The 56690-nt window shown below is 72.6% G+C and carries 48 protein-coding genes; 22 read left to right on the top strand and 26 right to left on the bottom strand.

Annotated features, from left to right (window positions below):
* Positions 1-371 precede the first annotated feature (371 nt).
* The 3 genes from ACZ6K0_RS22470 (at position 372) to ACZ6K0_RS22460 (ending at position 2397) form a co-directional block, all read left to right on the top strand.
* Complete coding sequence (locus ACZ6K0_RS22470) at positions 372-1319, top strand: hypothetical protein (RefSeq protein WP_469229881.1); 948 nt, start codon at positions 372-374, stop codon at positions 1317-1319.
* Between the two features lie 104 nt (positions 1320-1423).
* Positions 1424-1870 carry a hypothetical protein gene (locus ACZ6K0_RS22465; protein ID WP_469229880.1) on the top strand — a complete coding sequence of 149 codons (447 nt, stop codon included), beginning with the start codon at positions 1424-1426 and terminating at the stop codon, positions 1868-1870.
* A 173-nt stretch (positions 1871-2043) separates the two neighbouring features.
* The gene (locus ACZ6K0_RS22460; RefSeq protein ID WP_469229878.1) at positions 2044-2397 is read left to right on the top strand and encodes a hypothetical protein; all 354 of its coding nucleotides are present in this window, start codon (positions 2044-2046) and stop codon (positions 2395-2397) included.
* A gap of 3 nt (positions 2398-2400) precedes the next feature.
* Here the strand turns inward: ACZ6K0_RS22460 and ACZ6K0_RS22455 are convergent, their stop codons facing one another.
* Entirely contained in the window at positions 2401-5598 is a 3198-nt protein-coding gene (locus ACZ6K0_RS22455) for a tetratricopeptide repeat protein (RefSeq protein ID WP_469229876.1), read from the bottom strand.
* 114 nt (positions 5599-5712) lie between these two features.
* On the opposite strand from ACZ6K0_RS22455, the gene ACZ6K0_RS22450 reads away from it, so the two are divergent.
* Positions 5713-6630 carry a hypothetical protein gene (locus ACZ6K0_RS22450; RefSeq protein ID WP_376403621.1) on the top strand — a complete coding sequence of 306 codons (918 nt, stop codon included), beginning with the start codon at positions 5713-5715 and terminating at the stop codon, positions 6628-6630.
* Between the two features lie 16 nt (positions 6631-6646).
* Here the strand turns inward: ACZ6K0_RS22450 and ACZ6K0_RS22445 are convergent, their stop codons facing one another.
* Positions 6647-6955 (bottom strand): AzlD domain-containing protein, encoded by a 309-nt coding sequence (locus tag ACZ6K0_RS22445; RefSeq protein WP_376403623.1) that lies wholly within the window; start codon positions 6953-6955, stop codon positions 6647-6649.
* Positions 6952-7716 (bottom strand): AzlC family ABC transporter permease, encoded by a 765-nt coding sequence (locus ACZ6K0_RS22440; protein WP_469229873.1) that lies wholly within the window; start codon positions 7714-7716, stop codon positions 6952-6954. Before ACZ6K0_RS22440 ends, ACZ6K0_RS22445 begins: the two co-directional genes overlap by 4 nt.
* 57 nt (positions 7717-7773) lie before the next feature.
* Here ACZ6K0_RS22440 and ACZ6K0_RS22435 point away from each other — a divergent pair, with 57 nt between their 5' ends.
* From ACZ6K0_RS22435 to ACZ6K0_RS22405, 7 genes are all read left to right on the top strand, one after another.
* Positions 7774-8427 (top strand): CGNR zinc finger domain-containing protein, encoded by a 654-nt coding sequence (locus ACZ6K0_RS22435; protein WP_469229871.1) that lies wholly within the window; start codon positions 7774-7776, stop codon positions 8425-8427.
* A 217-nt stretch (positions 8428-8644) separates the two neighbouring features.
* Positions 8645-10033 carry a (2,3-dihydroxybenzoyl)adenylate synthase gene (locus ACZ6K0_RS22430; protein WP_469229869.1) on the top strand — a complete coding sequence of 463 codons (1389 nt, stop codon included), beginning with the start codon at positions 8645-8647 and terminating at the stop codon, positions 10031-10033.
* Between the two features lie 223 nt (positions 10034-10256).
* The gene (locus tag ACZ6K0_RS22425; RefSeq protein WP_469229867.1) at positions 10257-10793 is read left to right on the top strand and encodes a hypothetical protein; all 537 of its coding nucleotides are present in this window, start codon (positions 10257-10259) and stop codon (positions 10791-10793) included.
* A 74-nt stretch (positions 10794-10867) separates the two neighbouring features.
* On the top strand, positions 10868-11704 hold the full coding sequence (locus ACZ6K0_RS22420; RefSeq protein ID WP_376403633.1) for a DUF4097 family beta strand repeat-containing protein: 837 nt from the start codon (positions 10868-10870) through the stop codon (positions 11702-11704).
* A 39-nt stretch (positions 11705-11743) separates the two neighbouring features.
* Complete coding sequence (locus ACZ6K0_RS22415; protein WP_469229865.1) at positions 11744-12961, top strand: cytochrome P450; 1218 nt, start codon at positions 11744-11746, stop codon at positions 12959-12961.
* Positions 12962-12974: 13 nt separating this feature from the next.
* A complete protein-coding gene (locus tag ACZ6K0_RS22410) occupies positions 12975-13208 on the top strand; it encodes a ferredoxin (RefSeq protein WP_469229863.1) in 234 nt (77 codons plus the stop codon).
* A gap of 144 nt (positions 13209-13352) precedes the next feature.
* The gene (locus ACZ6K0_RS22405; RefSeq protein WP_469229861.1) at positions 13353-15593 is read left to right on the top strand and encodes an MMPL family transporter; all 2241 of its coding nucleotides are present in this window, start codon (positions 13353-13355) and stop codon (positions 15591-15593) included.
* 57 nt (positions 15594-15650) lie between these two features.
* Here ACZ6K0_RS22405 and ACZ6K0_RS22400 read toward each other — a convergent pair whose 3' ends face one another.
* The 4 genes from ACZ6K0_RS22400 to ACZ6K0_RS22385 all read right to left on the bottom strand — a co-directional run bounded on the left by ACZ6K0_RS22400 (position 15651) and on the right by ACZ6K0_RS22385 (position 22809).
* Positions 15651-17063: a GH1 family beta-glucosidase gene (locus tag ACZ6K0_RS22400; protein ID WP_469229859.1), complete on the bottom strand. Its 1413-nt coding sequence runs from the start codon at positions 17061-17063 to the stop codon at positions 15651-15653.
* An 82-nt stretch (positions 17064-17145) separates the two neighbouring features.
* Positions 17146-18252, bottom strand: a complete 1107-nt coding sequence (locus ACZ6K0_RS22395) for a DUF1996 domain-containing protein (RefSeq protein WP_376403643.1) — start codon at positions 18250-18252, stop codon at positions 17146-17148.
* A 27-nt stretch (positions 18253-18279) separates the two neighbouring features.
* Positions 18280-20457 carry a discoidin domain-containing protein gene (locus ACZ6K0_RS22390; RefSeq protein WP_469229857.1) on the bottom strand — a complete coding sequence of 726 codons (2178 nt, stop codon included), beginning with the start codon at positions 20455-20457 and terminating at the stop codon, positions 18280-18282.
* Between the two features lie 156 nt (positions 20458-20613).
* The gene (locus ACZ6K0_RS22385; RefSeq protein WP_469229855.1) at positions 20614-22809 is read right to left on the bottom strand and encodes a galactose-binding domain-containing protein; all 2196 of its coding nucleotides are present in this window, start codon (positions 22807-22809) and stop codon (positions 20614-20616) included.
* Between the two features lie 189 nt (positions 22810-22998).
* Here ACZ6K0_RS22385 and ACZ6K0_RS22380 point away from each other — a divergent pair, with 189 nt between their 5' ends.
* Positions 22999-24042, top strand: coding sequence for a LacI family DNA-binding transcriptional regulator (locus tag ACZ6K0_RS22380; RefSeq protein WP_469229853.1), 1044 nt, complete (start codon positions 22999-23001; stop codon positions 24040-24042).
* Between the two features lie 18 nt (positions 24043-24060).
* Here ACZ6K0_RS22380 and ACZ6K0_RS22375 read toward each other — a convergent pair whose 3' ends face one another.
* The 5 genes from ACZ6K0_RS22375 to ACZ6K0_RS22355 form a co-directional block, all read right to left on the bottom strand.
* Positions 24061-25119, bottom strand: coding sequence for a phosphotransferase family protein (locus ACZ6K0_RS22375; RefSeq protein ID WP_469229851.1), 1059 nt, complete (start codon positions 25117-25119; stop codon positions 24061-24063).
* Positions 25120-25270: 151 nt separating this feature from the next.
* Positions 25271-26662 (bottom strand): GH1 family beta-glucosidase, encoded by a 1392-nt coding sequence (locus ACZ6K0_RS22370; RefSeq protein WP_469229849.1) that lies wholly within the window; start codon positions 26660-26662, stop codon positions 25271-25273.
* 53 nt (positions 26663-26715) lie between these two features.
* Complete coding sequence (locus ACZ6K0_RS22365) at positions 26716-27555, bottom strand: carbohydrate ABC transporter permease (protein ID WP_469230612.1); 840 nt, start codon at positions 27553-27555, stop codon at positions 26716-26718.
* A 61-nt stretch (positions 27556-27616) separates the two neighbouring features.
* On the bottom strand, positions 27617-28609 hold the full coding sequence (locus tag ACZ6K0_RS22360) for a carbohydrate ABC transporter permease (protein ID WP_469229847.1): 993 nt from the start codon (positions 28607-28609) through the stop codon (positions 27617-27619).
* Positions 28610-28620: 11 nt separating this feature from the next.
* The gene (locus ACZ6K0_RS22355) at positions 28621-29925 is read right to left on the bottom strand and encodes an ABC transporter substrate-binding protein (RefSeq protein ID WP_469229845.1); all 1305 of its coding nucleotides are present in this window, start codon (positions 29923-29925) and stop codon (positions 28621-28623) included.
* Positions 29926-30098: 173 nt separating this feature from the next.
* Here ACZ6K0_RS22355 and ACZ6K0_RS22350 point away from each other — a divergent pair, with 173 nt between their 5' ends.
* The 5 genes from ACZ6K0_RS22350 to ACZ6K0_RS22330 all read left to right on the top strand — a co-directional run bounded on the left by ACZ6K0_RS22350 (position 30099) and on the right by ACZ6K0_RS22330 (position 36477).
* Positions 30099-31397, top strand: coding sequence for an ROK family protein (locus ACZ6K0_RS22350; protein WP_469229844.1), 1299 nt, complete (start codon positions 30099-30101; stop codon positions 31395-31397).
* Between the two features lie 148 nt (positions 31398-31545).
* A complete protein-coding gene (locus ACZ6K0_RS22345; protein ID WP_469229842.1) occupies positions 31546-32211 on the top strand; it encodes an SDR family NAD(P)-dependent oxidoreductase in 666 nt (221 codons plus the stop codon).
* A 422-nt stretch (positions 32212-32633) separates the two neighbouring features.
* Positions 32634-33626: an AraC-like ligand-binding domain-containing protein gene (locus tag ACZ6K0_RS22340; RefSeq protein WP_469229841.1), complete on the top strand. Its 993-nt coding sequence runs from the start codon at positions 32634-32636 to the stop codon at positions 33624-33626.
* 381 nt (positions 33627-34007) lie between these two features.
* Complete coding sequence (locus ACZ6K0_RS22335; RefSeq protein WP_469229840.1) at positions 34008-35543, top strand: FAD/NAD(P)-binding protein; 1536 nt, start codon at positions 34008-34010, stop codon at positions 35541-35543.
* Positions 35544-35664: 121 nt separating this feature from the next.
* Entirely contained in the window at positions 35665-36477 is an 813-nt protein-coding gene (locus ACZ6K0_RS22330; protein WP_376403668.1) for a class II aldolase/adducin family protein, read from the top strand.
* Positions 36478-36604: 127 nt separating this feature from the next.
* On the opposite strand, the gene ACZ6K0_RS22325 is transcribed toward ACZ6K0_RS22330, so the two are convergent.
* Entirely contained in the window at positions 36605-38206 is a 1602-nt protein-coding gene (locus ACZ6K0_RS22325; protein ID WP_469229838.1) for an MFS transporter, read from the bottom strand.
* Positions 38207-38422: 216 nt separating this feature from the next.
* Between ACZ6K0_RS22325 and ACZ6K0_RS22320 the strand changes: the two genes are divergently transcribed.
* Positions 38423-39046 (top strand): TetR/AcrR family transcriptional regulator, encoded by a 624-nt coding sequence (locus ACZ6K0_RS22320; protein ID WP_469229836.1) that lies wholly within the window; start codon positions 38423-38425, stop codon positions 39044-39046.
* Between the two features lie 133 nt (positions 39047-39179).
* Here the strand turns inward: ACZ6K0_RS22320 and ACZ6K0_RS22315 are convergent, their stop codons facing one another.
* From ACZ6K0_RS22315 to ACZ6K0_RS22285, 7 genes are all read right to left on the bottom strand, one after another.
* Entirely contained in the window at positions 39180-40403 is a 1224-nt protein-coding gene (locus tag ACZ6K0_RS22315; RefSeq protein ID WP_469229834.1) for a styrene monooxygenase/indole monooxygenase family protein, read from the bottom strand.
* Positions 40404-40458: 55 nt separating this feature from the next.
* Positions 40459-41442 (bottom strand): LLM class flavin-dependent oxidoreductase, encoded by a 984-nt coding sequence (locus ACZ6K0_RS22310; protein WP_376403676.1) that lies wholly within the window; start codon positions 41440-41442, stop codon positions 40459-40461.
* Positions 41443-41550: 108 nt separating this feature from the next.
* Positions 41551-42042 carry a flavin reductase family protein gene (locus tag ACZ6K0_RS22305; protein WP_376403678.1) on the bottom strand — a complete coding sequence of 164 codons (492 nt, stop codon included), beginning with the start codon at positions 42040-42042 and terminating at the stop codon, positions 41551-41553.
* Between the two features lie 28 nt (positions 42043-42070).
* Complete coding sequence (locus ACZ6K0_RS22300) at positions 42071-43696, bottom strand: AMP-binding protein (protein ID WP_376403680.1); 1626 nt, start codon at positions 43694-43696, stop codon at positions 42071-42073.
* Positions 43693-44904 carry an acyl-CoA dehydrogenase family protein gene (locus tag ACZ6K0_RS22295; RefSeq protein WP_376403682.1) on the bottom strand — a complete coding sequence of 404 codons (1212 nt, stop codon included), beginning with the start codon at positions 44902-44904 and terminating at the stop codon, positions 43693-43695. Before ACZ6K0_RS22295 ends, ACZ6K0_RS22300 begins: the two co-directional genes overlap by 4 nt.
* Before the next feature lie 44 nt (positions 44905-44948).
* A complete protein-coding gene (locus tag ACZ6K0_RS22290) occupies positions 44949-46475 on the bottom strand; it encodes an FAD-binding oxidoreductase (protein ID WP_469229831.1) in 1527 nt (508 codons plus the stop codon).
* Positions 46476-46584: 109 nt separating this feature from the next.
* Complete coding sequence (locus ACZ6K0_RS22285) at positions 46585-47085, bottom strand: flavin reductase family protein (protein ID WP_376403686.1); 501 nt, start codon at positions 47083-47085, stop codon at positions 46585-46587.
* A 214-nt stretch (positions 47086-47299) separates the two neighbouring features.
* Here ACZ6K0_RS22285 and ACZ6K0_RS22280 point away from each other — a divergent pair, with 214 nt between their 5' ends.
* Complete coding sequence (locus ACZ6K0_RS22280) at positions 47300-48397, top strand: prephenate dehydrogenase (protein ID WP_469229829.1); 1098 nt, start codon at positions 47300-47302, stop codon at positions 48395-48397.
* 107 nt (positions 48398-48504) lie between these two features.
* On the opposite strand, the gene ACZ6K0_RS22275 is transcribed toward ACZ6K0_RS22280, so the two are convergent.
* Positions 48505-49587 carry an LLM class flavin-dependent oxidoreductase gene (locus ACZ6K0_RS22275; RefSeq protein ID WP_376403690.1) on the bottom strand — a complete coding sequence of 361 codons (1083 nt, stop codon included), beginning with the start codon at positions 49585-49587 and terminating at the stop codon, positions 48505-48507.
* 397 nt (positions 49588-49984) lie between these two features.
* Here ACZ6K0_RS22275 and ACZ6K0_RS22270 point away from each other — a divergent pair, with 397 nt between their 5' ends.
* Together ACZ6K0_RS22270 and ACZ6K0_RS22265 are read left to right on the top strand one after the other, a co-directional pair.
* Positions 49985-50551 (top strand): RNA polymerase sigma factor, encoded by a 567-nt coding sequence (locus ACZ6K0_RS22270; protein ID WP_469229827.1) that lies wholly within the window; start codon positions 49985-49987, stop codon positions 50549-50551.
* 95 nt (positions 50552-50646) lie between these two features.
* Positions 50647-51036, top strand: coding sequence for a hypothetical protein (locus tag ACZ6K0_RS22265; RefSeq protein WP_469229826.1), 390 nt, complete (start codon positions 50647-50649; stop codon positions 51034-51036).
* Here ACZ6K0_RS22265 and ACZ6K0_RS22260 read toward each other — a convergent pair.
* Positions 51020-52810, bottom strand: coding sequence for an ABC transporter ATP-binding protein (locus ACZ6K0_RS22260; RefSeq protein ID WP_469229824.1), 1791 nt, complete (start codon positions 52808-52810; stop codon positions 51020-51022). The genes ACZ6K0_RS22265 and ACZ6K0_RS22260 overlap by 17 nt on opposite strands.
* A gap of 74 nt (positions 52811-52884) precedes the next feature.
* Here ACZ6K0_RS22260 and ACZ6K0_RS22255 point away from each other — a divergent pair, with 74 nt between their 5' ends.
* Positions 52885-53466 (top strand): TetR/AcrR family transcriptional regulator, encoded by a 582-nt coding sequence (locus ACZ6K0_RS22255; protein ID WP_469229822.1) that lies wholly within the window; start codon positions 52885-52887, stop codon positions 53464-53466.
* Positions 53467-53506: 40 nt separating this feature from the next.
* Here ACZ6K0_RS22255 and ACZ6K0_RS22250 read toward each other — a convergent pair whose 3' ends face one another.
* The 4 genes from ACZ6K0_RS22250 to ACZ6K0_RS22235 form a co-directional block, all read right to left on the bottom strand.
* Positions 53507-54586 (bottom strand): sensor histidine kinase, encoded by a 1080-nt coding sequence (locus ACZ6K0_RS22250; protein WP_469229820.1) that lies wholly within the window; start codon positions 54584-54586, stop codon positions 53507-53509.
* Positions 54579-55394: a response regulator transcription factor gene (locus ACZ6K0_RS22245; protein ID WP_469229819.1), complete on the bottom strand. Its 816-nt coding sequence runs from the start codon at positions 55392-55394 to the stop codon at positions 54579-54581. The genes ACZ6K0_RS22250 and ACZ6K0_RS22245 overlap by 8 nt, the downstream gene beginning before the upstream one ends.
* Positions 55395-55403: 9 nt before the next feature.
* A complete protein-coding gene (locus ACZ6K0_RS22240) occupies positions 55404-56093 on the bottom strand; it encodes a VanZ family protein (RefSeq protein WP_376403705.1) in 690 nt (229 codons plus the stop codon).
* 69 nt (positions 56094-56162) lie between these two features.
* A partial coding sequence (locus tag ACZ6K0_RS22235) for an FG-GAP-like repeat-containing protein (protein ID WP_469576775.1) occupies positions 56163-56690 on the bottom strand: 528 nt, incomplete at its 5' end.

Below are 56690 nucleotides of genomic sequence, written 5' to 3'. Positions count from 1 at the left end.
GAGAACGACGCGGCCGCCGTCGCGTTGCGCCGTTCCCGGCTCCTGTCCCGGGGACTCCTTTGTCCCGGGACAGGAGAGTCCCCGCAGGTCAGCGGCGCCGGGATCCCGACTTCGCCGAAGCGGGCGGGACACGGTTGCGGGCCGCTTCCCGCCCGGCACAGACTTCGGTTGTCCGGCCACGGCACCGCTCGACAGCGGCACCCGACCGGGCGTCCCGCCCCCGGTGCGAACCCGCGCCGTGCGGCGGAGCCACGTGGCCGCCGCACTCCGGCGCACCGACGCCAACGCCCTTCCCCGCCACCTCGGGCCCCGGTCGTCCCCGACCTTCCCCGCACCTCCCCGACCCTCCCGACCCACCGCAGGAGACCCTCATGCCCCGGCACAGCTCTGCCCGCCGCTCCCCCGTCGCCGCCACCCTGGCGGTCACCGTGGTGGTCACCGGCGCCACGATCGCCCTCGCCGCGACGCTGCTCGCCGGCTTCGGCGAACCGGCCGCCGGCGAACGACCACCTCCCGTGCGCCCCGGCTCCACGGGAGCGGTGACCGCCGAGGACCGGCTGCTCCACGACGCCGAGCAGCGGCTGCTGCGGGACTGCATGCGCCGGCACGGCTTCACGTACCGGGTGTTCCCGCTCGACGAGGACGCCGGGGGCACGGCCTTCGTGTACGTCCTCGACGACGCCGACCGGGCCCGACGGCACGGATACGGCTCCGACCTGCGACGGCACCGGGAGGCCCGCGCGGCGAGCGATCCGAACCGCACCTACTTCGCCGCGCTCCCGGCGGACCGGAAGGCGAAGGCGCTGGCCGCTGCCAACGGCACGTCACCCGACGGGCTGACCGTCCGCCTACCGGGCGGCGGAACCGTACGGCGCAGCGATCGGGGGTGCGTCGCGGAGGCCCAGGGCGCGCTCTACGGAGACCTCGGCGCCTGGTTCCGTGCCTCGACCCGCGTCGACGCCCTGGACTGGATCCGCCGGAGCCGCGTCACGGCCGACAGCGGCTACCTGCGGCGGCTCGGCGCGTGGCGGGGCTGCATGCGGCGCGCCGGGCACGAGTTCGCGACACCGGCCGACGCCCGGACCGCCGCGCTGTCCCCCGTACGCCCCCTCGGCAAGGACCGCGAGGTGGCCCTCGCCCTGGCGGAGGTCCGGTGCGCCCGGGAGTCGGCGCTGGCCCGTACGGCCCGGGATCTCGACGCCCACCACGGCAGGCTCCTGGCCCGCGAGTACCGCGCGGACGTCGAGACACGGGAGCGGCTGAGGACGGCGGCACTGCCCCGCGCCCGCCGTGTCCTGGGCGACGGCCCACGGGACTGACCGTCCGGGCCCCACGACTCCGCCGCGTGCCACGAGGCACACGGCGGCCCCACCGGCCGCGCCGCACACGGCGGTACGGCCACCCACCCAGAAGGAGAACCACCATGCGCATCAAGCGTGCCCTGGCCACTGCTCTCATGGTCGGAGCCCTCACCCTGCTCACGGCCCCGGTGGCCGACGCCCGCGTCGCCGTCCCCGAGGCCCCGGCGGCCGTCGCCCCGGCGGCGGTTGCCGTCCCGGACGGCTTCCTTTACGCCTGGGAGCACCCCCACGCGGGCGGATTCCACTGCAGGTGGAACGGGCCCAACGGCAACTGGGCCGGCTGCCGGGACAGGGTCTCGGACATCTGGAACAACGGCTTCCCCGGCCGCGGTGAGGACGTCAAGCTCTTCCGCGGCACCTCCTGGGAAGGCTCGTGGGTCTGCCTCCACCAGGGCCACTCGATTCCCGACCTCGGCGCCTCCGGCCTGACGTTCTTCGGCGAGGGCGTGGGCCAGGGCGAGCCCGTCAACGACCATGTCGGCTCCCACCTCTGGGTCGACGCCTGCTGACGACGCCCCACCTCGACGCCGGCCCGACGGGACACCCCCGCCGGGCCGGCGTGTGCGGTCGCGACGGCGGCCCCGGCGCGGATATCGGGTGGCCTGCCGTTCTGCGCTGCGGCTAGTGTCCGGGGTCCCCGTCGGCCGTATCCCCGGCCGCCCCTGCCAAGAGAGCGATGCACATGACCGGCCTTCAGCCGACGACGACCCTGTGGCGGCCCACCGGACCCGTGGAGCTGGACCTCGTCCGCGAGCTGAACTGGCGTGCGTGGCCGCCGCGTCTCCCCGAGCAGCCGATCTTCTATCCGGTCCTCGACGAGGACTACGCGATCAGGATCGCGCGGGACTGGAACGTGAAGCACGACGGGGCGGGGTTCGTCACCCGCTTCGAGGTCGACACGGAGTTCCTGCGCCGGTATCCCGTCCAACAGGCCGGTGGGCGGACGATCCTGGAGCTCTGGGTTCCGGCCGAGGAGCTGGACGACTTCAACGCCCACATCGTGGGCGAGATCCAGGTGGTCCACGAGTTCCGGTGAGGGCTACAGGAGTCTGCCGCCACGGAGCCGTGGCCGCCATCGCGACCGCCAGGTGTCGCGGCTGTCCCGCACGGCGAGAGAGATCGGGTGGTCCGCCCCGAGGACCCGCTCGGCGAGCGGCAGGAGCACGGCACATTGCCGGGCGGCGGCGTTCGCGTCCCCGGCCACGCCCGTCCAGGTGGACAGGTCCAACCGGAGGTGGAGCGTGCGGGGGTGTTCCGGGCCGAGTACCCGCTCGAAGACCGGTATCAGTGCGGCGCACTGGTCGCGGGCGATCGTCTCGTCGCCGGCCCGGCCGATAGTGGTTGCGAGATTGTGCCGGAGCCCGATCACATCGGGGTGCTCAGGTCCCCACCCTCGTTCGAGCACCGGCAACACCTCGGCCTGCATGTCACGGGCCGTTGCCGGATCGCCCGCCCGCGCGGTCGCACTGGCGAGATTGCAGCGCAAGGTCAGCGTGAGCGGGTGTTCCGAACCGAGCACCCGATTCATCGCAGGGAGCAGCTGTACGTCCAGGTCACGCTCGCCGGCCGGGTCCCCCGCTGCCCCCGTCCATCGGGCGAGCCTCTCCCGCGCTCTCAGGGTGTCCGGATGCTCCGCTCCGAGGACGCGTTCTCGCACACCCACCAGCTCGACGCACAGCGCCCTCGCGTTGCCCGGGTCACCCGACTCTCCGATCCAGCCGGCGACGTGGTCCCAGCAGGCCAGGGTCACCTCATCGTGCAGACCGAGCACGCGCTCCAGGTCGGGGAGCAACTCCTCGCTCAGGTCGAGAGCGGCGTCCCTGTCGCCCGCGGCCGCGGTCCACTTGGCGAGCTCGCTCCGCAGGGTGAGCGTGTGGCGGTGTTCCGGGCCGAGCACCTGCTCGAAGACCGGCAGAAGTCGGGCGCACTGGTCTCGCGCGGATGTCTCGTTCCCGGCCGTCCCGATGCTCCGCGCCACGTTCAACGCGACGGCCAGCGTGTCCGGGTGTGACGCCCCCCTGACCTCGGTGAAGAGGGGAAGCAGCTCGCTGTGCCGATCGAGCATGCCGGTCGTGCCGCCCGCCGCCTCCGTCCAGTCGATGAGGTAGGTACGAAGGACCAGCGTGCTCGGGTGCGCGGGACCCAGCGCGCGCTCCATGACAGGGAGTAGTGCGGCGTACTGGTCACGGGCCGAGGCCGCGTCTCCGCCCATCCCCGTCCATCGGGCCAGCTCGGACCGGGCGTAGAAGGTGTTCGCGTGCTCGGGCCCGAGCACCGCGGCGAAGGCCGCCGGCCAGGGCTGCCACCGTTCCCGTTCGTCGACGACGGTTTCGGCGGGGCGGCCGAGCAGGCTGTGGATGACGGCCGCGGAGTCGTGGGAGGCGTACCAGCGGTGCCGGGCCTCGGACCGGAGGGCGTACCGGTGCAGCGGGCTCTGCGGCGTGTGCTGGGCGAGGGGTGCGCACTCGTCGATGGCCGCGACCATGGCGGCGTGGCAGTCGGCCGGGTCGATGCCGAACTGGGCGTCGCCCGGCCGGAGCAGGTAGTCCTCCGCGAGGCTCGCGTGGAACAGGCCGACGTGTTCGTCCAGTTGCCCCGGTCGGGTGCGGACGACGAGCCCGGAGAGGCGGACGAGGGTGTCGCGCACCTGGGTGACGGTGCCGGGGCCGTGCAGGTGGCGGCTGGCGGCGACGAGCAGCGGGAGGGGGACGGTGGGGCCCGCGGCGGCGACGGCCAGTGCGCCGATGACGGGCCGGATGGCGGTGCGCCACTCCGTCGGGTCGTCGGCACCCGCCGCGATGAGTTCGCCCTCGTACAGAGCTCGGAGGACGGCCGTCGTGTCGTCGCCCGGGGCCGCCGGGGAGTAGCCGGGGCGCAGTGCGCTGTCCGTGAGGAGGTGGGCGAGTAGCCAGTTCCCGTCGGCCCGCCGGACGATGGAGGGGACGTGGGCCTCCGCGACGCCGCGTCCGCGCGCGTACGCCTCGATGGCCTCGGGGCCGGTCCGGTCGGTGTCGACGAGGACGCTTCCGGTGACCCGGACGGAGGCCGGTCTGCCGGTGGTGACGACGTGCACGTGGGGGCCCGCCGCGCTCAGCGCTCGCACGAGAACGCTCCGGGTCGCGGTGGGCAGTTCGTCCAAGGCGTCTATCACCAGGCGTACGGGGGAAGGGGGTCGAACGAGCGCGAGGGGACCGAGGACGTGCTGCTCCAGCGCGTCGAAACCCTCCCGCTCGGCGGGGCTGAGTCGTGACAGGTAGTCCTGGGCGGCTTCGGGGAACCCGGGAACCGTGATGCGGAGTTCGGCGGCCAGTGTCTCGGCGACGCTGGCGACGGTACTCGACCGCGTACCGAAGACGATGCCATGGAGGAACTCGTCGGGCCCCAGGGCGAGGGCTGCGGCGAGGGTCGACTTCCCGCTCCCTCGCGGGCCGACCAGTGCCACACGTGTGCTGGACTCCGTCGCGGCCACCAGCTCTCCCAGGACGGCCGTGGGCTGGATGTGGCCGGTGAGCTCGGTGATCCTGTCCAGGACCGCGACAGCGGCGTCGGATCCCGCACCGACCAGGGCGCGTGCCGCGTTGTGGGCCCACCACAGGCCCTCGTCGCCGTCCGCCGCCCAGCTGCCTCCGTCGTGGGTGATGCGCTGGGGCCGCTGGTCGCCGGCGGCCTCCATCATGGGTTTCCGCAGGTACCGGGAGTCGACGGTGGACCCGGCGTTGCCGACTCCCCGGCGCACCACCTCGATCAGGCACTCCGTGACCCTTCCGCCGAAGGCGGGGGCGTCCGCGCTCGCGGTCAGGATCTCGTAGCGTCTCAGGTGGCGGCCGAGGCCGACCTCGCGCCAGGCACCGGCCTGCGCCGCACCCACGCCGGCGTGACAGGTGTCGAGGAGGACGAGCAGTCCGTCGAGCCGCGGCGAGTCCCGCAACTGCTCCTTGAGGAGCTGGGAGAGCAGCACGTCCTCGCCGGAGCGGCCCAGGCCGGTCCCGTCGACGGGGAGGAAGTAGAAGTCCTCGCCGCTGGAGACCCCATGGCCGATGAGCGCCAGGACCAGCGTCGATTCCGTCCTGTCGGCGCTCCGGAAGGCTTCGTCGAGCGCGCCGACCAGGGCGGAACGGGTCGGGTTCAGGAGGACGGGCCCCGACTCCAGCGCGCTGGTGCAGTCCCCCAGCCGGGGAGCGGTCAGGACGTCGGCCAGCTCCTGCGCGAGCCCGGGCAGGAAACCGAGCGTACCCAAGGCGTCACACTGGGATCCGATCACCAGGGCTCGCCGGGATGCTCGCTCGCCCGCCATACCTCCACAATGGAACACAGGGGCCGAGAACGCAGCTCCGCACAGAGGAGTCCGGGTATGACTTCGATCATCCTGGTCCACGGCATCGCCCAGGAACAAGAGGCGGCCGACACACTCGAAAGCGCCTGGCTGCCCGCACTCGCGGGAGGCGTGCGCAACGCCGGACACGCGACCCTGGCCGACCGGCTCTGGCCCCCGGCACCCAACGGGCCCCGTCTCATCCGCATGGCCTTCTACGGGAAGAAGTTCGGCGTCCCCGACCAGGGCGGGCCCGCCGACGGGATCCCCGTCGCACAGCAGGACGCGGCCGAGGAGGTCGCGTACGCCTGGCTGGTCAACGCCACGGACTCCAGCAGCAGGAGGGACGCCGGGAACGCGCGGCTCGAACTGCGGGCGCTGGAGCAGGACATGGAGCAGGCGCAGGGCATCGGCGCCGTCAAGGGAAGGGTGATCGCGGCGGTCGACCGGCTTCCCTGGCTCAGTCAGGCGGGCCTCGCCGGAGCGGGACGCGTCAACAAGACCCTGGGGCAGGTGGTCCGTTACCTGACGGATCCCGATGTCCGCACGTACGCCCTCGACCAGGTCCGGCAGTGCCTCGACGACGACACCCGCGTCGTCATCGGGCACAGTCTCGGGTCGGTCGTCGCCTACGAGGCGGTTCGGGAGCGGACGTCGCCCCTGCCGCTGTTCATCACCCTCGGGAGCCCTCTCGGCCTGAGCGCCGTCAACCGCCGCCTTCTCCAGCCCCCTTCGTTCCCGTCGTGCGTCGCCCGCTGGATCAACCTCGCGGACCGGGACGACTTCGTCGCCGCCCGCCCCGACCTGGCCACCGTCTTCGACACGAACCGCCCGCCGGGTGCCCGCTTCGACAGCACCTACACGGTCGACAACGGATCCAGCCCGCACAAGGCGAACTTCTACCTCTCGAAGGTCACGACCGGGCAGGCGATCGCGGAGGCCATGGCGGACCGGTGAGGTCGACCGCCGGATTTCACCCGGTCCAGAGCCGGAGGAGCGCCGTGACCCCCACCGCGCCCAGGAGGGCCACCGGCATCGGCGCCTTGTAGTGGCGCAGGGCGACCACGGCCGCGAGTCCGGCGAACAGGGTGGGGTCGACGGCGCTCCAGCCCGGCCCGACGAGGCCCGTCACGAGGAAGCCGGCGAGCAGGGCCGGCGCGAAGAGGGCGATCACGGACCGGGCGCGTGCGGGCAGTTCGCGGCTGCCCAGCACCGCCGGCCCGACGGCCTTGAAGGTGAAGCTGACCAGGGCGACGGCGCCGATGGCGATCCAGAGGGTCATGCATCCACCTCGGCAGCGGAGTCGGCGGGGCTGTCGGCGGGAGCGGGCCTGGCGGGGGCCTCTGTGGCGGGCCTGACGAGGGCGATGAGGGCGGCGGTGGCCGCGCCCATCAGCGCCGGCCCGGTGGGGAGGAAGAGGACCAGTCCTGCCGCGATGGCCCCGCCGAGCAGCGCCGGCAGTCGGTTGGCCCGCTCCTTGTGGAGCTCGCCGATCAGGAACGTCACGAAGAGGGCGGGGGTGAGGACGTCGAGCCCGAGCGTGTGCAGGAGCTCCGGCTCGGGAGCGACGGCGACGCCCAGCGCGGTCCCGGCGACCCACGCCGGCCACTGGATCAAGGTCGCGCCGAAGAGCACGTACCGGTCGAAGCGTCCGCCGCCGCGGTGCGCCGCGGCCCACGAGCCGTCGACCACCGCCTGGCCTTCGAGGGCCCGGCGCAGCGGGCCGCCGCGGAGGTCGCCGGCGACGGCCATGCCCATGGGGAGGAACCGGCTGTTGATCAGAGCCGCGGCGGTGACGGCGGAGACGATGCCTCCGCCGGTGCCGAAAGCCGCCACCAGGGCGAACTGCGCGGAGCCGGAGAAGACCACCAGGGAGCAGAGGACGGGCGCGAGGGTGCCCCAGCCCTGCGCCTGCGTCAGCGCGCCGAAGCTGGTGGCGAGGAGGAACGAGGCGGCTGCCAGTCCGGACCCGACGTGGAGCCCTGAGCGGAAGCGCTCACGAGGTGTGGCGACGTCTCGCGTCACCGGCAGGGAGCTTGTCATGCCCCGCAATCTAACAGCCATAAGCGCTTATGGCTGTTAGAAGGGTAGACTGATGCCGTGGCAGCAGAGAAGAACGGATCCGACGTCGGGGTACGCACGCCCGACACAAGTGCCGGTGTGACGCTCATGGGCGGACACCCGGTACTGGACTTCGCCAACACCGTCGCCTGGCGGACCGACCCCGACCGCCGGGCCGAGCGGGTGAAGAGCGGCACGGCATGGGCGCGGTGGGCCGTCGCCGCCGGACTGCTCACGTCACGGCAGTCCGCGGAGCTCCAAGAGGCGCTGGCGACGGCCGAGGCCGAGGAGACCGAGCGGCAACTGGCCGCGCTGCACCACCTCCGCGCCCTGCTCTGGCCCGTCCTGGACGCGCTCACCGAGGGCGAACCCCCGCCGCCCGACCCGTGGAACGACCTCCGGCAGGTGATCCTGCTGGCCCACGAGAACGCGGAACTGCCGCCCGCGTTCCCGCTGCGCTGGCAGCCCGGCACGGGGCGGCTCGCCGACCTGGGCCACGCACTCGCCCTGGAGGCCGAGGCCCTGCTGGCCGGCCCGGGCCTCGATCGCGTCCGGCGCTGCGGAGGGCCCGGCTGCGGCTGGTTCTTCCTCGACCGCAGCCGCAGCGGCACCCGGCGATGGTGCAGCTCCGGCGACTGCGGCAACCGCGACCGCGCCCGCCGCCACTACGCGCGCACCCGGCAGGCGCAATGACCGCGCCGAGCAGCCGCTCCTGACCCCACGGCAGCACGCCGCCCTCTACGCGCCACCCTGCCGTCTCCCCTGGTCAGCAGCGTTCATTGGATCTTCCGCCGAGGGCGTTCCGCGCCCTTGGTCGGGAAGGCGTCTTGTCCGTGGAGGTGCCGGCGGATTTCATGGCCGAAGCCAGGACGGCGGGATTCCCCCTCTGTCGGAAGTGCAGAGGAAGCGGATGCCATCCATGCTCGACGGCTGTACGCCCTGGCCCGAGGAGTTCGCCGACCGCTACTGGGCGGCCGGGCACTGGCGCGGCAACACGCTGGACAACCTCCTGCGCGGCTGGGCCGTGCAGTACGGGCAGCGGACCGCCCTCGTGCACGGCGACACCCGCGTCACGTACGCCGCCCTGAACCGGCGTGTGGACCGCATGGCCGCCGGGCTTCGGCTGCTCGGCCTCCGCCCCGGGCAGTGGATCGTCGTCCAGCTGCCGAACGTTCCCGAGTTCGTCTCCACCGTGTTCGCGGTGATGCGCGCCGGCCTGGTCCCCGTCTTCTGCCCCCTCTCGCACCGCACGCCCGAGGTCGCCCATCTCGTACGGGCCACCGAGGCCGTCGGCTACGTCGGCCCGTCGACGTACGCGGGCTTCGACCACACGGCGATGGCCGCGGAGATCGCCTCCCAAGGCCCCTTCCTGCGGCGGGTGTTCACGTACGAGGCGCCCGGCGACTACTCCCCCTACGGGGGCCTCACGGTCGACGCGTCGAACTGCCACTACCTCCCGCTGAACTCCCTCGACTCCCCGTCCGAGCCTCCGCTCCCGCAGAGCGCCGACCGGGTGGCGTTCCTCCTGCCCTCCGGCGGTCCCGAGACCGCACCCCCGCTCGTCCCGCGCACCCACAACGACTCCGCCTACCAGGCGCGGGCCGCCGCCGAGCTGGTGTCGCTCACCGAGGACGACGTCTACCTCGCCGCACTGCCCGCCGAGTCGCCCCTCGCCTTCGGCTGCCCCGGCATCGTCGGCACCCTCTCCGTCGGCGGCACCGTCGTCCTGGCCGACGACCCGGGACCCGACGCCTGCCTGCCCGCCATCGAGCGCGAGCGGGTCACCGTCACGTCGGTGACGCCCGCCGTCGCCGAGCGCTGGCTCGACGCGCTCCCCACGGCCGGGGCCGACGTGAGCAGTCTGCGGCTCGTCCAGGTCGGCGGTGCGCCCCTCCCCCGGACGACCGCCGAACGGATCGGCTCCGAGCTGGGCTGCCGTCTGCAGCGGTTCTCCTGCGCCGCCGAGGGGCTCCTCACGCTCACCCGGCTCACCGATCCGGACGAGACGGTGCTCACCACCCACGGCCGCCCGCTCTCGCCCGACGACGAGATCCGCATCGTCGGCACCGACGGCCGGGACGTGCCCGACGGGGAGCCGGGCGAGCTCCTCGCCCGCGGCCCGTCCACCCCGCGCGGCTACTACCGGGCACCCGACCACACCGCGCGCGCCTTCACCGCAGACGGCTACGTCCGCACCGGCGACGTCGCCCGCCGCACCCCGGACGGCAACCTGGTGGTGATCGGCCGCGTGGAGGACGGGCCCGCACCGGGTCCGGCGCGCGTTCGCCCCACGCCATAGGCACGCGGAGGAACGCCGTACGCCCCGGTCTGGATCACGGAGATGGTGCGGCGGCAGCACGCCGAATAGCCCAGCGCATGGCGCACCACCATGCGGCGCCGCACGACGCCACATGGCACTACATGGCACCGCATGGCACCGCATGGCGCCAGATGACACCCGGCGGCGCCATTTGGCGCCACGGGGACTTGCAATGGCGCCACAGTGGTGCCACTATCTCTTCATGGACCTGACCCCCTACGTCGACCACCTCCGCAACGAGCTCGCGGTCGCCGCCAACGCCGGCGGTGACGAAGCGCGCGCCCTGGCCGAGCGGCTGACCGCCCCCCTGGAGTCGGCCGCCCGCCTGACCCTCCTCAACGCACTGTCCGCCGCCTCGGAGGAGATCACCCGCGAGCTGGCGCCGGGCTCGGTGGACGTACGGCTGCGGGGGACGGACCCCGAGTTCGTGGTGACGTCGCCGCTCGGCTCCGAGACGCCGAACGAGGACGCCACCCCCATGGCGGCACCGATGGCGCCACGGACGGCACCGGTGGCACCACTCGCCGGGGACGGCGACGACGGGAGCACCGCGCGCATCAACTTCCGGCTCCCGGCCCACCTCAAGGCCCGCGTGGAGGACGCCGCCGGCCAGGAGGGCCTGTCGGTCAACGCCTGGCTCGTACGGGCGGTGGCCGGCGCCCTGGAACCGGCCGGCACGGACCGGCCCGCCCCGCGCGCCACCCGGGTGGGCCAGAGCTACCGGGGATGGGTCCGCTAGCCGGACCACCGCTTCCCCACGTCACCCGCACCACCTGCGCATTCACACACCAGAGCCAAGAGGACGGGACAGCCATGCCTTCTTTCGAGACCCCCGAGCCCATCACCGCGATCCTGGACTTCGAGGTCGGGAACGTGCGGCTCGTGGCCGGCGAGCGTACGGACACGGTCGTCGAGGTGCTGCCGAGCAACGGAGCCGAGGACGTCGACGTACGCGTCGCCCAGCAGACCAAGGTCACGTACGCCAACGGCACCCTGACCGTGAAGGGGCCGAAGAAGCGCTCGCCGTTCGGCAAGCACGGATCGATCGAGATCACCGTCGAGCTGCCGGCGGGCTCGCGCCTCAACGGCACCGCCTCCATCGGGGACTTCACCAGCGAGGGGCCGCTCGGCGAGTGCCGGGTCAAGGCCGCGCTCGGCGACATCCGGCTCGACGAGGCCGGCGCCACCCATCTGCGGACCAGCCACGGCGACATCCAGGTCAACCGGGCGACCGGCCGTGCCGAGATCCACGGTCAGGGCCGGATCGAGTTCGGCGAGATCGCGGGCACGGCCGTCATCAAGAACGGCAACGGCGAGATCGAGATCGGCGAGATCACCGGTGACCTGAAGGCCAACTCCTCCAACGGCCGCATCACGGTCGGCCTCGCCCACGCCTCCGTGGACGCCAGGTCCGCCAACGGCGCCATCCGCGTCGACGAGGTGGTCCGGGGCGTGATCCAGCTCCAGGCCGCCGCGCACGACGTGGAGGTCGGCGTACGGGAGTCCACCGCGGCCTGGCTGGACGTCAACACCCGGGTCGGCACCGTGCGCAACGCGCTCGGCGCCGCCGAGGGTCCCGACACCGCCGAGGAGACCGTCGAGATCCACGCCCACACCGGGGTCGGCGACATCGTGATCCGCCGCGCCTGAACTCCCCGCCACCGCACGTCATCCACCACGGAGGACACCATGCAGCAGGAGCGCTTACCCCACCCCGAGCCCGTCACCCTCCCCACCCGGCGCACCGCCGGCTGCCCCTTCGACCCGCCCGCCGGGCTGGCGGAGCTGCGCGAGGAACGGCCGCTCGTCCGCATGACGTACCCCGACGGGCACGTCGGCTGGCTGGCCACCGGCTACTCCACGGTCCGCGCGATCATGGGGGACAGCCGTTTCAGCTCGCGGTACGAGCTGATGCACTACCCCTTCCCCGGGGGGCCCGAGGGCCCGCTGCCGCCCGCCCCGGTCGGCGACATGACCGGGATGGACGCGCCCGAGCACACCCGCTTCCGGCGCATCCTGACCGGCAGGTTCACCGTCCGCCGGATGCGGCAGCTCTCCGACCGGGTCGCGGAGATCACCTCCGAGCACTTGGACGCGATGGAGCGCGGCGGCCCCGGCGCCGACCTGGTCGAGGCCTTCGCCCGCCCGCTGCCCGCGCTGATGATCTGCGAGCTGCTCGGCGTCCCGTACGCCGACCGCGGGCGCTTCCAGGGGCACGCCGACATCCTCATGTCCAGGGACGTGTCACCCGAGGACCAGTACGCCGCCTACGTCGGGCTCCAGGAGTACATGGCCGAGCTGGTCGCCGCCAGGCGCGCCGCACCCACCGACGACCTGCTCGGGGATCTGGCCCAGGACTCGGACCTCACCGACGAGGAACTGGTGGGTGTCGGGGGCTTCCTGCTCGCCGCCGGGCTCGACACCACCGCCAACATGATCGCCCACGGGACGTTCGCGCTCCTCACCCATCCCGCCCAGGCCGACGCCCTGCGGGCGGACCCGGAGCTCGCCCCCCAGGCCGTCGAAGAGCTCATGCGCTACCTGACCATCGCCCACACCAGCGTGAAGTCCGCGCTGGAGGACGTCGAGCTGGACGGCCGGCTCGTCAAGGCGGGCGAGAGCGTCACCCTCTCCCTGGAAGCCGCCAACCGGGACCCGGAGCGGTTCCCCGACCCCGACACCCTCGACGTCCACTGCAAGGCCACGGGACATCTGGGCTTCGGGCACGGCATCCATCAGTGCCTGGGCCAGCAACTGGCCCGCGTCGAGATGGCGGTGGCGCTGCCGGCGCTGCTGAGGCGGTTCCCGACGCTGCGGCTCGACGTGCCGGCCGACGAGGTGCCCCTGCGGACGGACATGAACATCTACGGCGTACACCGGCTGCCGGTCACCTGGGACGAGAGCTGATCCCGTGGATTCCATGGAATCCACGGATCCCCTGGTCATCCGCGTCGACCGCGCACGCTGCCTCGGCGCCGGCATGTGCGCCCTCACCGCCCCTCAGGTCTTCGACCAGGACGAGGAGCAGGGCCTTGTCCTCCTCCTGAACGCCCGACCGCCGCAGGAACAGCACGCGGCCGTCCGCGTCGCCGCCGGCGTCTGCCCGGCCAAGGTCATCACCCTCGTGCAGCGCGGCTCCTCCCCCGCCTCGTAGCCGCATCCCTCCCCACCACACCGGTCCGCCGCCGTCGGCGTCTTCGGCATGCCCTCGGCGGCGTCCCGGCCCACCCACCGACCAACCCACGCACGAACCACCCCACCCACCCACCGACCACCTCACCGACAGGATTCCTCCACCGTGGCCACTTTCCTCGCCCAACTGGGCCGCTTCGCCTTCCGACGGCGGGGCCTGGTCGTCCTCCTGTGGCTCCTGGCCCTCGTCGGCGCGGGCGTCGCGGCCTCCACCGCCGCCGCACCGCCCGCGGACACCTTCTCGATGCCCGGCACGGAGTCGCAGAAGGCCTTCGACCTCCTCCAGGAGAAGTTCCCCGACGCCCGCGCGGACGGTGCCGCCGCCCGCGTCGTCATCCGCGCCCCCGGCGCCGAGAAGATCACCTCCCCCGCCCGCAGGGCGCAGGTCCAGCAGCTCGTCAAGGATCTGTCCGAGGCGCCTCAAGTAGCGCGCGTGGCGGGTCCGTTCGAGGCGAACGCCGTGAGCGGGGACGGGACGACCGCGTACGCGTACGTCACGTACGAGACGCGCGCCACCGAGCTGACCGACGCGGCGCACGACGGTCTCACCGACGCCCTGGAGCAGGCCCGGGACACGGGCCTCGCCGTCGAGGCGGGCGGCGACGCCGTCGCGATCGAGCAGGCGATGAGCGGGACGGGCGAGAAGATCGGCATCCTCGTCTCCGCCGTCGTCCTGCTCCTCACCTTCGGTTCCCTGGTCGCCGCCGGCATGCCCCTGCTGACGGCCGTGATCGGTGTCGGCATCGGCGTCAGCGGCATCGCCGCGCTGGGCAGCACCCTCGGTCTGTCGTCCACGACCTCGATGCTCGCGATGATGATCGGTCTCGCCGTCGGCATCGACTACGCCCTGTTCATCGTTTCCCGCTACCGCTCCGAGATCACCGAGGGGCGGGAGCGCGCGGATGCCGCCTCCCGTGCCGTGGGCACCGCCGGCTCCGCCGTCGTCTTCGCGGGCCTCACCGTGATCATCGCCCTGTCGGGGCTCGCCGTCGTGAACGTCCCGATGCTCACGAAGATGGGCCTCACCGCCGCCGGCACGGTCGCCGTCGCCGTACTCGTCGCGATCACCCTCGTGCCCGCGCTCCTCGGTTTCGCCCCCGTCAGGGTCCTGGCCCGCAGGGACCGCAAGCAGTACACCGGCAAGCCGCTGTCGAAGCGTCAGCAGCGCAAGGCCGACAAGCGCGCGGCCCGCGACAGGCCCAACCTCGGCGCCCGCTGGGCCGGACTCGTGCTCCGGCACCCCGTCGCCGTCCTGCTCCTCGGCGTCGTGAGCCTGGGCGCCGTCGCCGTACCCGCCGCGAGCCTCGAACTGGGCCTGCCGGGCGAGGGATCGATGGCCCCGCACACCACCCAGCGCAAGGCGTACGACCTGCTGTCCGACGCCTTCGGTCCCGGGTTCAACGGGCCGCTGACCGTCACCGTCGAGGCCGGGGACGCGAAGGCCGCGGCGGAGCGGGTCCGCACGGCCCTGGAGGGCGTCCGCGGGGTCGACGCCGTCTCCCCCGCCACCGTCAACGCCTCGGGCGACACCGCCCTCGTCACCCTCGTCCCCGCCACCGGTCCCACCGACGCGAGGACCGAGGACCTCGTCCGCTCCCTCCGAGGCATGACCGAGGGTCTGGAGTCCCGGTCGGGCGCCTCCGAGATCCTGGTCGCCGGGCAGACCGCGATGTTCATCGACTTCTCCCGGACGCTGGACGACGCCCTGCTCCCCTATCTCGCCCTGGTCGTCGGCCTCGCCTTCCTCCTGCTCATGCTCGTCTTCCGCTCCGTGCTCGTCCCCCTCAAGGCGGCGCTCGGCTTCCTCCTGTCGGTGTCCGCGGCGCTCGGGGCCGTCGTGGCCGTCTTCCAGTGGGGCTGGCTCGCCGACCTCTTCGGCGTCGACCAGCCGGGCCCGGTCATGAGCACCCTGCCGATCTTCATGATCGGCGTGGTCTTCGGTCTCGCCATGGACTACGAGGTCTTCCTGGTGTCCCGGATGCGCGAGGCGTACGTCCACGGCGCCCGCCCCGCCGAGGCGGTCGTCACCGGGTTCCGGTACGGCGGCCGGGTCGTCAGCGCGGCGGCGATCATCATGACCAGCGTCTTCTCGGGCTTCATCGTCGAGGACAACGACTTCGTCAAGATGATCGGCTTCGGTCTCGCCGCCGCCGTCCTCTTCGACGCGTTCGTCGTCCGCATGGCCATCGTGCCCGCGCTCTTCGCCCTGCTCGGCAAGGCCGCCTGGTGGCTCCCGAAGTGGCTCGACCGGCTCCTCCCGAACATCGACGTCGAGGGCGAGAAGCTCGCGCAGCGGCCCGCGGTGCCCTCGGAGGGCCCCGCACGCGAGAACCACCTGGTGGGCTGACCGCCCGCACAGCAGGTCGCTGAAGCCCCGCCCGGCCGACCGGGCGGGGCTTCTCGATCACGCGGACCGTCGGACCCGCCGGGCCGTGTCGCGGAGCCACAGGGCGCTGCGCTTCGGCGTGCGGGTCTGGGTGGGGTAGTCGACGCGGACGAGGCCGAAGCGCTTGTCGTAGCCGTAGGCCCATTCGAAGTTGTCCAGGAGCGACCAGGCGAAGTAGCCGCGGACGTCCGCTCCGCCGGTACGGGCCCGGGCCACCGCCGCGAGGTGGGCGGCGAGGTAGGCGGTGCGGTCGGTGTCGTCGACGAAGCCGTGGGCGTCGGGGCGGTCCTCGTACGCGGCGCCGTTCTCGGTGACGACCATCGGGGTGCCGGGATAGTCGCGGGAGACGCGCAGGAGCAGCTCGGTGAGGTCGTGGGGCATCACCTCCCAGCCGAGGCCGGTGACCGGGAGGCCGCCGTGCGGGAGGTTGCGGGTGACGGGCAGGCCCCGGGCGTCGGTGGTGGCGCCGTGCTCGTCGGCTCCGGACGTGCGCATGGAGCGGTAGTAGTTGACGCCGAGCGTGTCGATGGGACCGGCGATGATCGGCAGGTCCCCGTCCCGGACGGGGATCTCGATGCCGTGTGCGGCGAGGTCGTCGATCAGGTCCTGCGGGTAGCGGCCGCGCAGGATCGGGTCGAGGTAGAAGCGGAAGCCGATCGCGTCGGCCCGGCGGGCGGCCTCGCGGTCGGCGGGGCTGTCGGTGGCGGGCCGGCTGGTGCCGAGGAGGTGGGTGACGGCCAGGTCGAGGGGACGGCGGGCGGCGGACCGCAGGCGCTGGACCGCGAGGCCGTGGGCGAGGTGCAGGTGGTGCACGGCCCGGACGCCGTCGGCGAGGGAGCGGCCGCCGGGTGCGTGGATCCCTTCGACGTGACCGAGGACGGCCGAGCAGAAGGGTTCGTTGAGGGTGGTCCAGTGGGTGACGCGGTCGCCGAGGCGCTCGTGGACGAGTTCCGCGTAGTCGGCGAAGCGGTACGCGGTGTCGCGGGCCGGCCAGCCGCCGGCGTCCTGGAGCTCCTGGGGCAGGTCCCAGTGGTACAGGGTCAGCCAGGGGGTGATCCCGTACCCGAGGAGTTCGTCGACCAGGCGGTCGTAGAAGCCGATGCCGGCCGGGTTGGCCGGGCCTCGGCCGCCGGGCTGGACGCGGGGCCAGGAGACGGAGAAGCGGTACGTGTCGAGGCCGAGCGAGGCGAGGAGGGCGACGTCCTCGGGCATGCGGTGGTAGTGGTCGCAGGCCACGTCGCCGGTGTCGCCGTTGTCGACGGCCCCGGGCACGCGGCAGAAGGTGTCCCAGATGGACGGGGTACGGCCGTCCTCGGCGGCGGCTCCCTCGATCTGGAAGGCGGAGGTGGCGGCGCCGAACCGGAAGTGCGGGGGGAGGAGGTCGATGAGCGCGTCGTGGTGGGCGGTGGCGGACGGGGCGGGGGCGGTCACGGGATCCTCCTGGTGCCGAGAGGCGGACGGGAAAGCGGCCCGGGCGCCCTCGCGGGCGTCCGGGCCGTGTACGGGAGACGGATCAGGGCAGGCGGTGGTCCGCGTTCAGCACGGCACCGCGTTCGGGGCGGTACAGGTCGAAGCCCCGTGTGTCGCACTGGAGGCCGCCGACGATGCAGTGGTCGACGAGGGCCTTGAGGGTGGGCTCCTCCCACGCGTTGAAGAAGTCGTAGTGGAAGGAGTAGCCGCGGCCACTTGCCAGGCGGACCTGGCTCATGTCGCCGTTGACCGGCCACGCCATCTTGAACTCGATCATCGGCAGGGCGACGGGGTGGGAGGCCGGACACATGTTGTCGTTGGTGCCGGGCTTGACCACCGTGTACGCCATGTGGCTCTTGTGGTCGGGGGTGTCGAGGTAAAGGCCGTCCCAGCAGCTGGGGGCCTGCATGCGCAGGTTGAGCTGTACGTCGGGCCGGCTCGGACAGCTCGCCGGGATGTCGGTGTTGAAGAAGCTGTCACCGCATTCCCAGCCCTCGACGAAGCCCTTGTGGCTGCGGAACTCCTCGGCGGTCTGCATCGGGTTGCCGACGACGAACCGCAGACCCTTGGGGAAGGGCCGCACGCTCCGGTAGTCGGTGACGCCCGCCTTGTAGTAGATGACCTGCGGGCCGACGGGCAGGATCTTCTGGTCGCCCTTGTACAGCGAGGGCATCCAGTACGCGGAGGCGTCCGCGGGCGCCTTGCACGTGGTGCTGCCTCCGTAGAGCGAGCCGGTGGTGCTGGCGGCGTCGGTGGAGGTGTTGCCCATGAACGTGTGGTCGTGGGACTTGCCGAACTGGCCCGGGTAGACGATCGGGTCGTCCGGCGCGGTGTGGGTGACGGAGCAGCCGGCCTGGAACTCGTGGTGGTAGGCCGGGGGCGGGGTGGCCGTGGACGGGGTCACCCCGGTGACCTGGGGTACGGCCGGGATGTAGCCGTCGCCGTCGGGGTCGTCCCCCGAGGGGAGCGCGGAGGCCACCATGACATGGCCCTTGGCGGCGCCCGCCGCGTGCGCCCCGTGGGCGCCGGCGACCGGGGCGGTGGTCTCCCCGCGGGCGGTGGCCGCGGTGTAGGTGTTCACCGTCAGGGCGGAGACGCCCAGGGCTGCGCTGAGCAGTAAGGCGGACAGGGTCCGGCCGCGGATTCTCATCGTGATCTCCTCGTTCTCCTCAGGGGGTCAGCTGTAGATGCCGAACTCGTGGAGCGAGTAGCCCCAGCCGGTGCCGCGCGCGGTGAGCTGGAGCCGGACGTACCGTGCGGTGGCACCGGTCTCGATGGCGTCGATGTCGCCGTTGCCGGTGGTGGTGGCGTGGATGGTCCGCCATGTGTCGCCGTCGTCGGAGACCTGGACCTCGTAGGCGCGGGCGTAGGCCGGGTCCCAGACCAACTGGAGCCGGTTGAAGGAGCGGACCGAGCCGAGGTCGACCCGGATCCACTGCGGGTCGCTCCAGTCGCTGGCCCAGCGGGTAGTGGCGTTGCCGTCGGTCGCGTTGGTCGCCGGGCAGGGGCAGTCGCCGTAGGAGGCCTGCGCGGAGGAGGCGATGGTGGGCCGGTTCAGGGCGATGTTGGTGCCGGCGACCGGCGGGCCGACGACCTTGACGGACTTCGTCTCGATGCCCGCGTTGCCGCGGCCGTCCTCGGCCTGCACGTACACCTTCCACACGCCGAGCTTCTCCGGCGCGGTGACGGCGAAGGCGCCGTTGCCCAGGGACCGGTACGTCGCCTCGACGAGCCGCTTGTCGCCGCTGGCGTAGTTGCCGCTCAGGAAGATCCTGGTGGTGACGGCGTCGCCGTCGGGGTCGCGGACGTCGGCGCGGACGGTGAACTCGCCGCCGGCCGGGGCGGATCCGGCGCGGTCCACCGTCATGCCGCTGATGACCGGCGGGGTGTTGTCGCCGGCGGTGCTGCCCGCGTACGCCTTCTTGACGGCGTAGTAGGAAAGGCGCTTGAGGCCGTCGGGGAGGAGGTTGAACCAGACGCCGCCGAAGTCGTGCTCGGTGCCGTAGTGGAAGACGGTCGCGCCGAGGCCGACGCCCTGGTGTCCGATGACGCAGTTCCAGGCCTTGGTGTAGCCCTCGGCCTTCTGGACGTCGGTGGGCTCGTCGGCCACGCCGTTGGCGTCCTTGGGCATCTCCCACTCGCCGGCCGGTCCGGTCTCGGTGATGATGTACGGCTTGGTGTAGCCGCCCTCCTGCCAGTCCTGGCGCACTCCGCAGATGTCTCCGTAGGAGTTCATCGAGTAGAGGTCGAGGTCGGGTGCGTTGCGCTTGTAGTAGGGCCAGGCTCCGGTCCAGGCGTCCGTGGAGGTCACGGGGTGGTCGGGGTCGATGGTGTGGATCTTCTTGGCGACGTCGTTGACGAAGGTCGTGTACGCGTTGCGCTGGGCTTCGAGTTCGGTGCCGCCGTAGCAGTTCTGCAGGCCGAGGACGGACTCGTTGCCGACGTTCCACATGAGCGTGGCCGGGTGGGACTTGTAGGTGTCGACCCACTTCGCGAACTCGGTGAGCATGGTGTTCTTGTACGCGGTGTCCGTCACGTAGTCGACGCAGCCGCCGGAGCCGGGGCCGCCGCCGGGCTGGAGCCAGAAGCCGTTGATGACGCGGATGCCCTGGGCGGCGGCGGTGTCGAGCAGCGGTTTGGTGCCGCCGTCGGTGCCCCAGGTGCGGATGGTGTTCACGCCCATGGACTTCACGTCGGGCATGTACCGGCCGGCGTCGGCGATGGCGGGGCCCCAGGTGACGCCCTTGACGGTATAGGGCTGTCCGCCGACGGTCAGCTGCCAGTTGCCCTGGGTGCCGGTGACGCGGACGGCGCCGCCGGGGCCGGGGGGCGCCGCGGTGTCGCCGTAGACCTGGAACTCCCACAGGGAGTAGCCGTAGCCGGTGCCGCGGGTCACGCCCTGGAGGCGGACGTAGCGGCCGGTGCCGGAGACGGTGAGGTCGTCGGTGCCTCCGTCGCCTGCGGTCACGGACTTGACGGTGCGCCAGTCGCTGCCGTTGTCGGAGAGCTGGATGTCGTAGGCCTTGCCGTAGGCGCCCTCCCAGTTCAGGACGACGCGGCTGATGTTCGCGCTCGCGCCCAGGTCGACCTGGAGCCACTGGCCGTCGCTCCACTGGCTGGCCCAGCGGGTTCCGGTCAGGTCGCCGTCGACGGCCGCGGCAGCGGAGTAGGCGGCGCCCTCGGCGGAGGAGGCGGTGGCGGTCTTCCCCTGGGAGAGCAGGGTGGGGGCGGCGGTGGCCGGTGCGGCCGTCAGCACGGTGGCGGAGGTGGCGAGCAGCGCGCCGAGGGAGACGAGGGAGGCGGTGGTACGGGCGCGGGCGCGCCTTCGTCGCTTCGGGGCGGTGATGCTGGTCATGGCGGCTCCTGGACGGACGACAGTGGGGGTGGGGTGGGGACGTGGGGTTGGGGGGCGTGGGGTTCGCCTTCCGGGCGGCGCGGCGGGGACGGTGGCGCCGCCCGGAAGGGGTGTGGGGAGCCGGGGCGCGCCGCATGGGGTGCCCCGGCCGGGCCGTCAGGGGAAGCTGACGACGGTGGACGGCACGGTCGAGGTGCCGGCGGGCACGGTGGACGCTCCGGTCTCGTTGATGACGTGCTCGTAGTGGCCGTTGCCGCCGAGCGAGACGGTCAGGAGGCTGTGGAACTTCACGCCGGGCTTGACGGGGGCCTTGAAGCCGTGGTCCTGGCGGATGTTCGGGTCGACGTTGTAGTTGCAGTAGCTGCCGAGGCCCCAGGCCTCGTGGGTGTTCACGGAGTCGTCGACGCGGTAGGCGGCGTACCCCTTCGTCGAGCCGTTCTGGATGGCGGCCTGGTTGGGGGCGTCGTACGCCTTCTCGTTCTGGTAGAAGATCGTGCGGCCGCGCTCGCCGTACCACTCGACGTCGTACTTGTTGAAGTGCTCGACGAACAGGCCGGTGGCGAGCACGTCGTCGCCGTTGACGCGGACGCCGTAGTCGGCCCGGTTGGTCTCCCAGCCGACGCCCTCGCCGTGGTCGGCGCGCCAGACCCAGGTGTGGTCGACGATCGTGTCGTCGTTGTTGACGACCATGCTGGTGGTCGCCTTGCCGGCGCCGGCGCCGCCGATGCGGATGTACACGTCCTGGACGGTGGTGGGGTTGGCGGCGTGGTCGGCGGAGGCGTTGCCCGGTCCGATCTCCAGCAGGACCGGGGAGTTGACCGGGCCGGCGTCGATCAGGAAGCCGGCGAGGCGGACGCCGTCGACGTCGGCGACCTTCATCGCGGTGACGCCGTTGTCCGGGATGATCGTGGCGAGGCCGAGGCCGAGGACGATGGTGTTCGCCCGGTTCACGTTGATCGTCCGGTCGACGTGGTAGATGCCCGGGGTGAAGAGCAGGTGCAGGCCCTGGGCGAGCGCCTGGTTGATGGTGGCGGCGGTGGCGCCGGGCTTGACGACGTAGAACTGGCTCAGGGGGACGGACTCGCCCTGCGGGGTGCCGTTGGCCCAGGTGGTGCCGCGCGCGTTGGTCCGCTTGGCGGGCGCGAAGACCTTGTACTCGTTGCCGTCGAGGTAGAGGTAGGGCTTCTCGCGGGAGACGGGCGTGGTGTCGAGCGTGGTGTAGCGGGGCTCGGGGAACGAGGTGGCGGGTGCGCCCTCGACGCCGGAGAAGGTCTGGTTCCAGACGCTGTTGGACCAGCCGCCGATCGAGCTGTCGCGGGTGTACCACTGCTGCTGCGAGTAGTTGCCGATCTGGCCGTCGACCTTGGAGTCGGCGATGTAGCCGCCGCTGGCCCAGCCGTAGCCGTTCGGCGCGAGGTTGAGCCCGCCCTTGACGTGCATGCGGCGGAAGGCGGAGGCCTGGGAGACCGCCCAGCGGTCGGTGCCGTTGACCGGGTTGAGGGTCAGGCCCTCCGCGCCGCGCCAGAAGTTCTGGGTGGCGTTGCCGTTGAACCAGCCGGCGTCGACGGTCACGTCGCCGTTGATGGTGGTGTCGCCGGGGCGCAGGCCGAGGCCGGCGATCTGGGTGTAGAAGCCGATCTGGGCGTTGAGGCCGTTGTACGTGCCGGGCTTGAGGAGGAACGCGTGGCGGCCGGTGCCGAACTGGGCCGACTCCTGTTCCCGGAAGACCTGGTCGAGCGTGGCCTGGATGTTCGGGGTGGAGGGGTCGAGGACGTGCACGTTGGGGCCGAGGTCGCCGCCGCCCGGGAGGGTCGGGCCGCCGCCGTCGGTGGAGCCGTACACCTGGAACTCCCAGAGGGAGTAGCCGTATCCGGTGCCGCGGGTGAGGCCCTTCATCCGGACGTAGCGGCCGGTGCCGGAGAGGGTGACGTCGTCGGTGCCGCCGTCGCCGCCGGTGACGGTCGTGACGGTCCGCCAGTCGGTGCCGTTGTCGGAGGCCTGGATCTCGTAGCTCTTGCCGTAGGCCCCCTCCCAGGTCAGAAGGGCGCGGCTGAGGGTGGCGCTCTGGCCGAGGTCGACCTGGAACCACTGGGCGTCGGTCCACTGGCTGGCCCAGCGGGTTCCGGTCAGATTGCCGTCGACGGCGGCGGACGCGGCGTAGGCGGCCCCTTCCGTGGACGAGGCGGTGGCGGTCCTGCCCTGCGAGAGCAGGGTGGGGGCGGCGTGGGCCGTCGCGGCGGGGAGGACGGCGAGCAGGCCGCCGGCGAGGGAGGCGACGAGTGCGCCGACGGTGGCCCGTCGGACGGCTGAAGCGGGGCGCCGGAAGGCCGGCGGGGACCCGACGGAAGACATGGGGCTCCTCGGTGTACAGAACGGAAACATGGGAGAGCGCTCTCCGAAACCTTGCCCGGCGGCCACAACGACGGTCAAGGCATGCGACACGGCTTTTCTTTTGGCTTTCATTAAGTGGCAGCGCCATGTGGTTCGGGATGGCCCGAGCCCGTACCACCACCGGACACGGAGCCCCGATATGGTGCACGCGTGGGGAATCGACAGAGCGCGCGGACGGGGAACCGAGGACCGACTCTGGAGGACGTCGCACGTGAGGCGGGGGTGTCGCGGGCGACGGTGTCCCGTGTCGTCAACGGCGTGCGCAACGTGGACCCCGGCATCCAGCAGGCCGTACGCGACGCGGTCGCCCGCACCGGCTACACGCCCAATCAGGCCGCCCGGTCCCTGGTGACGCGCCGCACCGGAACCGTCGCCCTGGTGCTCTCCGCGACGGGAAAGGCCTTCGCCGCCCGGGTGTTCTCCGACCCGTTCTTCGGGCGGGTGGTCGACGGAGTGCTCCCGGTCCTGCGCGAGCGCGCGATCCAGCCGGTCATGCTGGTCGCGGAGTCGGAGCAGGCCAGGACCCAACTGGTGGAGTACCTGCGGCGGGGCGGCGCCGACGGAGCCCTCGTGGTCCCGCTCGACGGGGACGACCCGCTGCCGGCGATGCTGGTGGCGGCCGATGTCCCCACGGTGCTGTTCGGCCGCCCCCACGACGCCACGCGGTGCGGCTTCGTCGACCTCGACAACACCGCGGGCGCCCGGCTGGCCGCCGAGCACCTGTGGGCCACCGGCCGGCGGCGCCCCGCCACCATCGCCGCACCGGTGACCGCCCCCACGGCGAACGAGCGCCTCGACGGCTTCCGGGACGCGTTCGCGGCCCGCGGCGTGGCGTCGGTTCCCGTCGTCCGGGGACGGTTCTCGGTGGACAGCGGCAGGCACGCCATGGCCCGGCTGCTGAGGGAACACCCGGGGATCGACGCGGTGTTCGCCGCGAACGACCTGATGGCGCAGGGCGCCTGCCAGTATCTGCGCGAGGAGGGGATCGCCGTCCCCGGGGCGGTGGCCGTGGTGGGCTTCGACGACTCGGTGGCCGCGCGGCGGGCACGGCCGCAGCTGACCACCGTGCGTCAGCCGGTGGAGCGCATGGCGGCCGCGATGGCCGGCCTGCTGGTCGAGGAGCTCGCCGGCGGCCGCTCCGAGCCCGCCTCGAAGGTGTTCGAGCCGGTGCTCGTCGTCCGCGACTCCACCTGACCCCGCCGCGCCGGCACGTCAGGCCTCCAGGGCGTCCAGGGCGGCGAGCTGTTGTGTGACGCGCTCGGCGGACCAGGTGTCGAGCCAGGCCGCGAGCTCCCCGCCGTAGACGCGGGGGACGGCTTCCACGCGCATGACCAGGGCCAGGTAGACGCGGTAGAGGGCGAGTCGTACACGGGCGCCGGTGTCGATGGTCAGGCTCGGCGCGAGGGAGCGGTAGCCGGCCATGAGGTCGGGATCGTCCTCGGCGGAACCGAGCGGGTCGAGTCCGACGAGTTCGGCCAGGGGGTCGCCGAAGAAGGCGCGTTCGCCGTCGATGAGGCCGCTGAGCCGCCACGGGCCGTTCCCGGTCCCGGCGAGGACGATGTTTCCCTCCCAGGCGTCGAAGTGGACGAGCGCGGGGCGGCGGACCTCGGCGAGCCGGTGGCCGAAGCGTACGGGCAGGGCGGCGAGGAGTTCGGGCGGGGCGGGCAGGGCGACCTCGAAGCGGATCGCGTCGGCGAGGACGGCGTGCAGCATGGCGGTGAACGCGGAGGGCCAGTCGGGGCCGGAGAGGCCGACGGCCGGTCGCGGGTAGCCGTAGCCGGCCCCGGTGACGGTGGCGATCCGGGCCAGGCACTCCCCCAGCCGCCGGCGCAGCGCGGCACGCTCGGCGGGTGCGATCCGCTCGCGGGCGGCGTCCCAGGTGATGCCGTCGACGTGGGTGAGGAGCAGCCACTCGGCGGGGGTGCCGGGGCCCGGCGGCTCGTGGTGGAGGACGGTGGGGACGGGGGCGCCCGCCCGGGCGGCGAGGCGGTGGAAGAGCGCCTCGGTGCCGAGGAGGCCCTGTTCGTGGGTGAGGGCGGGGGTGCCGGTCCGGGGAGCCGTCTTGAGCACGAGCCGCCGTCCGTCGGCGAGTTCGAACACGCGGGCGGAGTTGTAGAGGCCCCCGCTGAGGGCGGTGCCCCGGACGACCGCCACCGGGCCGAGGGCGTGGCGCAGCCGCTCGACGGCGAGCGCGTGGGCGCGTTCTTCGGCGAGCTTCTCGGCGTCGTCGTCGGGGCCCGGCGGAGGGGACGGAACGGCGGTGGCGGCCATGGGGCGCTCCTGTACGGGAAACCTCGGAGGGGATCGGAGAGGAAGGGTAGGGCGGTGGCGACGTACCGGGGAAGGCCGCCCCGTCCGTACCAGGGAAGGCCGCCCCGTTCGTGCCGGGGCGGCCTTCCCTGCGTGTGCGAGGACCGTCCGGTCAGCCGGTGGTCGCCGCCCGGTGGGCGCGGATGATGTCCGCGTACCGCCGTCCGCTGGTCTTCACGGTCCGCTTCTGCGTCGCGTAGTCGACGTGGACGAGGCCGAAGCGCTTGTCGAAGCCGTAGGCCCACTCGAAGTTGTCGAGCAGGGACCAGGCGTAGTACCCGGCGAGCGGGGCGCCCTTGCGCAGGGCGCGGGCGCAGGCGGCCAGGTGCTGCTCCAGGTAGCGGGTGCGGTCCGGGTCGTGGACCTCGCCGTCGGGGCCGACGGTGTCGGGGAAGGCCGAGCCGTTCTCGGTGACGTACAGCTCGCGTACGCCGTAGTCCTCGGTGAGGCGCAGCAGGAAGGCTTCCAGGCCGCCGGCGTCGATCTGCCAGTCCATTCCCGTGCGGGGCACGTCGGGGAGGCGGACCTCGCGGGCGTACGGGACGGGGCCGGCCGGGTCGTCCGTGACGGTGACCGGGAAGTAGTAGTTGAGGCCGTGCCAGTCGAGCGGGGTCGCGATGGTGTCCATGTCGCCGGCCCGTTCGGGCAGTTCGACGCCGTACAGCTCGCGCATGTCGGCGGGGAAGCCGCGGCCGTACACCGGGTCGAGCCACCAGCGGTTGGTGTGGCCGTCCATGCGGGCGGCGGCCGCGACGTCCTCGGGCCGGGTGGAGGCGGGGGCGACGGTGGAGTGGTTGGTGACCAGACCGACCCGCGCGCCAGGGGCGGCGGCGCGGATGGCCTGGGTGGCGAGTCCGTGGCCGAGGAGCAGGTGGTACGAGGCGCGGACCGCGGCCGTCAGGTCGGTGTGTCCGGGGGCCATGCGGCCCTCCAGGTGGCCGATCCAGCCCGAGCAGAGGGGTTCGTTGAGGGTGGTCCACTGGGTGACGCGGTCGCCCAGGCGCTCGGCGGCGACGGAGGCGTACGCGGCGAGGTGTTCGGCGGTGGCCCGCTCGGTCCAGCCGCCGCGGCTGTCCTGGACCCGGTCCTGGAGGGCCTGCGGCAGGTCCCAGTGGTAGAGGGTGACGGACGGGGCGATGCCCGCGTCGAGGAGGGCGTCGACGAGCCGGTCGTAGAAGTCGAGTCCGGCGGCGTTGACCGGTCCGTCGCCGCCGGGGACGATGCGCGGCCAGGCGAGGGAGAGGCGGTACGCGTCGGTGCCGAGGCCCTTCATCAGGGCGACGTCCTCGGGCCAGCGGTGGTAGTGGTCGCAGGCGGTGTCGCCGTCGTCGCCGTTGTCGATGGCGCCGGGTGTACGGGAGAAGGTGTCCCAGATGGAGGGGGCGCGGCCGTCCTCGGCGACGGCGCCCTCGATCTGGTAGGCGGATGTCGCCGTACCCCAGGCGAAGGACGGAGGGAAGGCCTCCAGGTCGAGCGGGGTGCGGGAGTCGGGGGATGCGGACACGGAGGACCTCTTCGTGATGGGAGGAGACAAGACCGAGAGGGCGGAGGAGGACGTCACTTGACCGCACCCGCGGTGAGGCCGGCGACGAGGTAGCGCTGGAGGAAGAGGAAGCCGACGACGACGGGGACGCTCACGACGAGCGAGGCGGCCATCACCTGGTTCCAGTACACGTCGTTCTGGGTGGCGTAGCCCTGGAGTCCGACGGCGAGGGTGCGGGTGGTGTCGTTGGTCATGACGGAGGCGAAGAGGACCTCGCCCCAGGCGGTCATGAAGGCGTAGACGGCGACGGCGATGATGCCGGGGGACGCGGCCGGGACGATCACCCGGAACAGGGCCTTGATCGGTCCGCAGCCGTCGACCTTGGCCGCTTCGTCGAGTTCGCGCGGGATCGAGTCGAAGTAGCCGGTCAGCATCCAGATCGAGAACGGCAGCGAGAACGTCAGATAGGTGAGGACCAGGCCCTCGCGGGAGCCGAAGAGCGCGATGCCGGTGGCGTTGCCGATGTTGACGTAGATGAGGAAGAGCGGCAGCAGGAAGAGGATGCCGGGGAACATCTGCGTCGACAGCACGGTCACGGTGAAGACCCGCTTGCCGCGGAAGTCGTAGCGGCTCACCCCGTAGGCGGCGGAGATCGCGACGACGACCGAGAAGACGGTGGCCGAGCCGGCCACGACGATCGAGTTCACGAAGTAGTCGGCGAGCGGGACGGTCTCCCAGATGTCGATGTACGGGCGGATCGTGAGCCCCGAGGGGATCCACTGGAACTTCCCCGAGACGTCCTCCAGCGGTTTCAGCGAGCTGGAGATCATCACGAAGACCGGCAGCACCACGAAGGTGGTGAGCAGGGTGAGGAAGATCCGCCGGGTCCACAGGAACGAGCGGGGCGCGGCCATCGGGGAGCGCGGGGCCTTGCGCCCGCGGGCGGGCGCCGTGCGCCGGAGTGCGTTGGCGTTCTCAGACATCGGAGGTCTTCCTTCCGCGGGTGGTGAGCAGGAGGTAGACGCCGGTGACGACGAGGAGGAAGAGCAGCAGCAGGACGGACATGGCCGAGCCGGTGCCGAAGTTCCACGTCTGGAAGGACGACTGGTAGATGTGCAGCGAGATCAGGTCCGCGGCCTCGGGGGCCGCCTTGCCGAACAGGACGAACGGCGTGTTGAAGTCGTTGAACGTCCACAGGAACAGCACCAGGACGAGGACCTGGTTGACCGGCCGGAGCGACGGCAGGGTGATGTGCCGGAGCTGCTTGAGGACGCCGGCGCCGTCGAGGGCGGCCGCCTCGTACATGTCCCGGGGGATGTTCTGGAGGCCGGCCATGACGGTGAGGAAGGCGAACGGCCAGCCCTTCCAGACGGAGACGACGAGCAGGGTCCAGAAGCTGTTGTCGCCGATGAGCCAGAAGGCGGGGCTGTCGCCGATGCCCAGCTGGTCGTGGAGGACGTGGTTGATGAGGCCGTTGTCCCGCTGGAACATGAACGCCCAGGTGATGACGGCGGCGTAGACGGGCAGGGCGTACGGGACGAGGAAGAGGGTGCGGAGGATGCCGCGGCCCCGGAACTCCTCCTGGAGGAAGACGGCGGCGGCCGTCCCGAGGAACCAGCACATCCCCACGGAAAGGACGGTGAACAGACACGTCGTCAGGAAGGACGAGAGGAGCGCCTGGCCGACGGGGGCGTCGAAGTCGATCGAGACGGTGTAGTTGTCGAGGCCGGCCCACGGGGCCTCGGACCAGTTGCGGATGAAGAACTGGGTGAGCTCCTTGAAGCTCATGCCGATGCCCATGAGCATCGGGACGAGGTGGACGAGGAGTTCGAGGAGCAGGGCGGGCAGGAGCAGCAGGTACGGCAGTGCGAAGCGGCGACGCCCGGAGCGGCGTGGTGCGGGTGCCCCTCCGGGTGCGGCCTTGCGCACCACCGGCTCACTCGTGGGAGTGACGGCGGTTCTGGTCATGGAGGTGCGGCCTACTTCTTGGGCATCTGCTGCTGGGCCTTTTCGAGCTTGGCCCGTACGGACTCGGTGGTGACGGGCCGGCCCGCGGCGGCGTCCGCGAACAGTTCCTTGACGGCCGTGCCGACCACGGTCTCGAACTGGGACTCCTCGGGGACCTGCGGGAGCGCGGCGGCGCTGCCGGCGAGGGTCTCGCGGATGACGGTGAGCGACGGGTCGGCGAACGCGGGGTCCTTCTGGGCGCTCTTGACCGGCGGCACCGATCCGTAGGCCTTGTTGAGGAGGATCTGCTCCTCGTCGCTGGTCATGAACTTCACGAACTTGAGGGAGCCGTCGAGGTTCTTGGTGTTCTTGAAGACGGCCATGTTGATGCCGGCGACCATCGAGTTGGTCTGCTGGTCCTGGCCGGGCGTGCCCGACGGGACCGGGGCGGGGACGACGCCCCACTCCTCGGGGGCCATGCCCTGCGAGGCGAAGGTCTGCTGCGGCGTCTGCCACAGGACCATGCCGGTGCGGTCCTTGGCGAAGTCGCTCAGCGACTGGTTCTGGGCGTACTCGGCGTTGCCGGGGGCGACGATCTTCTGCGTGGCCATCAGGTCGACGTACTGCTTGACCGCGGCGACGGCGCCGTCGGAGGTGAAGTCCGGCTTGCCGTCGGCGGTGAAGAAGTCGGCTCCGTGCTGCTTGGCGAGGACGAAGACCTGGTGGATGTTGTTGGACAGGTTGGAGCCCTCGACGCCGATGCCCCACTTGCCGCCCTTGCTGATCTTCTTGCCGGCGGCGATCACCTCGTCCCAGGTGGTCGGCGGCTTGGCTATGCCGGCGTCCTTGAACATCTGCTTGTTGTAGTAGAGGGCGTAGGCCATGGAGTAGAGCGGGACGGCGGCCGGGTCCTTGCCGGGGGTGCCGGTGGAGCCGAGGGCGGAGTCGACGAAGCGGTCCTTGCCGCCGACGGCCTCGAAGTTCTTGGCGTCGAAGGGCAGCAGCGCGCCGGTGGACTGGAGGGAGGCGCTCCAGGTGTTGCCGATGTTGAGGACGTCGGGGCCCTGGCCCGAGGTGGTCGCGGTGAGGATCCGGTTGAGCAGGTCGGACCACGGGATCACCTCCAGCTTGACCTTGATCCCGGTCTCCCGCTCGAACTGGTCGAGCTCGGGCTGGAGGACCTTCTTGTCGACCTCCAGGCTGGAGCCCTGGTTGGTGGCCCAGTAGGTGAGGGTCTTCGGTGTCGCCTCGCCGCTCTCCCCGCCGCCGCAGGCGGTGGCGGTGAAGGCGAGGGAGAGGGAGACGGCACCGGTGACTGCGGCTCTGATTCTGCGCATGGCTCCTGGGCCCTTTCGGGGGGACGGCGGGGTTGCCGATCAAGGAGAGCGCCTGGACCGCTCTCCGTGACATCGGCTTAATTTAGGATGTGAGTTAAACCCCACGGGAAGGTCGCGTCAAGGCCTGTACTGCGGGTATGTTGCAACGAACGACTTCAGAGACGGGGACCAAAGTGCACGCGAGAAGTGGCCGCACGGTGCGTGACCTGCGGCGTGAGAACCGCACCGCCGTTCTGCGCAGGCTGTACTTCGACGGGCCGGAGAGCCGCCTCACGCTCGGCCCCGCGACCGGCCTGAGCTCCGGCTCCGTCAGCAACGTCGTCGCCGAACTCCTCGCGGAGGGACTGGTCGAGGAGGCCGGCAGCGTCGACTCCGCCGGCGGCCGCCCCCGTACCCTCCTGCGCATCACCCCGGACAGCGGGTTCATGATCGGCGTCGACATCGGCGAGACCCGCATCAGGATCGAGCTCTTCGACCTCGCCCTCACCGAACTCGCCCGCACGGAACGGGCGCTGGCCTGCTCCGGGCCCCGCACCGAACGCTACGACGTGGACCTCGTCGTCGCCCACCTGTGCGAGGGCATCGCCGAGGTGCTCCGCGCCGCGGACGTCCCCGTCGAGCGCCTCCTCGGCATCGGCGTCGGGGTCCCCGGCATCGTCGATCACGGCGAGGACGGCGCCGTCGTCCACGGCCAGACCATCGGCTGGGACACCGTCCCCCTGGAACGGCTCCTGCGCCGGGCCGTCGACCTGCCCGAGACCGTGCCGTACTGGATCGACAACGGCGCCAAGACCCTCGGCCAGGCCGAGATGTGGTTCGGCGCCGGACGCGGCGCCCGCAGCGCCGTCGTCGTCCTCTTCGGCTCCGGCGTCGGCGCCTGCTCCGTCAGCGACCCGATGGAACCCGGCCGCGCCCTCGAATGGGGACACCTGACCGTCCGGGTCCGGGGGCGGCGCTGCCGCTGCGGCTCCCACGGCTGCCTGGAGGCGTACGCAGGCGCCGAGGCCCTCCTGGAGCGCTGGCGCGAGGCCGGGGGGCAGCCGCCGGCCGGGGCGGACGAGGAGACCGCCCTCACCGCGATGCTCGCCGCCGCCCATCCCGCCGACCCGGGAACGGCACCCGACACCACGGCACTCGCCGTCCTGGAGGAGACCGCCGAGTACCTCGGCGCGGGCTTCGCCGACCTCATCAACCTCTTCCAGCCCGAACGCATCCTCGTCGGCGGCTGGGCCGGCCTCCAGCTCGGCACCCGCTTCCTCGACACCGTGTCCCGCCACGCCGGCGCGTACGCGCTCCGCTACCCGGCGAGCCGCACGCGCATCGACCTCGGCACCCTCGGCCCCGAGGCCGTCACCGTCGGCGCGGCCCTCCTGCCCCTCGCCGACTTCTTCGCCCGGGGCGGCCGCAGCCCCGAGACGGAACCCAGCACCCCCGCCCCGGCCTGGCAGGCCGCCCTCCGGGACCGCGTCTGACACAACCGTTCGGCCACTCCGGCGCACCGTCACGCTCCGTGTCCGCCGTTCGCTCGCGCGGGTGGTTCCTGACCGGTGAGGGCGGTGACGGGGTCGAAGATCGTCGTACGCTCCGCCCGTAACCGTTCGCAGGAACAGAGGAGTTGTGGTGTCCACAGCAGTGGTGGTCGGCGCCGGGCCGGGGATCGGGAAGGCCGTGGCCGCGCGGTTCGCCCGGGAGGGGTACTCCGTCGCCGTGATCGCGCGGACGCAGGAGACCGTGACACAGGTCGCCGAGGAGATCCGGCGGGACGGCGGCAGGGTGCTGGCCCTGACCGCCGACAGCACGGACGAGGAGGGCCTGCGGGCCGCCCTCGACAGGGTCGGCGGCGAGCTCGGGCCGGTCGACGCGGCCGTCTACAACGCCGCGCTCATCCGCAGTGACGCCCCGGGCGAGCTCGGCGCGCAGGGGCAGTTGGACGCCTGGGCCGTGAACGTGGTGGGCGCGCTCACCACGGCGAGCCACGTGGCACCGGGCATGGCCGAGCGGGGGCACGGAACGATCCTGGTCACGGGCGGAATGCCCCGGATCAACGCGGGCTGGGTCAGCCTGGGTCTCGGAAAATTCGGTGTCCGGACCCTGGTCGACCTGCTCGACGCGCAGTACGGTCCGGCCGGGGTGCACGTGGCCTCGGTGACCGTCCCCGGCGCCGTGGCGCCCGGTACCGCGTTCGACCCGGACGACATCGCCGAGCACTACTGGCGCCTGCACACCCAGCCGCGGGACGCCTGGGAGCGCGAGGTCGTGCACGGGGGCGTACCGGCAGCGCGCTAGCCTCCGCACGCGCCACCCGGCGCCGCCGTCAAGGCAGCCTTTCCGGCCTCCGCGCCCCAGGCCCGCCCAGGAACACACCCTGAACGCGCCCGGAAGGTCCCGGGACAGGAAAGCAAGAGCCCCTTCGGTCACGCACCGACGGGGCTTCAGCCATGTCCGGGACGAGCGGAGATTCGTGAAGGTTCCATGAACTACACACTGCGACAGGGGCCGCGCGCCCTTCCCGTGGATATACACGAAGCAGGAATCCTTGTTCGAAGAGCGCTGACGCAAATCCAACTGCCGGGCGACCGAGCCCATGGAGCAGGATGAGGAGCATCTGTGCACAGAACCGGTAACGGTCCTCTGGAAAGGAGAAAATTCATGCCCCGAGAGCCACAGGGCAACTGCATATCTCTTTCGGCGGCACCGGGACGATTCACATGAGCGCTGTCCTGCTCGACCCGCCCGGCCCGGTGCGCACCCTGCGCACCGGGGAATCCGCTCTGCAACGGGGATTCCACGCCTGGGGGGATCTCGTCACGGACACCTGCGGTCCGCTGCGCGTCTACCGGACCGAGCCCGGCCACTTCGAAGGGACCATCGCCACGGGCACCTTCGGCACCGTGCAGCTCGCCGAGGTCCAGGCCGGCCCGCACGCCGTGGAGCGCACCCCGCTGCTCGCCACCAGGGCGACGGCCGCTCCCCTCTACCTCGCGTGCGTCCTGGAGGGAGAGGTCCGCGTCCAGCAGGGCGACATCACGGCCGTCGCCCGGGCGGGCAACCTCTTCTGCTACGACAGCTCCCTCCCCTTCACCCTCTGGATGCGGCAGTCCATCCACATGGTCACCGTGAAGTTCGACCACCAGCTGGTCGATCTCAGGGCCGGAGTCGAGCACCCGCTGCGGGCGGCCACCTGGTCCGGCTCCGAGGGGGCCAGCGTGCTCCTCGCCGACCTGCTCCGCAGCGCCGCGCGGAACATGTCCCGGCTGGACCCGGCGATCGCGGACCACCTGGGGAGCAGCGTCGCCAGCCTGGTCGGCGCGGTCTGCTCGGAGAAGCTCGGCGAGGCGGTGAGCGACCCCGTCCTGGCCCGCCGCGCCCTGCTGCACCGGATCAAGACCTTCGCCCGCGCCCGCCTCAGCTGCTCCGAGCTGAGCCCCCGGCTGCTGGCCAGGAATCACAAGATCTCCCTGCGCTACCTCCAGCTGCTGTTCCAGGACGAGGACAGCAGTCCCGCCCTGTGGATCCGCAACGAGCGGCTGCGCCGCTGCCGGGACGACCTCTCCGACCCGCGCACCGCCCATCTGACGGTGGCCAACATCGCGGAGCGCTGGGGCCTCGACAGCGCGTCGCACTTCAGCAAGCTGTTCCGCGAGCGCTACGGGGTGGCCCCCCGTGAGTGGCGCCGCCAGTCCACGCGCGGACTCCCGTAGCCCGGACTCCCGCGGACTCCAGCAGCCCGGCGGCGGGCCCGGCCGGCCCGCCCGCCCCCTCCCCACCGTCACCCCATCCCCCACTTCCCCCATCACCCCCGCCTTCCCCACCTTCTCCTTCTCCCTCTCCCCTCCTTGCTTCCCGTGCGGATGCACGTGCATCTCAGCGGTGTGCGCAAACCCGTTATGTCGTATGCGTGTTCGCGCCAGCGGCAGCAGTGGGGAGCCAGCAGACTGGAGCCCGATTTCACAGGTTTTGCGGTTCGGTTCTCCCGATGTTCCGGCACCCACCTTCCGCATTTCTTTCCGCGCCTGTTCCGATCGGTTTTCCCTCTGCAAAAGAACGGACATCATCCGCGCCATTGAACGGGGTTCGCTCGAATGTTGTTTCCTGCGAGAATCGGCATCATCGGAGGCGGCGCCTCCGCCGTATGCCTGCTCGACACTTTGAGCCAGCGCGAAGAAATTCCCGAGTCGGTCACGGTGTTCGACCCCTCCCCGCACCTGTGGCGGGGTCGTGCCTACCAACCCGACGCGGCGACCCTGCGGGTGAACGCCCCACCCGAGGACATGACCGTCCGGGCCGGCGACCCGGAGCACTTCACCCGGTGGCTGGAAGCGCGGGCCGTGGTCCTCGGCACGCGCACCGACCACGTCGACGCCCGGTCGGGCATCACGTTCCCGCCCCGGGCTCTGTACGGCGACTATCTGGAGCAGTGCGCCCGCAGCGCGCTGAACCGGCTCGCGGCCTGCGGCTCCCGCATCCAGCTGGTCCGGGCCGCCGTGGTCGACCTGGCGCGCGAGGACGGCTCCCTCGTCGCGTACACGGCCGACCGCACCCCGTACGCCCTCGACCACACCGTGCTCTGCGTGGGCACCGGCGAGCCGGCCGACCCGCACGGGCTGACCGGCACTCCGGGGTTCGTCGCCGATCCCTACCCAGTCGTGCAGCGGCTCGCCGGCATCGGCGAGCGGGACCGGGTCGTCGTGATCGGCAGCGGCCTGACCGCCGTGGACGTGGTCCTGCAGCTGACCGCCGCCGGGCACACCGGCGAGATCGTCATGGCCTCCCGGCGCGGGGTGCTGCCGAGCGTCCGCCAGCGGCCCGTGGAGCGCGAACCGCGGTACTTCACCGCGGCGCACTTCCGTGCCGTCGCCGCGCGCGGCGAACGGCTCTCCGTCGACGAGGTGGTCTCCCTGATGGGGGCCGAGCTCGCGGACGCAGGATCGGGGCTCGACTCCGTCACGGAGGAGATCGCCTCCTGCGGCGTCGAGGAGCCCATCGCCCGGCTCCGGCGCCAGTACGACCTCGTCGACGGCTCCGACCCGGGCCTGCGGCTCCTCCAGCGCGCGGTCCCGGACACGGGCCCCGACGTCTGGCCGCTGCTGCCCGAGCACGAGCGGACCCGGCTGCTGCGGGACCACTACCGGACCGTCATGAGCCTGTGCTGCCCCATGCCGCCGGCCAGCGCGGCGACGCTGCTCGACCGGGCCGACCAGGGCCGGCTGCGGATCGTCCGCGGCGTCGAGCGCATCACCGCCCTGCCGGACGGGGGCTTCCGGCTCGTGGGCGACGCCGGTGTCCAGGACGCCGATGTCGTCGTCAACGCCGTCAGCCCGGGCTCGGCCCGCGTCCCGCGCGGCGCGTCGGCGCTCGTCGACGCCCTCGTCCGCAGGGGACTCGCCGCCCGGCATCCGCGCGGCGGCGTCCACGTCTCCCGGTCGACCAGCGGGCTACTCGCCGCCGGCGAGACCGACCGGCGGATCCACGCCCTCGGCGACCTCGCCTCGGGATCGCTCTTCTTCACCTTCGGTGTTCCCTCCCTGGTGGACCGGGCCGTCGACATCGCCGACGCCGTCCACGCGGAGGCCGCCCGCACCCCCGTCGCGTCCGCGAACCCGGTCCGGGCCCTGTGACCCGACACCATCAGCCACACCCCGCACCCCCACGCGCACCCGACTCCCCCCTGCCCGCCTTCCCCGCACCCACCCTCCCCGGCCGGACACCGGCCGCCCCACACGACCGAGGAGCCCGCACATGACCGAGATCGCGACGCAGGAACGGGCCGACTACCTGGCCGACACCCACACGGGCCTGCCCATGCCTACCGAGCCCGTCTTCGACTCCGTGGAGGACGACCGCAGGCACCGCAAGCAGCGCCTGACCGCCGCCCTGCGCCTGTTCGGCAAGTACGGGTACGGGGAAGGCGTGTCGGGACACATATCGGTACGAGATCCCGAGGGCGACGACCTGTTCTGGGTCAACCCGTTCGGCGTCCCCTTCAGCCGGGTGAAGGTCCGTGACCTGATCCTGGTGAACTCCGAGGGGCGGGTGGTCGAGGGCCGTCACCGGCTCAACCCCAGCGCCTTCGTGATCCACTCCGCCATCCACCGCGCCCACCCGGGCGCCGTCGCCGCCGCACACGGGCACACCCCGTACTCGCGGGCGCTCGGCGCGCTCGGCCGGCTGCTCGAACCGCTCGACCAGGAATCCGCCGCCTTCTACGAGGACCAGGTCCTCTACAGCGACTACGAGGGCCCGTCCATCAGCCTCGCGCAGGGCGAGGACATCGCCGCCCGGCTCGGCGACAAGCGGTCGATCCTGCTGCGCCACCACGGTCTGATCACCGTCGGCGGCACGGTCGACGAGGCCGTGCACTGGTTCTTCACGTACGAGGCCGCCGCACAGGTGCAGTTGCTGGCGGCCGCCGCCGGACAGGTGAAGCCGATGAGCCACGAGCAGGCCGTGGCGGCCCGCGACGGCTTCGGCGACCGGCACCTCGGCTGGTTCAGCTTCCAGCTGCTCTGGGACGAGATCGTCCACGAGCAGCCGGACCTGCTCGACGAGTGACCGGACCCGGGCCGGCAGGCCCGTGACCAGGCACGGAAGGCCGCTCCCCTCGACGGGGAGCGGCCTCTCGCGAACCGGCACCTGTTCTCCGGAGTCCGCTCCGGACCGGATCAACGCGCGGACCGGATCAGCGCGCGGACCGGCCGGCGGATTCGGCCGCGCGGCCGTCCGCCTTCTCCGCACCGGACCCGTCCGTGGCGCCCTCGGACGGGGAGTCCCCGGCCGGGGAATCACCGTCCGAGGAGCCGCCGTCCGTGGCCGCCCCGTCCGGGGCGCCGCTGCCGGCCCGCCGCCGGGCCGCGAGCGCGGCGATCGGCACCGAGAAGGCGGAGACGGCCGCGATGAGGATGATCACCCAGGTGCCCTGGTGGTACCCGGTGAGCGCCTCGGCGTGCGAGGGGCTCTCCTCGCCGCCCATGCGGACGGTCACCACGGCGAGCACCACCGCGGCACCGACCTGGTAGCCGGTCTGCAGGATGCCCGCGGCGAGGCCCTGTTCGTTCTCGGCGACGCCCGAGGTGGCCCGCACGTTGGCCGCGGTGAAGGCGAACGGGAAGCCGACGCCGATGAGCACCATGCTGGGCAGGATGACCAGCCAGTACGAGGAGCCCTCGCCCACCCGCAGGAAGAGCAGGAAGGCGACGGTGTAGGCGAACATGCCGCCGAAGACGGGCCAGCGCAGTCCGGTCCGGCCGAGCCACTTCCCCGCGCGGGGCGCGAAGGTGAGGATCATGAGGCCGATCGGCAGGAAGGCGAAGGCCATCTGCAGCGGCGACCAGCCCCGGTAGGACTGGAGGTAGAGGCTGCCGATGAACTGGTAGCTCATGTAGGTGCCGAGGATCGCCGCGGCGATCAGGCTGGCGCCCACGAGGGACTTGTTGCGCAGCAGGCCGAGCCGGAGCAGCGGCTGCGGGCTGCGGGTCTCGATGACGACGAAGGCGGCGAGCAGCAGGGCCGCGGCGGCGAGGACGCCGAGCGTGACGCCGGAGAACCAGCCGCTCGTCGGGGCCTGCACGATGCCGTAGACCAGGAGCAGCATGGCGGCGGTGACCGTGACCGCGCCGGCGGCGTCGAAGTGCCGCTTGGAGCCGTCGTGCGCCGGGTCCTTGGGGACCAGGATCAGGGCGCCGATCAGGGCCGCGAGGGCCACCGGCACGCCGAGCACGAAGGTCCAGCGCCAGCTGGCCTGGGTGAGGGCGCCGCCGACGACCACGCCGATCGAGTATCCGATGGCGCCGCAGGCCGTGTAGATGCCGAGGGCCCGGTTGCGCTGCGGCCCCTCGGGGAAGTTGCCGACGACGATCGAGAGGGCGGAGGGCGCGGTGAGTGCGGCGCCGATGCCCATCACGAGCCGGCCGACGATGACCAGGATGCCGCTGTTCGCCAGTCCGCCGAGCAGGGAGCCGGCCGCCAGGACGGTGAGTCCGACGAGGAACACCCGGCGCCTGCCGAGCAGGTCGGACATCCGGCCGCCGAGCAGCAGGAAGCCGCCGAAGCCGAGGACGTACGCGCTCACCACCCATTGCGCGGCGGACGTGCTCATGCCGAACTCGTCCTTGATCTGGGGGGTGGCGATGCCGACCATGATGTTGTCGAGCGCGTCGAGGGAGAACGCTCCGCACACCACCACGAGCATCAGCCATTCCCGCAGGCCCCACCGCACGCGGGCGTCGGGACCGCTCGTGCCGGGTAAGGCGCCGCCCGCCGTGGCGTCGTCCGCGATAGTCATGAACTGGTTCTCCTTGTCGGATGGGGCTGGGGAGGGGGACGCCGTGCCACCGTGGTCGCCCGACGAGGTGGGCGGGGGGACGGACCGGTCGTAGAGTCGAGGGCAGGACGCGGTACCGCCGATTTCCCCACTCGGGGGGCAGCGGACAACACCACTTCTGTACTAACCTCTACAGAAGAGGCTATCGACCGGCTGATCGGCCGTCAAGGAGGACATGTGGCCCGCACCGGACGCCCCCGCAGCTTCGACCGGGACGCCGCACTGCACACGGCGATGCTCGTCTTCTGGGAACGCGGGTACGCCACCACGTCGACGACCGACCTGAGCGCCGCGATGGGCATCAACCCGCCCAGCCTGTACGCCGCCTTCAAGAACAAGGAACAGTTGTTCCGGGAGGCCATCGAGCTCTACGAGCGCACCGAGGCGGAGTCCTCGCGCCGGGCCATGGACGAGGCCCCGACCGTGCGCGAGGCGATCGCGGCGCTCCTGCACGGGAGCGTCGACCGCTTCACCGCCGACGACCGGCCGCGCGGCTGCATGATCGTGCACGCCGCCAGCAGCTGCACCACCGACCACGAGTCCGTCCGGGACTTCGCGCTGCGCTGCCGGGCCCGGACCAAGTCCACCCTCAAGGCCCGGCTGGACGCCGCCGTGGCGGACGGGGAGCTCGCCGGGGGCACGGACACGGACCGGATCGCCGCCTTCTACACCACGTTCCTCAACGGTCTCTCGTTGCAGGCACGCGACGGGGCCGAGCGTGCCCAGCTGCACGAGCTGGTGGAGATGGCGATGTCCGTCTGGAGCGTCCACACCGGTCCGCTGCCGCTGGTCGCCGCGTAACGCATCGGACATCGGAAAGACGGCCGGGCCGTGCCGTCCGGACTCCTCCCCCGCGGGGGAGGTTCCCGGCGGCACGGCCCGGCCGTGCGCGCTGCCTGCCGTCAGCAGACGCTCTTGATGTCCGTCGCGTCCGTCATCCGGCGTCCGTGATCCTGTCCAGCCAGGCCCGTGTGGCGTCCGGCGTCTTGACGGCCTCCCACATGTCGGCCGGGTGGTTGAAGTTGGCGACGAACGCGTCGGCGACCCGCTGGTCGGCGGTGGCGGTCACGAAGATCCCGCCCACGTGCTCGACCGGCGGCGCGACGTTGAGGTTCGACCAGGCGACGACCGGCTCGGCGGTCCGCCACAGCCGCTCGGCCACCCGCTCGGCGAACGCCTCGTCGAACGGCCCGCCGGCGACGATGAGTTCGGCGATCTCGAAGGCGCTGCGCGAGCCCAGGTTGGCGCCCTGCCCGGCCAGCGGGTCGTTGACGATCCAGGCGTCCCCGAGGGCCAGGGCTATCCGGCCCGAGTCGAGCGTGGTCCAGCTGCGGCGCACCACCGGGGTGAGACCGCCCTGGATGACGTCGCCGGGGCGGCGGATCCCGAACTCCCGGTCGGAGATGCGCTCGCGCAGGTCCGGTGCGAACTCGGCGATGAGCGCCAACAGGGTCTTCTCGAAGCCGGCCTGGTCCTCCAGGTGGTCGTAGGAGGCGAGCTGCTCCAGCGCACCGCCGGGCAGGCCTTCCACGACGATGCCGTGCGCGGGACCGTCGGCTGTGAGGATCCGGGTGGAGAAGATCTCGCCCGCCTCGGTGACCTGGAAGTGGATGTGGCCCGGGTCGACGGGTGCGATGCCGTGGAAGAGGCCGGCGGTCAGGACGCGCTGGGGCCCGGTGTACGGCGAGCGCTCCGGGTCGCGCGGGAAGAGCCCGGTGGTGGCGGCCCGTCCGGTGGCGACCACGACCAGATCGTGGTCGCGGGAGATCCGGTCGATCTCGGCCGCGTCCGGCCGCAGCACGACCACGCGGCCGCCCCGCTCCAGGTAGTCGGCGGTGAGCGTGGGCAGGTAGAGGCGCAGGTCGACGCCGCTCGCGGGTGCGTCGAGGCGGCCGAGGAACTCGATCCCCGGCTCCCCGCGCGCCACGAGGCGGACGCCGAGGGTGTCGTCGTCCCCTCCTTCCCAGTGCGAGACGCCCAGCTCGCGCTCCCGCTCGCGGGTCTTCCCGAAGCGGACGGGGAGGCTCAGCGGGCGTCCCGCCGCGAGCTCCTCGGTGCTGCGCTCGGCGTAGACCGTCGTGGTCACTCCGGCCTGCTGGAGCCGCAGGGCGAGGTGGAGGCCCGAGATGCCTGCTCCGACGATGGCGATGTCTGACATGGTTCCTTGCTCCTTCATGGGTCGGGCGAGCGGGAGAGGCCGTCGGCCCGCGCGCTCAGGCGAACTGCGGGAGGACGTGCTCGGAGAACAGTTCGAGCGAGCGGCGGGCCCGGTCGGCCGGCAGCCCCGGGGCACGGCCGAAGAAGATGATCCGTTCGACGTCTCCCAGGGGCTTGATCCGGTCGCGCAGCCCCTCGGCGACGACGTCGGGCGGGCCCACCAGGAAGAATTCGCGCGGCAGGTCGTCCACGGACGGCAGGCCCGGGTTGCCGAACCACTCCTGGAACTTGTTCAGCAGGTGCCAGTAGTGCTCCCTGATCTCCTGCCAGCCCTCCTCGGCGTCCTCGCACACGTAGACGCCGGGCGTGACGATGGCCGTGAGGGGGAAGCCGGCCGGGTCGTGCCCGTGCTCGGCGAGGGTGCGCCGGTACAGGTCGAGGGTCTCCGGCGGGGTGCCGAGGTCGGGCAGGAAGCGCAGCCCGTGGCGGCCGGCCCGGCGCGCCGCGGCCTCGCTGCCGCCGCCGATCCACACCGGCGGCGGGCTCTGCGGCACCGGGGTGACGACGACGTCGTCGAGGGCGAAGTGCTTCCCGGCGTACGAGAACGGCTCGCCGGTCCAGGCCTTGCGGAGGATCTCGACGGTCTCCTCGGTGCGGGCGCCCCGCTTGGCCCGGTCGAAGCCGAGGGCCTCGAACTCCTTCTCCCGGTAGCCGGGGGCGATTCCGAGCTCCAGCCGGCCGCCGGAGAGCAGGTCGGTGACGGCCGCGTCCTCGGCGAGCCGCAGCGGATGGGTGAGGCCGGCCAGGACCATGGCCGTGCCGAGCCGGACCCGGCTCGTGCGGGCGGCGATGGCGGCGAGCGCCGGGAAGAGGGAGGGCAGGTAGCCCTCGTCGGTGAGGTGGTGCTCGGACAGCCAGACGGACTCGAACCCGAGGGTCTCGGCGTCGGTGGCGAGCGACAGCGTCTCCTCGTAGACGTCGGTCCAGGGCTGCCGCCACGGGGCCGGGTTCCGGAAGTCGAGCCAGATGCCGAATTTCACTGCTTCTCCTCGGAGTTGGTGGTTCGGTGCGCGTGGGTCGGGGTGCGCGGTTCGGGGTGCGCGGTTCGGTGTTCGGGGTGCGCCGGTCGGAGTTCGGGCCGGGTGCGGTCAGGCCTCGGACAGTGCGCGCAGGCTGCCGTTGACGAACACGAGCGGGGGCCTGCGGTGCCGGCCGCCGGTGGACAGGACCTCCCCGATCAGGACCGTGTGGTCGCCGGTGTCGTGGCGGTCGTACAGGGTGCACTCCAGCCAGCCCGGAGCGTCGAGGACCAGCGCCCCGGTGCGCTCCCCGGGCGATGCCGTGCAGGTGAGCAGGGCCCGGGCGCGGGTCTCCCGGTCGCCGTCCAGGGCCTCGGCCATGTCGATGCCGGCGACGTCGAGGATCGACACCGCCCAGACCTTGGTCGTGAGCAGCGTCGCGAGGACCTCGGAGTCGCGGGGGACGGCTAGGGAGACGAGCGGTGGGTCGAGGGAGACGGAGGTGAAGGAGCGGACGGCCACCGCGTCGTGGCGCCGCCGGTCCCCCTCCTCCTCGTAGGTGGTGACGACGCAGATTCCGGTGGCGAAGGTACGCATGGTCGCGGTCAGGTCCAGGGACATGGCAGGCCTCTCGGTGGGGGGTACGGGGTCAGCCCGGGGCGCCGGGGTGCCGGGCGGCGAGGACCGAGCGGCGGAGCTTTCCGGTGGCGGTCCTGGGCAGTTCGTGCTCCGCCAGGGCCTGGGCGTGCACCGGGCCGGCCCCGAAGCGCCGCCGCACCCGCTCGCGCACCCGCTCCGCCGCCTCGTCCGGGGAGACCTCCGGCCTGGGCCGGAAGAAGACCGCGAGCCCGGTGGAACCCGTACCGTCCGCGGCGAGCGGTCGGGCGACGGTGAAGGACGGGAGCACGCACGGGAGTTCCTCGACGGCGTCCTCGATCTCGTGGCCGTGCCACCGGGCGCCGCCGACCTCGATGAGGCCGTCGGCCCGGCCGGTCACGGTGAGCTCGCCGTCCGCCACGAAGGCCAGGTCGTCGGTGACGAGCCAGCCGTCGTCCGAGAGCGGGGCCGGCTGCGGCACCCCGCCCACGAGGTACGTGCCGGCGACCGGCGCCCCGGTGATCTGGAGCCGGCCCACGACCCCGGCCGGCACCACCCGCCCCGACTCGTCCACGACCCGCACGGACACGCCGGGCTGCGGCGTCCCCACCGGCACATGACGCCGGAGCGGGCCGTCGGAGAGGCGGAAGACGCTGTCGACGACGCCGGACGCCGTCTCCGGCATGCCCCACCCGGGGTGCACGGCGGTGGCCGGCAGCCCGTGGGGGGCGAGCGCCTCGACGAACCGCCGGACGACACGGTCCTTGACCGCCTCGCCGCCGTTCATCACGTACCGGAGGCGGCTGAGGTCCCAGGACCGGTCCGGTTCCTCGGCGAGCCGGTCGACGAGGAGCGCGAGGACGCGGTTGGGCGCCCAGGTGGTGTCGATCCGTTCGGCCTCGGCGACGTCGAGCCAGCGCAGTGGGTCGGCGCTGACCCATCCGGGATCGGCGTGCACCTGGTGGCAGCCGAGGTAGACGTCCCGTACGTGGAACATGACGATGCCGCTGACGTGGTCGAGAGGCATCCGGTTGAGGCTGCGGGTGTCCGGGCCGAGGCCCCGCGCGAGGGCGGTGCCGTGGGCCCGGGCGAGCACGTGACGGTGGGTCAGCTGTACGGCCTTGGGCCGGCCGCCGCTGCCCGAGGTCAGCGTGAGCACCGCGGGGTCGTCCGGTCGCGCCTCGACCGGCTCGCGGGCTCCGGCGGACGCACGGTCCGCCTCGTCCCCCGTGCCCGCCACTCTCGCCGCACCCACCGGCCGGAGCGGACGCAGCCCCGGCGGGGGCGGGCCGGGCGGCTCGTCGCCGAGCAGCCACGCCTCCCCGACGGCCTCGACCGCCTCGGCGAGCCCGTCGGCACCGGAGCCGTACGACACGGGCAGCGGGACGAGTCCGCCGAGCACGCACGCCCAGAAGGCGGTGAGCAGGTCGGTGGTGCGGGCCGTGCGGAGGATCACCCGCGCGCCGGGCCGTGCGCCCGCGGCGGCCAGCTCCGCCGCCGCCCGCGCCGCGTCCTCGTACAGCTCGGCGTACGACCTGCGGACGGCCGTACCCGTGCCGTCGATCACGACCACGCCGTGCGGGGTGCGCGCGGCACGCCGGAGCGCCTCGCCGAGCGTGCCGACCGCCGGCGCCGGCAGCGGCCCGCCGGTCAGCTCCGCGCGCGGGTGTCCGGTCATGCCACGATGCCCAGGCTGAAGGGGTTGTACGGGGTGCCGCCGAGCAGATGCGCGCCCGCCGACTGGAGGACCTGGTCCTGGGCGATGACGTGCTGGCGCATCGTCGTCAGGTCGCGCAGCCAGCGGTCGAGCGGCGAGGGCCGGTAGACGGCCGTCGTCGCCACGAGGTCGTAGAGCCGGGTGACGATGGTGCGGGCCACCCGGAAGGCGTTGACGCGCGCCAGGACGGTGTCCACCCGGTCGTCGCGGCCGATCTCACCGCCCTTCTCCAGGATCTCGGCCTGCCTTCGCAGGCTGCCGTAGACGGCGTGCCGGGCGGCGCCGAGTTCCATCTCGGACTCGGCGATGGCCATCTGCACCCGGTAGGTGTCGGCCCACGGCGTGGCGGCGTTGCGGTCGGTGCGGCCGGCGGCCAGCTCCCGTACGTGGTCGAGCGCGGCCCTGGCGACGCCGAGCGGCACGCCGGGCATGTTGCGCAGGATCGCCTCCGCCGTGGAGTGCGGGCCCTCGACGCGCGGGGCGCCCAGGCTGAAGGAGTGCTCCTCCGGGACGAACAGGTCCTTCGCCTGGTAGTCGTTGCTGCCGCTGCCCGCGAGGCCGGTGGTGTGCCAGGTGTCGAGGACCTCGAACTCGTCGCGGCGGGCCAGCATGATGCGCCAGTGCCGGGGCGCGCCGTCGGGCCCGGACTCGGGCCGTCCGTCCTGGTGGACGAAGGTGCCGGCGACGACCCAGTCGGCGTGGGTGATGCCGCTGCCGAAGCCCCAGCGTCCGGTGACCCGGTAGCCGCCGGGCACCCGGTCGGCCCGGCCGAGCGGCAGGATCAGTCCGGCCGTGATGGCGTCGGGGTCGCTGAGTTCCTCGCGGGCGACGGACTCGGGCAGGAACTGGGCGTAGAGCGGGGTGTCCATGCCGATCATGGCGCACCAGGCGGCGGAGGCGTCGCCGCGGGCGAGGGTCTCCACCACCTCCGTCTGCTGGACGGAGTCGAGGCCCGGGCCGCCGAGTTCGGTGGGCACGCCCATGCGGAAGACGCCCGCGTCGCGCAGCTTCTCCACGACCGTGTCGGGCAGCCTGCGGGCCTTCTCGATGTCGTCGGAGAGGCCCCGCAGCACCGGGACGAGGTCCTCGGCGCGCCTGAGCAGTTCCTCCGGAGTGGTCGGGCGGGCGGTGTCGGGACGCCGGGCGGCGACCTCCTGTGAAGTGACCATGTGCTGTAGTCCCCTGTCTCACTGGGGCCGGTGGTCTCCCGCTGTCAGCGGTAACGTCCCGGCGCGATGGCGTTGTTGGGGTCGAGTACGGCTTTGAGCCGACGGGTCAGTGCGAGGGCTCCGGGGTCGACGGCGAGGGCGTCGCGCCGATGGGCGTGGTCGACGTCCAGCCGGTACGGCGCGAAGCCGGCGTCGGCGAACGAGGTGTGGAGAAGGTCGAGGGCGCGGTGGGCCCGCTCGGCGGCGTCTCCCTCGCGGGAGAACTTCATCGCGACCACGCAGTCGATCAGGTCGGGGCCGAGGAGGTGCAGCGTCGCGGAGAGCCGGGTGCCGGTGGCCGCGGCCGCCTCCCTCAGCAGCCCGTCCGCGCGGGAGACGTCCGCGCCGTTGAACGGCAGCAGCGGAAGGAAGAAGACGAAGCCGGCATCCGTGTCCACGCGGTCGGCGGGCACGCCCATCTTGGCCCGGAAGAGGACGTCGGCGATGTCGGGGTCGCCGGCGTAGCCGCGCTCGACGAGCCGGGCGACCTCGTGGTTGGGGTGGGCGGGGTCGATCGCCTCGGTGGCCGTCACCTGGGTGAAGAGGCCGGTGCGGTGGGCCTCGGCGGTCAGGATGCCGGTGAGCGCCTCGACGACCTCGGCGGTGCCGTCGACGGGGAGGTGGGCGAGGAACTCGCCCTCGGTGCCGCCGTACGACCGGGCTGCCGCCGGATCGTAGATCCGCGGGACGCCCCGCGTGAGGCCTTGCGCGACCCAGCGGCGCACGGCGTCGGTCACCGCGCTCAGGGCGGACTGCGGGAAGTCGAGGCGGACCACGCGCAGCGCCTCGGGCCGGGCGGGCAGCCGGATCACCGCGGCGGTGACCACGCCGAGGGCGGACTGGACGAAGAGCGGCAGCGGTGACGGGCCGAGGCCGTGCGGGTAGACCGGTGCGGTCCGGTCGGCCGTGGGCCACCAGCCGACCCGTACGGTCTCGCCGTCCGGCAGCACGACCTCCAGGCCGGCGAGGTCGTCGGTGCGCTGGCCGCGCAGGCCGACGCCGCGGTCCAGGGCGTTGCCGAGGACGCTGGTCGCTGCGGCGGAGACCGTGACGTTGACGAGGCGCGGGGTGTGGGCGAGGAGCCGGGAGAGGTGGCCCTGGGTGACGCCGGGTTCGACGACGGCCCAGCCGGCGTCCAGGTCCAGTGCGCGGACCTTGTCGAGGCCGCCGAGGTCGAGGACGACCACGTCGTCGTCGGCCGGTTCGCGGGAGCCCAGGCCCCAGTTGCGGCCGGTGCTGACCACGTGGAGGCTGCCCGATTCGGTGTCCTTGGAGAAGAGTTCGACGAGCTCGGGGACCTGTCCGGCGGTGGCGGGCCGCAGGACGGCGGCGATCCGGCGGGACCGGAAGAGGCTCGCGTTGGGGCCGAGGAGCCGGGTCGCCCACTCGTCGCCCTCGGGGCGCAGCACCCGGTCCTCGCCGAGGATCCGGGCGGCCGCGTCGAGGGCCTTGCGCAGCGCGGGGCTCCCGGACGCGCTCCGGGGCGCGGGCGGCGCGGCGGGCTCGTCGAGGGCGCTGGACTGTTCGGTCATGCTGGTCTCCCTGGCGAAGTGGCGGTACGAAGACGGGGCCGGGGTCGGGTCGGGGTTCGGGTCCGGGTTCCGGGCCGGGTCCGGGGCCGGGTCACGGTCCGGGACCGGGTCACGGGCTGGTGGCGGGGGTGAGTGCCCCGTGCAGGAACACCAGCGGGTCCTGCGGTGCGCCGACCCCGGTGGCCAGCACGGTGCCGATCACCATGAGGTGGTCGCCGACGGTGAAGGAGTCGGCGAGCGCGCACTCCATCCAGCCGGGTCCCTCGAAGAGCAGGGCTCCGGTGTGCGGCCCCGGCGCGGCGGGCAGGGCGGTCAGCGCCTCGGTCCGGCTCTCCCGGGAGCCGGCGAGGCGGCGGGCGGTGTCCGCCCCGTCCGCGGCCAGGATCGACACGCCCCACCGCCGGGAGGCGAGGAGGTCGGCGAGGAAGGCCGACCCGTGGCGCAGGGAGAGCGACACGAGCGGGGGGTCGAAGGAGACGGGCACGAGCGAGTTGACCGTGATGGCGTCGTGGCGGCGCCCGTCGGGGCTGTCCTGATCCTCGGTCCAGGTGCTCACCACCCCGACACCGGTGGCGAAGTGCCGCATCACCGTGCGCAGATCGAGTTCCACGGCGTTCCTCCTTCGTTCGCTGACGGCCCCTTGGTGACAGAAAACTATGGTCCGGCGCCGGGCGGTTTTGCTGTCCCCGCGCATGCGCTCTGTCGCGTTCGCGAATGCCCGAAGTGCGCTGATGCGTCACTTGCCGTGCGCGGTCGGCCGAGAACCGGACACCCGCTTGCGGTCAGACTGCGACCGTCGACGAACCGGCCATGAGGGGGATCCAGTGATTCGCAATGCGGCAGTGGTGGGGGCCGGGCTGATCGGCACGTCCATCGGGCTCGCGCTGACCCGTCGCGGCGTCCACGTGCACCTGATGGACGCGGACGAGTCGGCGGCGCGGGTGGCCGCGGCGCGGGGGGCCGGTGTCTTCGGCCCGCCTCCCGGGCCGGTGGACCTGGCCGTCGTCGCCGTACCGCCGACGCGGGTGGCGCAGGTGCTCGCGGACCAGCAGCACCGTGGGCTCGCCCACGCCTACACCGATGTGGCGAGCGTCAAGTCCGCCACCGCACTGGCGGTGGCGCGGGCCGGGGTGCACCACGCGAGCTATGTGGGCGGCCATCCCATGGCGGGGAGCGAGCGGTCCGGTCCGCTGGCCGCCCGGGCCGGGCTGTTCGAGGGCCGCACCTGGGTCCTGACCCCCGGCCCCGAGACCTCGTCGGGCACGCTCAACCGGGTGCTCGCCGCCGTCGCGCTGTGCGGCGCCGTGCCCTTGGTGATGGAACCGGGCGTGCACGACCGGGCGGTGGCCCTCGTCTCCCACGCGCCACACCTCGTGGCGACGCTGATGGCGGCGCGCCTCGGTGGGGCGTCCCGCGAGGCGCTCGCGCTGGCCGGGCAGGGGGTACGGGACGTGATCCGGGTCGCCGGCGGCTCCCCTGAGCTCTGGACGGACATCGTCCGGTCGAACGGTCCGGCGATCGCGGAGATCCTCGGCGACTTACGCAAGGACCTGGAGGCGCTGACGCGCGCGCTGAACGCGCTGGAGGTGTCGGGGCCGGAGTCGGAGGAGGCGCTGGCCTCGCTCGTGGACCTCCTGGAGCGCGGCCGGGAAGGCTGGGAGGCGGTGTACGAGCCGGGCGGCCGGACCCCCGTGGAGCGGGTGACGCTGACGGTCCCGCTCGGCGGCGGGCCCGGCGAGGTGGACCGGCTGATCGACGCGGCGGAGGGCTCCGGCATCGACGCGGACGGCATCCGGCTGAGCTGGTCCGACGCGGACACGGAGCTCTCGGCCCTCCTCGCGGCCCCCGCCCCGACGGCCGAGGCGGTCCGCCGCCGGCTCGCGGACGACGGGTGGCGGGTCACGGTGGCGGCGGGTTCGTGACGGGCCGTCGCTGACGGCAGGTGAAGAGGCCCTGGCCCCGGTGGGGGGCCAGGGCCTCTTGCGCGGTGACGTCACCTCAGCCCGAGGTCACCTCCCCCGACGTCCCCTCACCCGGCCGTCACGTCGGCCGGCATGCCGTAGGCGTCGGCAATGAGTTCGTAGGAGCGCACGCGGAAGTCGGGGCTGTGCGAGTTCATCGCGAGCATCAGCTCGTCCGCGTCGGTCCGCTTCTGCAGTTCGTCCAGGCCCGCCCTGACCTCGTCGGCCGTGCCGTACAGGGCGTTGTCGAGCCAGGTGCCGAGGACCGCGCGCTCCTGCTCGGTGAAGACGTGCCGCTCGGCCTCCTCGGGCGTCGGTACGAGACCGGGCCGGCCGCTGCGCAGCCGTACCGTCGCGAGCGCCCCGGTGAGCGCCTGCCGTCGCGCCTCCTCGGCCTCCTCCCCGGCGAAGGCGAAGACGCCGAGCACCACGTACGGCTCGGCCAGGGTCGCGGAGGGCCGGAAGCTCGACCGGTACAGCTCCAGGGCCGGGAGCGTGTTCCGCGCGGAGAAGTGGTGGGCGAAGGCGAACGGAAGGCCCAGCTCGCCGGCGAGGCGGGCGGAGAAACCGGAGGAGCCGAGCAGCCATACCTGCGGCTGCCCCACCTCTCCCTGCACGGGCCCGGGCACGGCGTGGATGCGACGGTAGGGGTGCCCGTCGGGGAAGTCGTCGTGGAGGAAGCGGAGGAGCTCGGCGACCTCGGCGGGGAAGTCGTCGGCCTGCACTCCGTCGGCCCGCCGCAGCGCCGCGGCGGTGGCGCCGTCGGTGCCGGGGGCCCGCCCGAGACCGAGGTCGATGCGGCCCGGTGCGAGCGCCTCCAGGGTGCCGAACTGCTCGGCGACCACGAGCGGGGCGTGGTTGGGCAGCATGACCCCGCCGGAGCCGAGCCGCAGCGTGCGGGTGTGGGCCGCCAGGTGCGCGAGGACGACGGCGGGGCTGCTGCTGGAGATCCCGGGCATGGAGTGGTGTTCGGCCACCCAGTACCGGAGCAGACCCCGGGCCTCGGCCAGTCGGGCCAGCCGCGCCGAGGCCTGGAGCGCCTCGTGGGCCGTGGTGCCCTCGCCGACGGCGGCCAGGTCCAGTACGGAGAGCGGGACGGGGGCGGTTCCTCGGGCGGTGCCGCGGAGGAATTCGGTGTGGGACGCAGTCATGCCCGCGACAACGGAGAACGGGTCGCCCGGATTCCCAACCGAGTCACTAGGGAAGGAAAGTTGGCCGAACACCACACCTTGCGCGGCCGGTCCGGACCCGTACGGCCGGACCCGGAGTCCGGGGCACGGAGTCCGGGGCACGGAGTCCGGGGCACGGAGTCCGGGGCACGGAATCGAGGTGAATCCTTTCCGGCCCTCCCCGCCTCCTATGTGCGTACCGGCCGAACGGGCCGACAGGATGGGGAGGAAACACCATGATGATCACCGGCATCGTCGTGATCGGAGCGCTGCTCGTGGGCGCGTGCAGCTGGCACCTGATGCGGCGTTACAAGAGCCGAAGCTGACCTGAACCCGTGCGCGGGGCGCCTTCCCGGAACGAGTACCGAATGAGGACCAGATGAACCGACGCCTGCCCTGGCCGGACGAGCGGCTGATCAAGGCCGCCCAGGACGGCGACGTCACGTCGCTCACCACCGTGGTCATCGAATCGCAGCCACACGTGCGCAAGTTCGCCCTGTCCCTGTGCGCCTCGCCGCAGGACGCGGAGGACGCGGCGCAGGAGGCGCTGATCATCCTCTACCGGAAGATCGGCACGCTGCGGGCCAGTGGCGCGCTCGCCTCGTGGATGTTCCGGATCGTGCGCAACGAATGCCTCCGGCACGTACGGATGCTCCTCGCCCGGAGCGACGAGGCGCCGGCCGGACCGGAGGCGTCCACGGAACCGTCCGCCGAGGACTCGGCGCTGCACCGGCTGGAGGCGGAGCGGATCGCGGCGGCGGTCAGCGCCCTCCCCCGCGACCAGCGGCAGGTCCTGATCATGCGGGACGTACAGGGCCTGCCCGGCAGGACCGTCGCCGATGCGCTCGGTCTGAGCGGCGCGGCGATGAAGTCGCGGCTGCACAGGGCGCGCGCGGCGCTGCGTGACGCACTGGCGGCGACGGACCCGGCACCGACGCAGACGTAGCCACAGGCACCGACACAGACGCAGACGCAGACGCAGCCATAGACACAGACCCTCGATCATGCCCTCGACCGACGAGCCGGAGGAGAGTCACGACCGTGAACACCTTGCATTCCGTGAAGTCCGCGCCGAGCGCGAAGGCCCCGGCCGCCGCACGACCCGCGGCGCCCGGAACGAACTTCGCCAGCAAGTCCGTCCCGCGCCACCTGGCGCGCGGCGCCGTCGGATTCGGCCTCGTCATCGGCTCGATCGCCCTGGTGCCCGTCGCCGGCCCGGCCACCCTGCTGGCGGCCCCGCTGGCCCTGATCGCCTTCCGCGGCTGCCCCACCTGCTGGATGGTGGGCCTGGCGCAGACCGTCTCCCGCGGCCGTCTGGAGCGCCGGTGCGCGGACGGCGTCTGCACGATCGCGAAGGCCCGGCCGGAGGCCACGACCGGGAAGGAGCACCCGGCCGACGCCGAACCCTACGCCGCTACGCCCTCCCGGTGAGGGGGCGGACGATCCCGGCGTCCATCCGAAGGGACTCCACGAGTTCGCGGTACAGCTCGTCGGTCGCGAGGAGTTCCCCGTGCGCGCCCTGCGCGCGGACCCGCCCGTTCTCCATGACCACGATGGTGTCCGCGTCGACGACGGTGGAGAGCCGGTGGGCCACGGTGACCACCGCGCCGTCCCGGGCCCGCGCCCGTACGCACTCCTGGACGGCCGCCTCGGTGAGCCCGTCCAGCTGAGCGGTGGCCTCGTCCAGGAGCAGGACGTCGGGCGTGGCGAGCAGGGCGCGGGCCAGCGCGATGCGCTGGCGTTCGCCGCCCGAGACGGACGCGGAGGCCAGGGGGGTGTCCAGGCCCGCGTCCAGGGCGGCGATCCTGTCGTCGAGGCGGACGTCACGCAGGACGGCACGGAGCTCGGACTCCGTGGCGTCGGGGCGGGCGAGCAGCAGGTTGTCGCGGAGGGTGCCGGGCACGACGGGGGTGTCCTGTTCGACGTACGCGAGGCGGGCCCGGACGTTGGCGTGCGTGAGGTCGCGGTACGGGCGCCCGTCCAGGAGCAGTTCGCCGCCGGTGGGTTCCAGGAAGCGCAGGACGAGGGAGAGCAGGGTCGTCTTGCCCGCCCCGGAAGGTCCGACGATGGCGAGATGACCGCGCCGGGGGACGGCCAGGTCCACGCCCCGGACGGCGGGCGGCACCCCGGGGGCGTGCGCGGCGGTGACGTCCCGGAAGAGCAGGACGGGGGCGTCGTCGCCCCGCGCGCCGACGGAAGCCGGGGTCTCCTGGGCGCGCTCTTCCAAGGGCAGGGCGTCCGTCTGCCGGATGCGTTCGGCGGCCGCGATGCCGGACTGGAGGGAGGTGACGTTCCGGCTGAGTTCGGTGACCGGGTCCATGAGGGCGAACGCGTACAGCAGGAAGGCGATCAGGCCTGACACCTCCAGCTGCCCCTGGGAGACCCGCCAGGCGCCGACGGCGAGCACGGTGATGATCGCGAGGTTCACCCCGGTCCAGGCGATCGTCCAGGCCAGCGCCTCGCGGCGGACCGCGCGGACGCCGTGCTCCGCCGAGGCACGGGCGTCGGTCAGGATGCGGTCGGCCATCCGGTCCTCGGCGCGGTGGGACTTGACGGTACGGATCGCCCGCAGGGCTCCCTCCAGGGTGCCGCCGAGCCCGCCGACGTACTCCTGCGCCCGTTCCTGCGCACGGGCGATGCCCGGCATCAGGAACACGAAGGCGGCAGCGACCAGGCAGATCGCGAGCAGCGTGGTGGCGAGCAGTACCGGATCGAGGACGGCCATCAGGGCCAGGCAGCCGACGAGGGTGACCCCGCCGTTGACGAGGCCGACCAGGGATTCCGCGGCGGCCTCGCGCAGCAGCACCGTGTCGGAGGTGACGCGGGTGACGAGCTCGCCCGGCGGACGGCGGGTCACGCCGGGGACGGCGGCGCGCAGGAGGTGCCGGACCATCGACTCCCGGGCGTCGAGGACGACCCGCTCCCCCAGCGCGCCCAGGATGATCCACTGCCGGTAGGCGACCGCGCCGCCGGTCACCAGGAGCACCAGAAGCGCGGCCACCGGGCCGGCGAGCGAGGCTCCGTCGCCCAGGGCGTCGAGGACCTGCTTGGTGACCATGGGCGTGGCGAGCCCGAGGGCGGACGCGACAAGCGCCAGGGCCAGGCCGTGCAGGAGAGTGCGCCGGTGCGGGCGGGCGAAGGACCAGAGCACGCGCAGCCGCGGAGCAGAGACAGCGGGGGTAACGGAGGCAGCGGAGCGCTTCATACCCACAAGGGAACATCGATGTTCCATAAAAGGCAAACACTGCCCCTATTCGGTGGAGCGGATACCGTTGCCCCATGCCGAAGGGGACCGATCTCACCGTCACCCGCGAGAGCGCCACCCGCGCCCGCACCCGCCGCGCCATCCTGGACGCCGCCGTCACGCTGCTCTCCGCCGACCCGGCCGCCTCGCTGGGCGACGTCGCCGAGGCCGCCGGGGTCGGCCGTACCACCGTCCACCGCTACTTCCCCGAGCGCTCCGACCTCATCGCCGCCATCGGCGCGGACATCACCGAACGGGTCGCGGTGGCCACCGACCGGGCCCGGCTCGACGACGGACCGGCTCCCGAGGCCCTGGAGCGCCTCTGCCAGGAGTACTTCGAGCTGGGCGACCGGCTGATGCTCCTCTACGACGTGCCGCAGTTCGCCGAGTGGTCCGGGTTTGAACAGGAGACCCCCGCCGACCGGGCGATCCTCGCCCTGCTCCGGCGCGGCCAGGACCAGGGCACCCTCGATCCGCAGACCGACGCCGGCTGGATGCGCGAGGTGCTGTGGGCCCTGCTGTACGCGGCGTGGCTCCGGACCCGCGACCACGGCACGCCCCGGCACGCCGCCCTCACCCAGTGCCTGCACACGCTGGGAAAGGCGACCGCTTCCTGAATCGGCTCCCGGAGCGCCTGCCGGTGCGGGGTGACGGCGTCTACGCCTCGCCGGGAATCCGGACCGTGACGAGGAGACCGCCGCCGGGGCGGGCGGCGAGGTCGAGGGTCCCGGCGTGGGCGCGGACGATGCTGTGCACGAGGGCCAGGCCGAGGCCGACGCCGGCGTGCTCGTCGGTGCGGACGCGTTCCGTGCCGCGCTGGAAGGGTTCGGTGAGCGTCGGCACCAGTTCCGGTGGCAGCGGATGGCCCGTGTTCTCGACCCGGACCACGCTCGCGTCGCCCTGCTCCTCGGTGTGGACCGTCACGGTGCCGCCGTCGGGGAGGTTGTGGACGAGGGCGTTCTGGACGAGGTTCGTCATCATCCGCAGGAGGAGCTCCGCGGAGCCGCTGGTCCGTGCCGCTCCGCCGGTGACGTCGAGCGTGATCCCGCGCTGTTCGGCGAGGGGCAGCAGCGTTTCGGCGGCCTCTTCGGCGACGAGGGAGAGGTCGACGCTCTCGCGGGCGAAGGTCCCGCGGTCGCTGCGGGCGAGCAGCAGGAGGGCCTCGGTGAGGTCGATCGCGCGCGTATTGACGACGTGCAGCCGTTCGACGAGTTCGCCCCGGTCCCGCGTCGGGTCCTTGCGGGCGACGTCGAGAAGCGTCCGCGAGATCGCCAGCGGGGTGCGCAGTTCGTGGGAGGCGTTCGCGGCGAACCGCTGCTGCTCGGCGACGTGCGACTCCAGTTGTTCGAGCATGCCGTCGAACGCGTCGGCGAGTTCCCGGAATTCGTCCTGCCGGCCTGTCATGCGGATCCGGTGGGACAGCGAGGCGTTCCCGGCCATGCGCGCCGCGTCGGTGATCCGGGTGAGCGGTGCGAGCATCCGGCCGGCGAGGAGCCATCCTCCGACGAGGCCGAACACGAGCAGGAAGGCCATCGCGACGGCCGCGGCGGGGGCGAAGGTGCGGACGAGGAGGTAGCGGTTGGGCGAGGTCCCGAGCAGGCCCTGGGTGTTGTCGGGTACGTAGCGCAGCAGGAACCCCCACACCACGGCCAGCAGGAGCGCGCCTGCGACGGCGAGGAACCCTGCGTAGCTGAGGGTGAGTTTCAGTCGGACGCTGAGCCCTGGCCGTCTACGCATGCGTACGGCCGGGGCGGGTGGTGTCCGGACCGGCATCGGGGCCGGGACCGGCGTCGGGACTGAGGCCGGCTTCGGGGCCGGGACCGGCGCCGGGGCCGAGGCCGGCGTCGAAGCCGGGACCGGCGTCGGGGCCGAGGCCGGCATCGGGGGTGGCGTCGATGCGGTAGCCGACACCCGGCACCGTGGCGATGATCCACGGTTCGCCGAGCCGTTTGCGCAGTGCGGAGACGGTGATGCGGACGGCGTTGGTGAAGGGGTCGGCGTTCTCGTCCCAGGCCCGTTCCAGCAGCTCTTCGGTGCTGACGACCCCGCCTTCGGCGGCGACGAGGACGTCGAGCACGGCGAACTGCTTGCGGGTGAGGGCGACGTAGCGTCCGTCGCGGAAGACCTCCCGGCGGAAGGGGTCGAGCCGCAGGCCCGCGATCTCGCGGACCGGGGGCCGGGCGTACGCGCGCCTGCGGTCGAGCGCCCTCAGCCGCAGGACGAGCTCCCGCAGCTCGAACGGCTTGGTGAGGTAGTCGTCGGCGCCGAGCGCGAACCCGGAGGCCTTGTCGTCGATCCGGTCGGCGGCGGTGAGCATGAGGATCGGGATGCCGCTGCCGGACGCGACGATGCGCCGGGCGATCTCGTCGCCGGAGGGGCCGGGGATGTCGCGGTCGAGGACGGCGAGGTCGTAGGAGTGGATGCCGAGCAGCTCCAGGGCGGAGTCGCCGTCGCCCGCGATGTCGGCGGCGATCGCCTCCAGCCGGAGGCCGTCACGGACGGCTTCGGCCAGGTAGGGCTCGTCCTCCACGATCAGTACGCGCATGCCCGAAGCCTAAGCAGCACTCCGTATCGCCGATGTATGCGAGGGCCTGGTCCGCCACCAGCGGCGGGACGCCAGCGCGGCCAGTACGGCGCCGGTGGCGTTGACCAGGACGTCGTCCACGGAGGACACCCGGTCCAACCGGAGGACGTACTGTGCGGTCTCGACCAGGATCGAGCAGCCCGCGCCGAGCGCGAGGATCCGTGGCGCGGTCGCCAGCGCGGTGAAGCGCATCGGGGCGAAGAACCCCAGCGACGCGAAGACCAGCAGGTTGCCGACGATCCCGAGGGGCCCCATCGTGACCAGGTCCCGCAGCGGCACCAGGCTCACCCGGGCGGGAACGATGCCGGCCCCGCCGCCCGGCATCATCGTGATCCAGAGGAACGGCACCGTCCCGTGGACCATGCCCACCTCGGCCAGCGACAGCCGCCACGCCGAGGCGACACCGACGGCACGCCGACGCCGTGCCAGGGCCCACACCAGCAGCAGGGACAACGGCAGTGCGACCAGCGTCATGAGCACCACGCCGTTGAAGGTGTCGAGGCAGCCGTGCCACTGCCCTGTCATGCACCGCGGAGCGGACATCAGCAGCGGCCCCCGCACGACGAACAGAGCGCTCGCCAAGCCGAGGACCGCCAGGCCGATGAGCACGATCCTGCGGAGGGGGCGGGGCGGGGCCGTCAGGGATGCGGTGTGATCCATGCCCCCATGAGAACCGGAGGTCCGTTGCGCGGGCGTATCCGATTCTCGATACGCCCGCGATACATCAGATCAGATACGGACTTGTTCCCCGGTCCACGAGGTGGAGCCGGTGGCGATGTAGCCGTTGTCGGTGAACTTGACCTTGCCCGTGGCGTCGGCGGTGTTGGCGAAGGCACGGGTGGCACCGTTCGCCTCGACGATCACGTAATCCGCCCGCTGATCGGCATTGACGTCCGCGAAACGCACCTGATCACCCGACCAAGACGTCGAACCCGTCGCGATGTACCCGCTGTCCGTGAACTTGACCTTCCCGGCGGCATCCGCCGTGTTCACGAACGCACGCGTAGCACCATTCGCCTCGACGATCAGGTAGTCCGCCCGCTGATCGGCATTGATATCGGCGAATCGCACCTGGTCGCCGGACCAGGTTGTCGAGCCGGTGGCGATGTAGCCGTTGTCGGTGAACTTGACCTTGCCCGTGGCGTCGGCGGTGTTGACGAAGGCACGGGTGGCACCGTTCGCCTCGACGATCACGTAATCCGCCCGCTGATCGGCATTGACGTCCGCGAAACGCACCTGATCACCCGACCAAGAACG

The sequence above is a fragment of the Streptomyces sp. NPDC042346 genome (assembly GCF_055581845.1).
The sequence above is the reverse complement of the archived record's forward strand: the minus strand, read 5'-3'. Positions and strand labels throughout refer to the sequence as shown.

What these genes read in the sequence shown, in the direction of transcription:
- ACZ6K0_RS22460 (WP_469229878.1), top strand. Translation starts at nt 2,044, where the DNA reads ATGACCGGCCTTCAGCCGACGACGACCCTGTGGCGGCCCACCGGACCC.
- ACZ6K0_RS22425 (WP_469229867.1), top strand. Translation starts at nt 10,257, where the DNA reads ATGGACCTGACCCCCTACGTCGACCACCTCCGCAACGAGCTCGCGGTC.
- ACZ6K0_RS22465 (WP_469229880.1), top strand. Translation starts at nt 1,424, where the DNA reads ATGCGCATCAAGCGTGCCCTGGCCACTGCTCTCATGGTCGGAGCCCTC.
- ACZ6K0_RS22270 (WP_469229827.1), top strand. Translation starts at nt 49,985, where the DNA reads ATGAACCGACGCCTGCCCTGGCCGGACGAGCGGCTGATCAAGGCCGCC.
- ACZ6K0_RS22325 (WP_469229838.1), bottom strand. Translation starts at nt 38,206, where the DNA reads ATGACTATCGCGGACGACGCCACGGCGGGCGGCGCCTTACCCGGCACG.
- ACZ6K0_RS22420 (WP_376403633.1), top strand. Translation starts at nt 10,868, where the DNA reads ATGCCTTCTTTCGAGACCCCCGAGCCCATCACCGCGATCCTGGACTTC.
- ACZ6K0_RS22305 (WP_376403678.1), bottom strand. Translation starts at nt 42,042, where the DNA reads ATGTCCCTGGACCTGACCGCGACCATGCGTACCTTCGCCACCGGAATC.
- ACZ6K0_RS22315 (WP_469229834.1), bottom strand. Translation starts at nt 40,403, where the DNA reads ATGTCAGACATCGCCATCGTCGGAGCAGGCATCTCGGGCCTCCACCTC.
- ACZ6K0_RS22330 (WP_376403668.1), top strand. Translation starts at nt 35,665, where the DNA reads ATGACCGAGATCGCGACGCAGGAACGGGCCGACTACCTGGCCGACACC.
- ACZ6K0_RS22445 (WP_376403623.1), bottom strand. Translation starts at nt 6,955, where the DNA reads ATGACCCTCTGGATCGCCATCGGCGCCGTCGCCCTGGTCAGCTTCACC.
- ACZ6K0_RS22410 (WP_469229863.1), top strand. Translation starts at nt 12,975, where the DNA reads ATGGAATCCACGGATCCCCTGGTCATCCGCGTCGACCGCGCACGCTGC.
- ACZ6K0_RS22375 (WP_469229851.1), bottom strand. Translation starts at nt 25,119, where the DNA reads ATGGCCGCCACCGCCGTTCCGTCCCCTCCGCCGGGCCCCGACGACGAC.
- ACZ6K0_RS22295 (WP_376403682.1), bottom strand. Translation starts at nt 44,904, where the DNA reads ATGGTCACTTCACAGGAGGTCGCCGCCCGGCGTCCCGACACCGCCCGC.
- ACZ6K0_RS22255 (WP_469229822.1), top strand. Translation starts at nt 52,885, where the DNA reads ATGCCGAAGGGGACCGATCTCACCGTCACCCGCGAGAGCGCCACCCGC.
- ACZ6K0_RS22450 (WP_376403621.1), top strand. Translation starts at nt 5,713, where the DNA reads ATGACTTCGATCATCCTGGTCCACGGCATCGCCCAGGAACAAGAGGCG.
- ACZ6K0_RS22470 (WP_469229881.1), top strand. Translation starts at nt 372, where the DNA reads ATGCCCCGGCACAGCTCTGCCCGCCGCTCCCCCGTCGCCGCCACCCTG.
- ACZ6K0_RS22395 (WP_376403643.1), bottom strand. Translation starts at nt 18,252, where the DNA reads ATGAGAATCCGCGGCCGGACCCTGTCCGCCTTACTGCTCAGCGCAGCC.
- ACZ6K0_RS22430 (WP_469229869.1), top strand. Translation starts at nt 8,645, where the DNA reads ATGCCATCCATGCTCGACGGCTGTACGCCCTGGCCCGAGGAGTTCGCC.
- ACZ6K0_RS22335 (WP_469229840.1), top strand. Translation starts at nt 34,008, where the DNA reads ATGTTGTTTCCTGCGAGAATCGGCATCATCGGAGGCGGCGCCTCCGCC.
- ACZ6K0_RS22340 (WP_469229841.1), top strand. Translation starts at nt 32,634, where the DNA reads ATGAGCGCTGTCCTGCTCGACCCGCCCGGCCCGGTGCGCACCCTGCGC.
- ACZ6K0_RS22440 (WP_469229873.1), bottom strand. Translation starts at nt 7,716, where the DNA reads ATGACAAGCTCCCTGCCGGTGACGCGAGACGTCGCCACACCTCGTGAG.
- ACZ6K0_RS22415 (WP_469229865.1), top strand. Translation starts at nt 11,744, where the DNA reads ATGCAGCAGGAGCGCTTACCCCACCCCGAGCCCGTCACCCTCCCCACC.
- ACZ6K0_RS22260 (WP_469229824.1), bottom strand. Translation starts at nt 52,810, where the DNA reads ATGAAGCGCTCCGCTGCCTCCGTTACCCCCGCTGTCTCTGCTCCGCGG.
- ACZ6K0_RS22275 (WP_376403690.1), bottom strand. Translation starts at nt 49,587, where the DNA reads ATGACTGCGTCCCACACCGAATTCCTCCGCGGCACCGCCCGAGGAACC.
- ACZ6K0_RS22245 (WP_469229819.1), bottom strand. Translation starts at nt 55,394, where the DNA reads ATGCGCGTACTGATCGTGGAGGACGAGCCCTACCTGGCCGAAGCCGTC.
- ACZ6K0_RS22360 (WP_469229847.1), bottom strand. Translation starts at nt 28,609, where the DNA reads ATGACCAGAACCGCCGTCACTCCCACGAGTGAGCCGGTGGTGCGCAAG.
- ACZ6K0_RS22300 (WP_376403680.1), bottom strand. Translation starts at nt 43,696, where the DNA reads ATGACCGGACACCCGCGCGCGGAGCTGACCGGCGGGCCGCTGCCGGCG.
- ACZ6K0_RS22355 (WP_469229845.1), bottom strand. Translation starts at nt 29,925, where the DNA reads ATGCGCAGAATCAGAGCCGCAGTCACCGGTGCCGTCTCCCTCTCCCTC.
- ACZ6K0_RS22290 (WP_469229831.1), bottom strand. Translation starts at nt 46,475, where the DNA reads ATGACCGAACAGTCCAGCGCCCTCGACGAGCCCGCCGCGCCGCCCGCG.
- ACZ6K0_RS22240 (WP_376403705.1), bottom strand. Translation starts at nt 56,093, where the DNA reads ATGGATCACACCGCATCCCTGACGGCCCCGCCCCGCCCCCTCCGCAGG.
- ACZ6K0_RS22250 (WP_469229820.1), bottom strand. Translation starts at nt 54,586, where the DNA reads ATGCGTAGACGGCCAGGGCTCAGCGTCCGACTGAAACTCACCCTCAGC.
- ACZ6K0_RS22390 (WP_469229857.1), bottom strand. Translation starts at nt 20,457, where the DNA reads ATGACCAGCATCACCGCCCCGAAGCGACGAAGGCGCGCCCGCGCCCGT.
- ACZ6K0_RS22385 (WP_469229855.1), bottom strand. Translation starts at nt 22,809, where the DNA reads ATGTCTTCCGTCGGGTCCCCGCCGGCCTTCCGGCGCCCCGCTTCAGCC.
- ACZ6K0_RS22365 (WP_469230612.1), bottom strand. Translation starts at nt 27,555, where the DNA reads ATGGCCGCGCCCCGCTCGTTCCTGTGGACCCGGCGGATCTTCCTCACC.